Here is a 57,671-nt window from a genome sequence, read left to right on the forward strand (position 1 = left end):
CATCCTCATTATAAGACTGCCTATCTCATCAATGAATTAAATGCCACCATCGACGTCCTCTTTTATGACGGTATGGGTGAATTCGAACACTTCCAAACTGTTTCCACACTTCCATCAGACTACGATGGTCAAAAATGGGCTTCTGCAATCAAGCTCTCAGCTGATGGAAAATTCCTCTATGCATCTAACCGTGCTCATAATTCCATCGCGGTCTTCAAAGTTGTGGCTGATGGTAGCCTAGAACTGATTGAAATTGTTCCAAGTCAAGGGCTCAATCCACGAGATTTCACGCTTAGTCCTGATCAAAACTATTTGATCGTAGCCCATCAAGATTCACCTAATGCCACCGTCTTCAAACGAGATTCTGCTAGCGGAAAATTGACCCTTCTATCCGACGACTTCTATGTTCCAGAGGCCGTTTGTACGGTTTTTCATTAAGTCGTTTTAGTTGTCAAACCTCTAAAAAAATGATTAAATAGATGAGGAAAAGGCGTGAGCCTGACTTCACAACTTATATTTTAGGAGACCCTAACATGAATCCATTAGACTTATTTAACCAAGTGAAAGAAATGATCGAAAAGAAAGATTTCGACGCTGCAAAGAAATTTGTTGATGACAACAAAGACAACCTCGGTGACTACCTTGAACAAGCCAAAGGGCTTGTATCTGGAAATGAAATGGTCAGCGGTGCCTTGGACAAAATCAAAGGCTTGTTCTAATAAGATGATTCCTCAACTAGATAGTTGAGGAATTTTTGTTTACCCCAATCGCAAAAAAAGATCCTTGAGAAAACTCAAGGATCTTTCTAATCTAGTATACTAAATTATTTTTTAAGGTTATAGAAAGATTCCAATCCACGGTATTCAGCAACTTCACCAAGTTGATCTTCGATACGAAGCAATTGGTTGTATTTAGCGATACGGTCTGTACGTGAAAGTGAACCAGTCTTGATTTGTCCTGCATTTGTTGCAACTGCGATGTCAGCGATGGTTGAATCTTCAGTTTCACCTGAACGGTGTGATACAACGGCAGTATAACCAGCTTCTTTCGCCATTTCGATAGCGTCGAATGTTTCAGTAAGAGTACCGATTTGGTTAACTTTGATAAGGATTGAGTTAGCACATCCTTCTTTGATACCACGTGAAAGGTAATCAGTGTTTGTTACGAAGAAGTCGTCACCAACCAATTGAACTTTACCACCAAGACGTTCAGTAAGAGCTTTCCAACCTTCCCAGTCGTTTTCATCCATACCATCTTCGATAGTGATGATTGGGTATTTGTTTACCAATTCTTCAAGGTAGTCGATTTGTTCAGCGACAGTGCGGACAGCGACTCCTTCACCTTCGAATTTAGTGTAATCATAAACTTTACGTTCTTTATCGTAGAATTCTGATGATGCACAGTCAAATCCGATAAATACGTCTTTACCTGGAACATAACCAGCGACTTCGATAGCGACGATGATAGTTTCTACACCATCTTCAGTTCCGTCGAAACGAGGAGCGAATCCACCTTCGTCACCAACGGCAGTTTCAAGACCACGACCTTTAAGGATTTTCTTAAGTGCGTGGAAGATTTCAGCACCCCAACGAAGAGCTTCTTTGAATGTAGGTGCACCAGCAGGTACGATCATGAATTCTTGGAAAGCGATTGGAGCATCTGAGTGAGATCCACCATTGATGATGTTCATCATTGGAGTTGGAAGAACTTTAGTGTTGAATCCACCAAGGTAGCTGTAAAGTGGGATTTCAAGGTAGTCAGCAGCAGCACGAGCTACAGCGATAGACACACCAAGGATTGCGTTTGCTCCCAATTTACCTTTGTTAGGAGTTCCGTCAAGAGCGATCATTGCACGGTCAATAGCTTGTTGGTCACGTACATCGTAGCCGATGATTGCTTCAGCAATGATGTTGTTTACATTGTCAACAGCTTTTTGAGTTCCAAGACCACCGTAACGAGATTTGTCACCGTCGCGAAGTTCTACAGCTTCGTGTTCACCAGTAGAAGCTCCTGATGGAACCATACCACGTCCGAAAGCACCTGATTCAGTATAAACTTCTACTTCAAGTGTTGGGTTACCGCGTGAGTCTAGGACTTCGCGAGCGTAAACATCAGTAATAATTGACATTTCTTACTCTCCTTATTGAGTTATATTTTTTACTCCTCTATCATATCGTAATTAAGCTATTTTTTCAAGAAAAAACAAGGAAATCTACGAAAATTGAGAAGTTTTTAACAAGAAAACGGTTCCACGTTCTTTTTTTCTTTCATTTCCCTCCTTATTTAATTTTTTTGCATACTTCTATTCTTCTGCCGCGCTTTATGCTATACTAAGCTTATGACAGATATTAATAAAACAATTTTAGAAAAAGCCGCTGGTCCTACTCGATTCAATCCGGATGAGCAGCGTCGATTTTTGGAGACTTATGAGGAGCGGGTGATTGCTTCATGCACCTTGGAGGAGGCAAGGGACAAGATGTACCTGGAGCAGTATTCGACAATCCTCACTGATATTTCGGATCGCTTTCATCCTGTTTTGGTCAAGATCTCCCCAGCTTTAGATGAAAGCAACCAGCTACAATATTTGAAAAAAACCAAGGATCTCGGTCTTGTGGCAAGCATCGTTTCGGATGACTGTCGCCATTCCCCCTTTGGTCTCATCATCCATACTGACCACTCATCTGGAATTTCACCAACAGATATGAGTCTCCAGTATCCAAATTTATTTGAAAAGAAAGAAGAGACTGCCAGTCCAGAAAAGAAATCATTTTGGAAACGTCTCTTTAGCTAAAGAAAAACCAATGGAAGGGAACATCCCCTTTCCATTGGTTTTTTAGTTTGCTTTTATTTTTAAAAGGTTGCCAATATTTCGCGCGCAGAAAATTAGATTTCTTTCAGCGTGAGCGAGTGCATCTGCTACCTCACAAGGACCCCTTACGATAGAGAAGGCAGCATCAATGTGATGACTTGGAAAATCAGGCAAATCCTCCGCTAAACTACCACAAATGGCTATCACTGGTATCTTTTCTGGTGTTCGTTTGGCTACCCCGACAGGTGCTTTCCCAGAAAGGGATTGGAGATCCATCCTACCTTCTCCCACGACGACCAGATCCGCTTTTTGTACTTTGTGATCAAAGTCAATCAAATCGAGACTTTTTTCAATTCCTGAGGAAATCAGACCTCCCACAAAAGCGACCAAGCCAGCAGCCATGCCACCTCCAGCTCCGGCGCCAGGCATGGACAATATTCGTGCATCTACTAATTGGTAAAAACCCTGCATAGCCTGATCGACAACTGGAAACAGAAGGGGATTCAATCCCTTTTGCTCACCAAAGATATAGGTCGCTCCTTGACTGCCACAGAGAGGATTGGTTACATCCGTTAAGACTTGGAGCTCGATGTCTTGTAAAGCTTTTGGAACCGCACTGGTATCTATTCTAGCCACACGACCGAGCGAAGCCCCAACGGGACGAAGTAGATGGCCTTGATCATCATAGAAGGCTACCCCAAGTCCAGCTGCCATCCCAATCCCACCATCATTCGTTGCAGAACCGCCAATTCCCACACAGATCGTTTTAACCCCTTGGTCAACCAATTGCAGAATAAGTTCACCAATTCCTCGTGTTTCCAGTTCAAGAGGATTTCGTTTTTCAGCTTGAATTAATCCTAGACCGACAAGAGAGGCCATCTCAAAAAAGGCCATCTCATCTTTTTGATAGTAGGACATTGAAACAGGCTGGCCAAATGGTCCTGTTACTTGAGTTTGGTACTCAGTTACATCCATAACTCCAGCAAGGGTTTCCATGGTTCCTTCGCCACCATCTCCAATAGGAAGGAGATCAAAAGTTGCATCTGGTAGAGCTTCTTGAAATCCTTTTTTTAAGGCTTCTGCTACTTGTTTGGCGGATAGGGATTCTTTAAATGAATCCGGTGCTAGTAGGATATGCATGCTGTTTCCTTTCTATGCTGGTCTAAAATTTCAAGAACAAGTCTTAGATCCCTCGTCTCGATACGATATGGGGCACGCTCTGCGACGATTGGCTTCGCCATAAAGGCAATCCCGACACCAGCTGTTTCAATCATCGGAAGATCATTGGCACCATCTCCCATCGCAATCGTCTGACTTTGTGGGACATGATTTTCTTTTGCCCACGTCAAAAGTGCCTCTTTTTTCCTTTCAGGTGTGATTATCCCACCGAGGACTTCCCCTGTCAGACGGCCATTAGAAACCTGCAAATGGTTGGCTCGGACCAAATCAATTCCTAAAGACCTCGCGATGGGGTCGATGACTTCATGAAATCCCCCTGAAACAAGGCCAACCTTGTAACCTCTTTGATGAAGTTCCGTGATCAACGTTTCAGCACCCGGCGTGACTTCCATCTGCTCCAAAATTTTCGGAAAAATAGAGGTCTCTAATCCCTTCAATAAAGCGACACGCGCCTCTAAAGATGCTGAAAAATCCAGCTCCCCATTCATTGCTTGTGTTGTAATCTCTGCAACTTTTTCTCCCACGCCAGCTTCTTGAGCTAGTAGATCAATCCCTTCCTGTCGGACCAAGGTTCCATCTACATCCATAACCAGGAGTCCTGTTACTTCTTTCATCGCTTTCCTTTCTTATTTCTCCCTTACTATACAAAAATAGGTAGTTAATTTCAAGTTTCAATGATCATTTGAAGATAAAAAAACAACCTCCTAAAAGGTCGTTTTTCTGTTATTAGAAGTGAATTTGCTCCCGCGTTTTTTCATATGATGTAACAAAGCGATCGGTTACGCCAGCTTCTACCATTTCCAAAGCATCCGAGATGACTTTGAAGGAAGCCGCATAGTCATATTCTCTTTCGAAAATATAAAGGGACTCATCAAAGGCTGCCTGTACATGATCATCAAATGAACGGTAACGGTTCGAGTATTGCAACAATTGCTCTGTCAAAGTCGCATTTTGAACAATTCGATATGCCGCTTCTTCCAATTCATTCATATCATTGGTCAAGATTTCCAACAAACGATTGGTTGATTCGATATTGATTTTATCCCCTTCCAACTCATCCATCAAAGCTTCTGTATTGTTACTTGCTGTAAAGAAAATTTCTAAGAATTCTTGAGGAATTCCTGGCAAGTTCCGTTTGTCCATATAGCGTTTAATGGCATGCAAACGGTTGGCATAGATGTTGACTTTTTGGCGAGCATTGGCATCGTCTTTTTCAATTTTTGAAAGGGAATCACTCAAGCCGATTTGCTCATCTTCGATTTCTTTCAAGCGAGCCTCGATGGCTTCTAATTCTTCTTCTACAATTGAATAGGCCTTTTGTGTTTCAGATGAATCTTTCAAGGCATCTTCTACCACATTTTCTTGTGAAGATAGCTCAGCCTCTAACTCTTTTAACTGTTGGCTGAAGGCTTCATTCAAGACGAATGTTTTACCGAGACGTTCCACTTCTGCCGCAAGGTTGCTATTGTTATCTTTGGCATGTTTCAAATAGCCAGGCAGTTGTTTCACTAACTTCTTCACAACTTTTTGTGATTCAATTTCACGTGTAAAGATGTGATACAATGCATCAATTTCTTCTTGAATTTGTTCATTTTCGTAAATGGCATTGTCCAATTCAAGGGCAGATACATTTGCCATATTGTTCTTCAAGGAAGCATGCAACTGTTGGAAACGAGATTCAATATCTGTTTCAGTGAAGTGGTAGCCTGATTCCAAAAGCTTGCGGTAGCCACTTTCCAAATCCTCTAATTGGTCTGGAAGTTTTGACTGAAGGGCAGTGACAATTTCTGGCACTCGCTCAACAATTTGTTTTAAGGCTACAATATGATTCTCAGCTGTATCAAGGATTTCAGCCGCTTCAACAGGGTCACCTGAAGAATTCAAGGTTACAAATTGCGAAAACTCAGATTGAATATTTCCAATTTGTTTTTCAATTTCAGGAAGCGCACTGCCAAAACGATCTTGATCTGAGGAGACTTCTTTTTGAAGTTCTTCAAACATATCTAAGGCATGAACCACACGACCGCTATTCTTTTGTTCCTGCTCTTCCAGATCAGAAAGGGCCTTGCGAATCGCCTTGATATCTTCGTCGATCAATTGGATCTGACTTTCGACATTGTCAATGGCATGTTTAGCCTTTATGAAACGGAATGAATTATTATAGCCTTCCGCTTCAAACAGATTGTTTTCGATATCAGCAAATGAATTTAAGGATAGATCTACCCATTTTTGATTCCATTCACGAAATGCAATTTGACTTTGACCAATCAAATGCATGTTTTTTACGGCCTCTACTTCATCGTTGACCGGAAGGTTGTATAACTTTTCTTTTCGTTCTTCCAGTGCTGCCAGTAAGGCTTCATTTCGTTTTCTCAAAATGACTGCAACCACATATCCTACAATCAAGATAAGGGCGACAATAAGGATGAGAACAATTAGTCCACTAGACATATAAAAAACTCCTTCATCGTATTACTTGAACGTAATCCTAGTAATTATACCATAAAATATCCATTAATGGGAAGCGTTCGGTGAATTTTATACATCGAGTGTACTATATTCAGCGTTTTCTTCGATAAATTCACGACGTGGTTCCACACGGTCCCCCATCAACATATCAAAGATCTTATCCGCTTCCGCAGCATCGTCTACTGATACTCGCGCCATCAAGCGGTGTTCTGGATTCATGGTTGTTTCCCATAATTGATGATCATCCATTTCTCCAAGACCTTTATAGCGTTGGATAGTTGGCTTTGAGCGACCTTCTGAATAACGTTCCAAAGCCATGACTAATTCTGCTTCTTGGTTGGCACCAGGTTGGATATATTCTTTGATCTCACTACCGACTTTAACCCCATAGATTGGTGGTTGCGCAATATAAACATATCCCGCTTCCAAGACTGGTTTCATATAGCGATAGATCAAGGTCAACAGAAGGGTTCGGATATGAGCACCATCGACATCAGCATCTGTCATGATCACTAATTTTTGATAACGCGCTTTTGTAACATCAAATTCTGCACCAAATCCAGTTCCCATAGCAGTAAATAAACTACGGATCTCTTCATTAGCTAGAATTTTGTCCATACTTGCTTTTTCAACATTTAAGATTTTACCACGGATTGGTAAAATCGCTTGGAATTCCCGATTTCGACCGGATTTTGCAGATCCTCCTGCTGAATCCCCTTCGACAATAAAGAGTTCTGTTTCTTGTGGATTGTTTGAAGAACAGTCTGCCAATTTACCAGGTAAGTTGGAAATCTCAAGTCCTGATTTCTTACGTGTCACTTCACGAGCTCGCTTAGCAGCCACCCGAGCCTTCGCCGCTAAAATCCCTTTTTCGACGATTTTCTTAGCAATTTGTGGATTTTCCAAAAGGAAGTCAGAAAAGGCTTCACTAAAGAGTCGATTGGTAATTTTAACAACTTCTGAATTTCCAAGTTTGGTCTTGGTTTGTCCTTCAAACTGTGGATTAGGATGCTTAACTGAGATAACTGCCGTTAAGCCTTCTCGAACATCTTCCCCGGTTAGATTGTCTTCGTTTTCTTTTAAGAGCTTATTTTTCTTAGCATAATCATTAATGACACGAGTGAGAGCTGTACGGAAGCCCTGTTCATGCGTCCCACCTTCATGGGTATGAATGTTATTGGCAAAACTCATGACCGTCTCATAGTAGCCTGTGGTATATTGCATAGCTACTTCAACTGTAATATCATCCATTTCACCATCTGTGTAGATTGGTTTTTCAAAGATGACATCCTTGTTCTCATTGATGTATTCGACGTAACTAGAGATCCCACCTTCGTAGTGGTAATGCTTTTCTTGCTCTAAACCTTCCCGCTTATCTGTCAAGGAAATACGCAAACCACGATTCAAAAAGGCTAATTCTTGAATCCGTTTATTTAATTTTTCAAAATCATACTCGGTTGTTTCCGTGAAGATTTCTGGATCCGGAATAAAGTGGACGGTTGTCCCTGTCCGATCTGTCTCACCGATAACTTTCAAATCATCCACAACGTGTCCACGACGATACTCTTGGTAATAGATACTACCATTTTTATAGACGCGAACATCGAGGGATGTGGAAAGGGCATTCACAACGGATGACCCTACCCCGTGAAGACCACCAGATACCTTGTAGCCGCCTCCGCCGAATTTTCCTCCTGCATGAAGCACGGTAAAGACAGTTTCAACGGCAGGTCGCCCCGTCTTTTCTTGGATATCCACTGGGATCCCACGACCATCATCGACAACCGTGATAGAATTATCTGCTTCAATGAAAACTTCAATATGGCTAGCAAAACCAGCTAAGGCTTCGTCAATCGAGTTATCAACGATTTCCCAGACCAGATGATGAAGACCTTCTTTTGAGGTAGATCCAATATACATTCCCGGACGCATCCGAACGGCTTCTAGTCCTTCCAAGACCTGAATCTGACTGGCATCATATTCTTGTGCTTGATTTTCTTGCTGTTTATCCTCTGTCATAATTTCCCTTTTCTATTCAAATATAAACTGGCGTAAGTGTGGCATAGAATCAAATAAATAGGTCGAAAGCCCTGCAGCCTTCCCAGCTTCTATATCGATCGGACGATCTCCGATGACCAGACCGTCTTGAATGCCATATTTTTCCTTTAAATAAAGCATAGAGGCTGGGTCTGGTTTTCGAGGAAAGCCCTCGTCTGCTGTTACAATCTCCGTAAAGAAGGGAGCAATACCTGTCTGATCAAGAAGGGTCAAAACTTGGCGATCCCGATGTGATACCAAAAAATGACGTCCTCCATGTGCTTGTATCTCTTCTAGTAACTCTTTTGCTCCCTCAAATAAGACCGGCTCTTGCAAGCCCAAGGCTTCTTTTTTCTTGTATTCCGTACGAAAATTGGAAATATGAGGTGCAAAGGTTTGAATTGCATCCTGTGTTGAGATTTTTAATGCTGCATAAACAGAATCATGATCGGCTTGGATGTGAAAGTCCTTCAATGTCGCTACAAAGGCATTTGTGGACGTTTCGTAATTATCCAATAGCGTCCCACCAAGATCCCATATAAAATCATGATAATTCATAGTCAATATTATACCACAAATAGACAAAAAAAATAAGCTAAAACCCTCATTTAGGGGGGATTTTAGCCATTTTTTACGGTCATCTCATTTTAAATCAAATAGAAGGCATTTTCTATCATAGAATGTGATCTTTCAACAGAAAAAATGGTGTCCAAAAGAGCCTTTTTAGGCATCTCCAAAGACATCTTGATAGAGCATTCCTTGACGAAGACTTTGGGCATCTCCTCCAAATTGGTCTACCAAGGCATAGGCTAAGGCAAGAGCAGTTGAAGGACCACGACTGGTCAGGAGATTCCCGTCTTTCACCACTGTTTCTTTCTGATAGTACCCATCTTGAATCTCTTCTTCAAAACCATCGTAACACGTATAGTGTTTATCTTTTAAGAGGCCAGCACGCGCCAAGACAATTGGTGCTGCACAAATCGCTGAGATGATTTTTCCTTTTTTACTTTCTTCTTGGAGAGCTGCAATCAATTCCGGATTATCCCTCAAATTCGCAGCTCCTGGCATCCCACCTGGCAAGAAGATTCCATCATAATCTGACAGGTCCCCATTCCACAGGCGGTCGACTTCCACTGTGATCTGGTGAGAACCTGTGACCGTTTCTTCCATGCCAATGAGGTCACAGTCGATTCCAGCCCGTCTCAAAACATCGACAATGGTCAAGGCTTCAATTTCTTCAAAACCGTTTGCTAAAACTGTTGCTACTTTTTTCATTTTCATTCCTTCTTTCTATCTATTGCGCCCTTTTAAGGACTACTTTTTTACGGATTGGAGGCCCTTCTTCTGGCTCTTTCTTTTTGCTATTATGATTATATATTGAAAGGACCAGACCAACACCAATTAGATTACTAATAACAGAGGACCCCCCTTGTGAGATAAAGGGGAGGGGAATTCCCGTCAAGGGGAGAAGTCCCGTTACTGCTCCGACATTTTCAAAAATATGAAAGACCAGCATCATAATAAATCCGATGGAAATATAGGTATAAAATTGGTTATTGGACTGGAGGGTAATTTTTAAAATGCGGTAAATCAGGGTCGCATATAATATCAACAGCACCAGAGCTCCAACAAAGCCAAAATCCTCTGCTACGACCGTGAAAATCATATCGCTTTCCCGTACGGGAACCAATAAATTGGAGACATTAAAACCTTGACCAAAGAGTCCACCACTAGCAATAGCTAGCTGTCCTTGCGCCTGCTGGTAGGTGGTGGTTTGTGCATAGTCAAAAGGATTTAACCAGGCTAAAATACGGTTCATTTGGTAGGTTGGCATCCCGACTTGCTGGTGCAGAAAAGCCCGTCCCCCTTCTGAAAGAAAGAGGAAGAGAAAGCCTGCTAACCCACCTGCCAGAAGCAAGATGACCGGCAAGATAATTTTCCAGGAAACTCCTGAAACGAGCACTAAGCCCGCAAAGATGGCCAAAAATACTAAGGCCGTTCCCAAGTCCTGCTGGAGAGCCAATAAGGCAAAGACCGGAATCGTATAGATGGTCAACTCTAAAATCAAAAACCAATCTTGTCGTAACAATCGCTCACGCCCCTTATTTCTTTGTAAAAATCGGACAATAGAGCGTGACAGCATTAGGATGAAGGGAATCTTCATAAATTCTGAAGGCTGAAATAAGGTGATGTTCCCATAAGCCACCCAGTTTTTAGCTCCAGTCGAAGCCACCAAGTTTGGATTATAAAAAACAAGCGGAAGAACCATCAAGGCTAAGCCTAGTAGGTAAAGAAAGGGAGTAATTTTCCAAAGAAATTTCGTGCTAAAAATCGTCACAATCAGGCAAATGACAAATCCCACACCAATCCAGACCAATTCGCCCCAAAAGGGCCACACCATTTGGGGATAATCATAAGAAACCGCCACATAAACGGATAAGATCCCAATCATGAGAAGGGTGAAGACAATCCCAATGATCGAATAATCCAGGTGGATCGTCCAAAAATGATGTTTCTTCATTCACGTTCCTTTCTGTGAGAATCATAAAATCAATTAATAGAACAACATCTGTAGAATCAAGCTAGATCCTGCAACACAAAACCAAGCAATCAACCCTACTAGAAGGGGGGCAGCTCCTGCTGCACGGAACTGCTTCCAAGAAACCTTGCTTCCGATTCCGACCAAAGCCATAGCCATAAAGAGGCGAGAAAGGTCCTTTAAGTAAGGTAGAACCCCTTTAGGTACCAGGCCAATAGAAGAAAGAATAGAAGCAACAATAAACCAGATGATAAACCAAGGAATAATTTTCTTTAACATTCCTTTGTTTCTTCCTTGTTGTTTACTCCGATACCATTTTAAACCGATCAAGCCCAAACAAACTGGTACAATCATCAGGGCGCGTGTTAACTTAACAATGGTCGCCATTTCACCCGCCGCCTTACTATAAGAAAACGCTGCTGCTACAACTGATGACGTATCGTTAATGGCTGTTCCTGACCAGAGGCCAAATTGAAAATTAGACATATGCCATAAATGGCCTAATACTGGAAAGATAAAGACAGCCAAAATGTTGAAGAAGAAGATAGTTGACATAGATAAGGCAATTTCCTCTTCGTCTGCTTCAATGATCGGTGCTGCTGCCGCGATAGCAGATCCACCACAAATAGCCGTTCCAAATCCAATTAAGGTCCGTAGATGAGATTTCAGATGAAAGGCTTTCCCAAAGATAATCGCTGCAAGAAAGGCGACCGTTATCGTTGGCAGACTAATCTTCAAAGAAGACAAGCCTGTAGAGGCAACCGTCGCAATCGGCAAGCTAAATCCCATGAAAACAATGGAATACTGCAATAGTTTCTTACCGGACCAGTTCAATCCTGGTCGTGAATCCTCTGGCAAATCTACCAACTCATTGAGGACAATTCCTAATATCAAAGCAAAGACACTTGAGCCAATGATGGGAAAGAAATTTCCCAAAAACATGGCACAGAGAGCCAGTACAAACGCAATCGCAAGTCCAAATCCTTTATTTTTCATTCTTTCAATTTCTTTCAAAAAAGTCAGCTGCTTGCTCAACAAGCCGCTCTCTCACTGTCGTGTGAAGGGGCAACACTTGTTGCAAGCCATCTAAAATTTGTTTCCCATATCGTTTGGTTACCACCCGCTGATCCAATAAGAGGACCAACGATTCTTGGTCTTGGAAACGGCTGGTTCTTCCAATAGCCTGTTTTAACCTTAAAATCGCAACCGGAAGACTATAGTCATAAAAGGGATTTTTCCCTTGTTCTCTGAGTTTTGTATTCAGCTTTTGGACCATATAATCTTTAGGGTTATCAAAAGGAAGGCGCGTGATGATTTGAATCACTTCTCTTTGATGGGAAAAATCGACTCCCTCCCAGAAGCTTCCCGTCCCCAATAAAATGGAGCTTTCCCCTCGGTCAAATCGACGCTTAATATTGGCTGCATCACCGTTTCGATACTGAGCCAAGTGAGGAAACTTCAAGGTGTTTGACGTCTCCAGTAACAATTCTTTTGAGGTAAACAAAAGAAAAATTGGTTTTCTTAGAGGAAAAAGTTCATTGACGAGCCGACAAATCTCTCCTGCATACTCCACGGAAGATAAAGAAACGACATCTGGAAAATCAATCGGCACCAGCAATTCCTGATGTTGTTTGATTGTTATTGGCACCCGATAGATTTGCTGTTCTTGGTATCCTAAAAGAGCAGGCAAATGCACCTTTTTGCTGATCGCGATCGTTGCTGATACAAAGAGCACGGTCACTTCCTCAGGCACAAACTCCTTAAAGGATAGTAAGTCCTCGACTCCTCCATGGAGACGAAGAATCTGGTGGCTTTCGACCACTTCTTTGTCTATCCAAAAAGTTTGGTATCGCTCATCAAACAACTCCTTTAGATTCGCTAAAGATTCGTTTTTTAATTCTGAGACATCCTGTCGTATTTTTACCACCGTTTGATCTGATAAGATCGCTATTTTTCCTTGCACAACTTCCTTAGAGCAAGCATTTAGCTCAAATTGAATACTCTCCAGCAACCGTCGCTGCAGAAGATCTTTCTCCTCTTCGATGGCGTGTTGCAAACTTAGAAGAAGAGATTGCAAGGTTTCTTCTCTCTGTGAAAACTGTTCTAAAGCAAAGAAGAGTTTTTGCGCTTCATCCACGACCAGAACAGATTCTTGAAGTAGACTTTTATCATCTTCTAGACGAGTTAACAGATAGGCATGATTGGTCAGAATCACCCGACTGGTTTTCACTTTTTCCTGACCAAGACGCCAAAAATCTTCCTGATAAAAAAGTGAACGTTTCGACAATTGGCCATCGTGGCAAATGTCAGCTACAAAATGGGCGTGACGATAGAGTTGGCCAATTTCACTGAATTCTCCCGTTTCTGTCATGGTCAGCCAAACCAACAGTTGCATTTTAAAGCGTCGGATCATCCTATTATCTGAATCAGTCTGTAAGGTCTCATAAAATTTATCAAGTTGGATGTAATCCTTGGGACTTTTCAGACTATGAAAGGGAATTTGGAAAAGTTCTTGGATAGTCTTTCCTTCCTTCTTCATAATTTGATCTTGAAGAATTTTAGTCGGAACACTGACAAGAATGCGCTTGGAGGTTTTAGCCAAAAGCGTTAATAGATAGGCATAGGTCTTCCCAATTCCTGTTGGAGCCTCTATAAAACTTGGGAGAGGCTGATGCAAACTTTCCTCTATATAAGCCGCAAATTCACTTTGCTCCGGATAAGCCTCCATTCCCAACAGCTGCATATTGAGTTCAAACTGTTCAGACAAATGACGACTTTCTAAAAACTGCTGTTGCTTACGCAAATAAAGTCCATGAATTTCTACTAAATGAGATGGCAAAAAGAGGCTACTGTCTTCAAGCGCATCTTCTATTAAGAGCCGTGATTCATAAATCAAACAATCCGCCATCGAAAGAAGGTTCTCAATCAACCCTCTTGGTAAGCTCGCAATTTTTTCTCTTACCTTCAACAGTAGCTGGGCTGTTGCCATAGCATCTGCTAGAGCAGAGTGAGCGTGGTGCAACTCAATTTCCAGTTCAGCTGCAAGCGCTCCTAAATTGTAGCGTTCTAAAGTCGGATAGAAAATTTGAGACAATTCAACCGTATCAATCCGAGGAGTCGTTAGCTCAAATCCTTCCCAAAAGAGGGCTTCTGCCAATAAATTGGCATCAAATTTGACATTATGGGCCACAAAGACGGCATCTTCTATTAATTCAAAAATTTCTTTTGCCACTTGTGCAAACTCTGGTGCTTTTCGCAAGCGAGCATCTGTCAGGCCGGTCAATTGTTTGATGTGCTCATCCAATCGTTCATGAGGATTCACATCCGTCTCATAGGATTGTGTGATCACGCCATCTTCAACGATGACAATTCCAACCTGAATGATCTTGGCATTGCTTCCAGCACTGGTCGCTTCCAGATCCACAATGGCGTATTTCCGTTTCTGTCTTGTCATAGTACTTAAAATTATATCACGTTTGAGCAAGCTCTGCAGATTTTTTTCTCCTTTCGAGCCGACTTCAATCCTGTTATTTTCCTCGTAATTTGATACACTATTCTAGAAAGGAGTCCCAATGAAAATCTATCGAACTGTTAATCCTGTTGCTTATGAAAACACCTACTACCTTGAAAATGACCACTCCCTCATTCTTGTCGATCCTGGTAGCGACTGGGCGACTATTCAAAAACAAATAGATCGCATCGGAAAACCAATCGTAGCGATTCTTTTAACCCATACGCATTACGATCACATTATGAGTCTTGAAAAGGTTCGTCAGACATATCATTTCCCACCAGTCTATGTCCATTCGGCAGAAGCCAGTTGGTTGTCTTCTCCTGTCGATAATTTATCTGGTTTGGATCGTCATGTGGATTTAGAAGATGTTGTATGTAAGGAGGCCGACTTCCTTTATGAAATTCTCTCCGATTACCAAATAGCCGATTTCCACTTTTATGTTCTGGAGACCCCAGGCCACTCTGCAGGAGGGGTTTCCATCGTCTTTCCTGAGGATCACCTGGTTCTATCTGGTGATGCCCTTTTTCGCGAAACCATTGGACGGACCGATCTTCCGACAGGGAACGCGACACAGTTGCTTAGCAGTATCAGAGAAGAACTCTTTACCCTTCCATCTTCCTACACCGTCTATCCCGGTCATGGCCCTGAAACTTCTATTGGTCACGAGAAAATGTTCAATCCCTTCTTTAGACAATCCTAAAGAGTCCTGTATCCTCCTTCCTGTCCTCGTATAGTAGACAAAAAAAGCAAGTGTGACCTTGCTTTTTTATTATATCTTAAGAAATCGTCTCATGGAGATTGAAGAACCAATCGCCCCGATCAAAATTCCTAATCCAAAGAGGCCACCCACCATGATCGGTACCAAAACATGTGGACTATAGAGATACAGATTTTGATCTGCCAAATTATTGTTCATTGATGTATAGACAACATTATAAACATAGAAGACCAAAGCTGAAGGAATCATGGCTCCCAAGAGACCAATCCAAGCACCTTCAAAAAGGAATGGTGCACGAATATAGCCATTTTTTGCTCCTACCAGTCGCATAATCTTAATCTCACGACTACGTGAAATGATGGTAATCCGAATGGTATTAGAAATCAAGAAGACTGCAATGAAGATCAATAAAGCTACACCAATCAATCCCCAGTTTCGAATGAAAGTTCCAAGTGCGAACAAGCGTTGGGTATCCACCCCACCATCTTTAACTTCAGAGACCCCTTCAATTTTTTTGGCATCTGCTGAGACTTGCTTTACATATTTTGGAGCTGTCGTCTCTACATAATAGGCATCGTAGAGAGGATTGGCATCTCCATCAAAAATCTTCCAGTTGTTCCCAGCCGTTTTGATCAGTTTATCATACTGTTCTTCCTTGCTAGAAAAATCAACCTTGTCAACATGTTTCATGGCTGTTAGAGCATCGTAGACCTTATGGTAGTTTTCATTGGTCACAGTTTGACCTTCTTTTTCAATCTGCTCGCTCTGATCTTGAATATCTTTACGCATGTATACCACAACACGCACACTATTTTGAATATCATCTGAAAGCTTGATGGTATTGGCAATCACAGAGGCGAAAATAGCAACCAAGCTAAGAGTAATCATAACCGAGCTGACCGCTGCAATCGTCATCCAACCATTTCGTTTCAAGCTTTTAAGCGATTCGATTAAGTGTCGGAAAAATCTTCTAATCATCGTATCCGTACTCTCCTTCCGCTTCATCACGCACTACACGACCATTTTCAATCGCGATGACACGGTGACGTAAAGTATTTACAATCTGGCTATTGTGGGTCGCCATCAATACTGTAGTCCCTTGGAGATTAATCCGCTCCAAAAGATTCATGATTTCCCATGAATTATCTGGGTCCAAGTTACCAGTTGGTTCATCCGCAATCAAGACTTTCGGATTGTTGACGATCGCGCGAGCAATCGCAATCCGTTGTTGCTCCCCACCGGACAATTCATTCGGGAATGAGCGGACCTTGTGTTTCAAACCAACAAGATCCAAAACTTCCATTACACGTTTTTTAATATTGCGACGGCGTTCACCGATAACTTGCATTGCGTAGGCGATATTTTCATAAACGGTTTTCTTTGGAAGCAATTTATAATCTTGGAAGACCACTCCTACATTGCGTCGCAACATTGGGATATCGCGTTTTTTGATTTTATCCAAATTAAAACCAGCTACTTTTAAGCTTCCTTTATCGTGTTTGACTTCACGGTATAAAAGTCGAATAAAGGTCGACTTCCCTGCACCAGAAGGTCCTACGATATAGGCAAATTCTCCTGGTTCAATTTGGACAGAGACCCCGCGAAGGGCCGTAGTCCCGTTGTCATACTTTTTGACAACATCTTTCATTTCAATCATTGACATGTAATGAAATTCCTTTCATTCTTTTCTGTTTGATTCCCTTTAGGTTATTGGAGACGCCATTTGAGATAGGCATCGATAAAGCCATCGATATCTCCATCCATCACCTTATCTACCTGCGCTACTTCGTAGTTGGTCCGGTGATCCTTCACCATGGTATATGGGGTAAAGACATAAGAGCGGATTTGACTTCCCCAGGTGATTTCTTTTTTATCCCCTTTTAGAGAATCCACTTCTGCTGCTTTTTTCTCTTGCTCCAATTGGTAGAGTTTAGCTTGCAACATCTTCATAGCCCGATCACGGTTCCCGTATTGGGTCCGATCCACGGTGGATGCCACTACAATCCCTGTCGGAATGTGGGTCAAGCGCACCCCTGTAGAAACCTTGTTGACGTTTTGTCCACCAGCTCCACCAGAGCGGAAGGTATCCATCTTGATATCATCATCACGAACTTCGACTTCGATGGTATCGTCTAATTCGGGCATGACCTCAACAGATGTAAAGGAGGTATGACGTCGTTTAGCAGAGTCAAATGGAGAGATTCGAACCAAACGGTGTACCCCCATTTCAGATTTCAGAAGACCGTATGCATGTGGCCCTTCAAAGGATAGGGTCACAGACTTGATTCCAGCCTCATCCCCAGCCTGATAGTCCAAGACTTCAACTTTAAAGCCGTGGGCATTTCCAAAACGTGTATACATCCGAAGAAGCATGTCCCCCCAGTCCTGAGCTTCTGTTCCTCCAGAACCTGGGTGGATTTCTAAGATGGCATTATTATTGTCATAGGGTTCAGACAATAGCAAGGTCATCTCATAGCTGGTCATACGTTTATCCAGCTCCTCCAACTTCTCGATCAATTCTTCTTTGACCGAATCGTCTTCTGCCAAAAAATCCAGTAAGATTTCTGACTCATCAAATAGATCCACCATTTGATGGAAATTTTCATAGGTCTGCTTGAGTTCATTTAATTCTTGAGATGTCTTTTGCGCAGCAATGTTATCATCCCAAAAATCAGGTTCTGTCATTTTATTCTCTAAAATGGCAATTTCTTCTTCCAATGCCTCTAAGTCAAAGAGACCCCCTGAAAGAAGCTAATTTTTCACGATTTGCGTCAATTTTTTGACGAATTTCTGAAATGTCCATAAGTACCTCTTTCTATGTATCTAGTCTATTATATCATAACCTTCACTATTTGCCCACCTTCCAATATTGGATCAGCTGGTTAACCATTAGCAATCTAGCTAATTTTCAACATTTTTCCATTCATTTGTAACCTAATTGTTAGAAAAAAAGATGCTCTTATGCTAGACTGGTAGCATGACAACAGTAGCTTTTATGTCCGATTTACATATTGATTCGAACAACTTTGGAAAAGAAGAATTAGAGACTCTGATCACCCTTTTCCAGCAACAAAACATTCAACATCTCCATATTGCAGGAGATATTGCCAACGGCTTTGAAAAGACGTCACAGGAATTTTTAGACCAACTTCAATGTCGCCTTCCAGTGACCTTTAGCTTGGGAAATCATGATATGCTGGGCCTATCAGAAGAAGACATAAGACCTTTTGAATTTCAAAAAATTCCCTTCTCCAATCATACGCTTCTTGCTTTTTCGGGCTGGTATGACTACAGCTTTGTTCCTACTATCTCTCCCCAAAAACATCTCCAAACCAAGAATCTATTTTGGTTTGACAGACGCCTCCAACGAATGGGAGCTGATCCAGCCATTACCAAAAATCTTTTACAAGAGCTGGAACAAGAGCTCATGCGTGTAGATCAACCCTTGATCATTGCCATGCACTTTGTGCCTCATCGTCAGTTTCTCCTGCGCCACCCTTATTTTGAACGCTTTAATGCTTTTCTAGGGAGTCAAGCCTTTCATGAGCTTTTTAGACAATATCCTGTCAGAGAAGTGATTTTTGGTCATAGCCACCACCGAATGCCAGCAACAACGATTGACACCATCACCTATCATGCCAGACCTTTAGGCTATGTCCGAGAATGGGAGCTCTGCAAACAATTTTTCGAAGCTTTTCCTGAATATGATTTTCCAAAACGATACGATCCCTACAAACGCTATCGCAGAATCAAAGACCTCCCCGAATTTAAAGCATACAAGAAAAAACAGCTCGCTCATGAATTTTCTCAAGCCATGACGATCCTTGAACTATAAAAAAATTGGTCCCTCTGGGACCAATTTTTTTACTCTTCTGTACCCAAGAGATTTTTTGCAACGATTGCAGCCAGAACACCACCGACAATTGGAGCCAAGATAAAGATCCAAATTTGTTGAAGGGCTGCGCCACCAACAAAGAGGGCAGGTGCCAAGCTACGAGCTGGGTTAACAGAAAGTCCTGTAATGTTCAAACCAACAAGAATAATCAAGGTCAAGCTCAAACCGATCACAAGACCCGCGATCTTGCCATTTCCTTTAGAAGCTGATGTCACTGTCATGATGACCAAAATAAAGATAAAGGAAGCAATTACTTCAAACAAGAATCCGCCAAATGGAGTCACACCCTTCGCTAGGGCGTTTTCACCAAGACTAGCTGTTGACATACCTGAATTTGACAAGAGGAAGAGTACTGTTGCAGATGCGAGAACCGCACCCACTACTTGCGCTGCAATATAATTAATCAAGTCCTTTGAAGACAAGCGTTTGTTCACAAACATGGCAATCGAAACAGCCGGGTTCAAGTGGGCACCCGAAACAGTCCCAATTGAGTAAGCTGCTGCAACAATGGATAAACCGAATGCCAAGGCAATTCCTAAATGTCCAAGACCTTCTGTCCCATTTCCAAAAACAACTGCGCCAGTCCCGATAAAGACAAGCATAAATGTGCCGATTACTTCAGCAAAAAACTTTTTCATAATATAAGTTTCCTTTCTTCAAACTGTTGTCTAGTTTATCAAAAATCCACACGTACCTCAAGAAATATGCCCAGTCTATTTTGCCCGCAAAAAAGCCATCCGGAGATGACTTCTTTTATGTTTAAATAGCGTTTTTATCTTTTCCAAGTGCACGTTGAACGGCTTTAACAATCTCAACGAGAACAACAATCAAGAGCGAGCCAATCATAACAGCTAACCATTGTGTCAAACTTAAATGAGACACATGGAAGAGTTTGTTAAATCCAGGGACAATGATGGTTGCCATCAAGAGAACAAAGGCAACTGGAATCGACCAGTTAAAGGTCTTGTTCTTAAAGAGTCCCACTTTAAAGATGGATTGGTAAACCGATTTGACGTTAAAGGCATGGAGCAATTGGATCAAACCAAGAGTTGCAAAGGCCATGGTCAAAGCGTCTGCATGGATTTCTGCACGAGTCGCATGTTCTGGAGAGAGCAAAGCCCAGCCATAAACACCAAGAACCAGCATGGTTTGGAAGACACCTTGATAAAGAACGGCTCCAAAGACCCCACCGTCAAAGAAGTTAGATTTACGTCCACGAGGTTTGTGGGTCATGACACCTGGCTCAGCTGGTTCCACACCAAGAGCGATGGCTGGTAGCGTATCTGTCACCAAGTTGATCCAGAGAAGATGTACTGGTTGAAGCACATCCCATCCAAAGAGCGTTGAAAAGAAGATGGTGAAGACTTCAGCCATATTGGCGGACAAGAGATACTGAATAGATTTTTGGATATTGGAGAAGACCTTACGTCCTTCTTCTACCGCTACGATAATAGTGGCGAAGTTATCATCGGCAAGGACCATGTCTGAAGCTCCCTTAGAAACTTCTGTACCTGTAATCCCCATACCGATACCGATGTCAGCTGTCTTAAGTGATGGTGCATCGTTGACTCCATCCCCTGTCATGGCAACAACTTTTCCTTCATTTTGCCAAGCTTTCACGATTCGAACCTTGTGTTCAGGTGATACACGCGCATAGACAGAGTATTGCTTGAAGACTTTTTGGAATTCTTCATCAGAGAGTTCGTTCAACTCAGCTCCTGTAAAGACGTGGTCTTCTGTATCATTTGGATCGATGATTCCAAGACGTTTAGCAATGGCTTCTGCTGTATCTTGGTGGTCACCCGTGATCATGATAGGACGGATACCCGCTTCCTTAGCGACACGGACCGCTTCTGCTGCTTCTGGACGCTCAGGGTCAATCATGCCGACCAAACCAGAGAAGATCAGGTCAGACTCAACAATTTCAGATTCCAAGGTTGGAATTTCGTTGCTTGTCTTATAAGCCATCATCAAGACACGAAGGGCTTGTTTAGCCAAGTCTTTGTTGGTAGCAAGGATAGCTTTCTTATCTTCATCCGTGATAGGACGAACTTCCCCATTAACTTCAATACGCGTCACACGTTTGAGCAATTGGTCAGGGGCCCCCTTAACAGCGATAAAGTAAGAACCGTCAGCTTCCTTATGAATGGTTGACATAAGCTTACGGTCTGAGTCAAACGGCAATTCAGCCACACGTGGCTCATCCTTCAAGACTTCACGAACGTCAAAGTTGTGGTCCAAACCAAACTGAACAAGGGCTGTTTCCGTTGGATCCCCAATCAATTTACCAGATGGGTCCACTTTAGTGTCATTGGCAAAGTTCATGATACGAAGCGTATTGTTGTTAGCTCCAATTTCGGTTGCTGCACTTTGTAATTGACCGTTGGTATAGACTTTTTCAACTGTCATTTGGTTCATAGTCAAAGTACCTGTTTTATCAGATGCAATGATTTCTGTTGAACCAAGTGTTTCAACGGCTGGCAATTTACGAACAATCGAATTGCGTTTGGCAAGGGTTGTAGTTCCCAAAGAGAGAACGATGGTTACAATGGCAGGAAGTCCTTCTGGAATCGCCGCAACCGCAAGGGCAACAGCTACCATCAAGCCTTCCAATGGATGTTCACCACGAACGAATACACCAACCAAGAAAGTAATAACGGCAATCACAACAATCAAGTAAGTCAAGGCCTTAGATAATTGTTCCAAGCTTTGCTTCAATGGTGTCTCTGTCTCGTCAGCATTAGCCAACATATCTGCAATCTTACCAACTTCTGTGTACATACCAGTGTTTGTCACGACACCAATACCACGACCGTATGTTACGTTTGAGTTTTGGTAACCCATGTTAACACGATCCCCGATACCAGCATCTGCTTCAACAAGTCCTGTCACATCTTTTTCTACTGGCACAGACTCCCCTGTAAGAGCCGCTTCTTCGATCTTAAGAGAAGTCGCTTCCAACAAGCGCATATCAGCAGGAACCACATCTCCAGCTTCTAGCAAGACGATGTCTCCAGGTACCAATTCTTTGGAATCAATTTCAATCACGTGACCATCACGGCGTACACGCGCTAATGGACTAGACATGTTTTTCAGTGCTTCGATAGCTGCTTCTGCTTGTCCTTCTTGGTAGACACCAAAGGCTGCGTTCAAAACAACAACGGCTAAGATGATCATGGCATCTGTAAGGCCGTCCATTCCTTCTGTAATCACAGAGAGAGCTGCGGCGATCAGCAAGATGATGATCATCAAATCTTTAAACTGATCGATAAACTTAGACAAGAGGCTACGTTTTTCACCTTCGTCCAGTTCATTATGACCATAAGTCGCCAAACGTTCTTGAGCTTGAGCAGTTGACAAGCCTTCAATTGAAGAGTCCAATTCCTTTAGAACTTCTTCTTTACTCTGTGTATAAAACAAAGCTTTATTTTGTTCTTTTGACAAAATAATTTCCTCCTTATAGCTTTCTACTAGGTCTCTTTTGCACAAAAAAGAGACCTGTTTGAAAAAACAAGTCTCGCCGTTTAATATAGTGCCGGAAATAATTTCGTAATGACGACACTATCGCGGAAAACCGCCAGCTACTCCCTTGAGTGCTTTTATTATACCATTTTTATAGAATAAAGCAAGCGGGATCTCGAATAATTTAATGAGGTCTATTCTTCCCATTCCACCAGTAATTGATAATTGGCAAATTCCTGTTCTCCATCGAGAGTTAACAAACGATAAGAGACTTGCAAATGACCTGCTTCTAATTGAAAGAGATCTGTTGTAATCAAAAACTGCTGAATGCCCATCGGAGTGGGAATGATTGCCCCACCATCTTCATTTTTGTAGAAACGCATGATGGATTTAGGACTTGAGAATCGTGTCATGATCAATTCATCGTTGGAAAATTTCAAAGCAACCTTTTCATCTTCTTCATTGGTATACAAGAGATATTGAAAACCTGCTTTTTCCTTCCATTCACCTTGATAGTACTGATCAACGATTTCCATTTCTTCTCCAAATCGAATGGTATTTTGAATGCGAATCTGCATCTTTGTCTCCTTCTCTTCTTTTCTTGCCTTACTATTCTATCAAATTTTACGCATTTTGACTGCCCCTATTAGCCTCTAGATCGCAAAATAGGCTTTTTTTTGCTATAATAGACCCATGAATGAAAAAGTCTTTCGCGATCCCGTACATGATTACGTTCATGTGGATCATCCCATCATTTATCAATTAATTAATAGTAAAGAATTTCAACGACTACGCCGCATCAAACAACTGGGGACATCTGGTTTTACCTTCCACGGTGGGGAGCATAGTCGTTTTTCTCACTGTCTTGGCGCCTATGAAATTTCAAGACGCATCCTGTCCATTTTTGAGGAAAAGTATGCAGAGCAATGGAATTCTGATGAAAACTTACTGACCATGACAGCCGCTCTTCTTCATGACATTGGACATGGTGCCTATTCCCATACCTTCGAAGGACTCTTTGGGACCGATCATGAAAAAATGACCCAGCTGATCATCACCAGCCCAGAGACGGAGGTCAATCAAATCCTCTTACAGGTAGCACCTGATTTCCCAAATCGTGTAGCCAGCGTCATTGATCATACCTATCCCAATAAACAAGTGGTACAATTGATTTCTAGTCAAATTGATGTGGACCGAATGGATTATTTACTGCGGGATGCCTACTTTACGGGTGCTTCCTATGGAAAATTTGACTTGACCCGTATTTTGCGTGTCATTCGACCAATTGAAAATGGCATTGCCTTCCAACAAAATGGCATGCACGCTGTCGAAGATTACGTGGTCAGTCGTTACCAAATGTATATGCAGGTCTACTTCCACCCGGCTACTCGTGCCATGGAAGTCCTCCTTCAAAATCTACTCAAACGAGCTAGAACCATTTATCCCGATCAGAAAGAGTATTTTCAACTGACTTCACCTCGCTTGATTCCATTTTTTGAAGAAGAGGTCACCATCCAAGACTACCTAAATCTAGATGACGGTGTGATGAATACCTATTTCCAAGTCTGGATGGATAGTCCAGATACCATCTTGTCTGATCTTGCTCAGCGCTATATTAATCGGAAAGTCTTCAAATCGATTCTATTTACAGAAGATAAGCGAAAAGACTTAGTAATCCTTGAAAAACTGATTAAAGAGGTTGGGTTTAATCCAACCTACTACACAGCTATTCATCAAAATTTTGACCTGCCCTACGATATTTATCGACCAGAGCTTGAAAAACCGCGGACTCAGATCGAGATGATCCGAAAAGATGGGAGTCTCGCTGAATTGTCTCAGTTGTCTCCACTCGTCGCTGCTCTTGCAGGAACTCGCTATGGGGACAACCGCTTCTATTTCCCAAAAGAAATGCTGGAGGTTAATGGACTTTTCAGTAAGCAAGTAGAGGAATTCACTTCCTATATCAACAATGATTATTTTACAGGAGAGACGGATGTCCATTAAATTAGTTGCGATCGATATCGATGGTACACTTCTCAATTCAAAAAAAGAGATCACACCTTCCGTATTTGAAGCCATTCAAGACGCTAAAGCTGCAGGCGTTAAAATCGTGATCACAACCGGTCGTCCTATCGCAGGGGTCTCAAAACTTTTAAAAGAACTCCATTTGATGGATCCTGGAGACTATGTCATTACCTTTAATGGCGGTCTGGTGCAAGAAACCGCTACAGGAAAAGAACTCATTAAAGACCTTTTAGATTATGAGGACTATCTCGATATCGAGTCTCTTGCTAACAAACTCCAAATCCACTCTCATGCTATTACTAAAGACGGCATCTATACCAGCAATCGAGATATCGGACGCTACACCATTCGTGAATCCCAACTGGTCAATATGCCCCTTTATTACAGGACGCCTGAGGAAGTTCGTGAGAAAGAATTTGTCAAGGCCATGTATATCGATGAACCAGACATTCTGGATGCTGCGATTGCAAAAATTCCTAAAGAATTCAAGGACCGTTTCACGATGGTCAAATCAGCCCCTTTTTATTTAGAAATTCTAAGGAAAACAACCAATAAGGGAGCAGCTGTTCTTCATTTAGCTGAACGACTTGGAATCCAGCAAGAAGAAACCATGGCCATCGGAGATGAGGAAAATGACCGTTCCATGCTAGAAGTCGTGGGACATGCCGTCGTTATGGAAAATGGCAATCCAGCTCTTAAAAAAATTGCTACAACTATCACCAAATCAAATGATGAATCTGGCGTTGCATACGCCATTAGAAAGTGGGTATTATAAGAAATGTACCATTACCAGCTAGGAATTTCTGCTAGTGAGCATGATGACTTTGTTATTCAGAGTGACCAAACCAATCTCTTACAAAGCAGTTCATGGGCAAAAATTAAAGATAATTGGGGAAATGAACGGGTTGGTTTTTATCAAGAAGACCAATTAGTCGCTGTTGCAAGCATCTTGATTCAACCCCTGCCACTTGGCTTTTCCATGCTCTACATTCCTCGAGGCCCAATCATGGATTACCAAAACAAAGAGCTAGTTTCATATGTGATCCAGTCCCTTAAAAAGATAGCCAAACAATACAAGGCCTTGTTTGTGAAATTTGATCCAAGTCTTTTCTTGAGTAAACACTTGATTGGACAAGAAAAGACGGAAGCTCCTGCTGTGCAAGCGGTAATCGATACCTTAACAAAAGAAGGAATTGAATGGACTGGCCAAACCAGTGATATGGCAGAAAATATCCAACCACGCTTTCAAGCGAATATCCACAAAGAGTTTTTTACCGAGCAAGATCTTTCAAAATCTACTCGACAAGCCATCCGAACTGCTCGGAACAAAGGGATCCAGGTCCAATTTGGCGGGACTGAATTGTTAGGGGACTTTGCTTCTCTCATGAAAAAGACCGAGGCACGTAAAAGCATTCATTTACGTGGAAAAGACTACTACGAAAAACTACTCACAACCTACCAAGGACAATCCTACATTACCTTGTCTACGCTTGATCTCGCAGAGCGGAAAATCTCCCTTACAAAAGATCTTGAAAAAAACAAGGCTGAAGCTGAAAAATTCACAGAAAAAACAAAGCCTGGCAAGGTTGAGAACAACCAAAAAGAAAAAGAGCGCATAGAGGAAGAACTGCAATTTCTTGAACAGCATCTCCAAGCAGGTAGACAGATTGTTCCTTTATCTGGTACCTTAACCCTTGAATTCGGTGGGACGTCTGAAAATGTTTATGCAGGGATGGATGAAGAATTCCGCCGTTACCAACCTGCCATCCTCACCTGGTATGAAACTGCCCAACACGCTTTTGATCATGGTGCTTCTTGGCAAAATATGGGGGGCATTGAAAATTCACTCGATGGTGGTCTCTATCATTTCAAATCTAAATTTAATCCTGTCATTGAAGAATTTGTTGGGGAATTCAACCTTCCAACCAGTCCACTCTATCCACTTGTAAACAAAGTCTACAAGATCCGGAAAAAATTAAGGAGTAAATAAGTTACATGACTCTTACGACAATTTCAAAAGAAGAATTTACCTCATTTGCAAATACTGTCTCCCATCGCTCTTTTATCCAGTCTGCTGAAATGGCAGATCTGCTTGAAAAGCGAGGAAACACGGTCCAATTTATCGCTTGGGAACAAGAAGATCAAGTCCAAGTGGCAGCGATCTTGTACAGTCTTCCTATGACAGGAGGTCTCCACATGGAAATCAATTCTGGCCCCCTTTACCAAGAGGAAGCTATGCTAGAACCTTTCTATGCAACCTTAAAAGACTATGCGAAAGAAAATGGGGCTATTGAACTCGTTATTAAGCCCTATGATACCTATCAAACTTTTGACAGTGACGGCAATCCAACCAGTGAAGAGCAAACCCATTTCATGGATACCCTAAAAAAATTGGGCTATCAGCATGATGGTTTAACAACAGGTTATCCAGGTGGAGAAGGTGATTGGCATTATGTGAAAGATATGGAGGGTATCACCGAAAAAAATCTTCTCAAGAGCTTCAGTAAAAAAGGAAAGCCACTTGTCAAAAAAGCCAAATCTTTCGGTATTGAACTGAAACGATTAAACCGAGATGAACTGCAACTCTTTAAGGATATTACTTCCTCTACCAGTGACCGTCGCGACTATCAGGATAAAACCTTGGATTATTACCAAACTTTCTATGACAGTTTTGGCGACAATGCAGATTTCATGATCGCAACACTGAACTTCCACCATTACTACACGAATCTTGAAAAAGACCAAGGAAAACTAGCACAGAAGATTGAGAAATTACAGAAGGATCTTGAAGTCAACCCCAATTCAGAAAAAAAACAAAATCAACTTCGTGAATTCTCTAGCCAGTTTGATACCTTTGAGGTGAGAAAGAAGGACGCGAAAGAATATATTGAAAAATATGGAGATCAAGACGTCATTCTTGCAGGTAGCCTCTTCGTCTATATGCCACAAGAATCCACCTATTTATTCAGTGGCTCTTATACAGAATTTAATAAGTTCTATGCTCCTGCTGTTCTCCAGGAATATATGATGCTTGAAACCATCAAACGTGGTATCCCAAGATATAACTTCCTAGGTATTCAAGGAATCTTTGACGGGTCAGACGGTGTGCTTCGTTTCAAACAAAACTTCAACGGCTACATCGTCCGTAAGATGGGGACCTTCCGTTATTACCCAAGTCCTCTGAAATACAAAATGATTTCTCTCATTAAGAAACTATTAGGACGTTCCTAACTCAAAAGACCAGCTTTGAAGCTGGTCTTTTCTACTATAAAAAAGACGAGAAACCTCTCGCCTTTTATATGTCATTATTTAACGAAGTCAAGCAATGCCAAGAAGCTTTCAGCTTCAAGTGATGCACCACCTACAAGAGCTCCGTCAACGTCTGGACAAGCCATGTATTCAGCAACATTTTCAGGTTTAACTGAACCACCGTATTGAACACGTACTTTGTCAGCCACTTCTTGACCAAAGTCAGCAGCTACAACGTCACGAACAACTTTACACATTTTTTGTGCATCGTCTTGTGAAGCAGATTTACCAGTACCGATAGCCCAGATTGGTTCGTAGGCGATTACTGTTGAAGCTACTTGTTCTGCAGTCAATCCAGCAAGAGACTGAAACTTGAGCCCCTACGAATTCTCGCTTTACCAGCTTCGTAAGTTTCAAGGCTTTCACCACAACAGATGATTGGAAGCATACCGTTCGCAAAGATTGCTTTTGCTTTTTTGTTGATGTCTTCATCAGTTTCGTGGAAGTAGTCACGACGTTCTGAGTGACCGATCACAACGTAGTCAGTACCGATTTCTTTCAAAACTTGTGGGCTAGTTTCACCAGTGAAGGCACCAGCATTTTCAAAGTAAGTGTTTTGTGCAAGACAACTTTAAGGTTTGAACCTTTAGCGCACAAGTACAGCTGTCAAGTCAACTGCAGGAGCGCGATGCCAGCTTCAACAAGATCAGCTGAAGGAAGTTTTGATGCTACAGCTTCAACGAATGCTTTTGCTTCTTCTGGATTTTTGTTCATTTTCCAGTTACCAGCGATAAATGGTTTACGTGACATTTCACATACCTCTTTTTTCTAATTTTATACTATCTATTTTACCATAAATTTCGTCATAATGAAAGGTTGCACAAGCTCATTTTACTTTTTACCAAAATAAAAACCCCGTCTTCACGGGGTTTTCTGTCTGTCTATATAATTGTTAATCTGGGAACTAGATCGAATTAAGCTTCGATTTCAGTAACCATACCTGAACCAACAGTACGTCCACCTTCACGGATTGAGAATGTAGTACCTTGTTCAACGGCGATTGGGTGGATCAACTCAACGTCGATAGTCACGTTATCACCAGGCATTACCATTTCAGTTCCTGCTGGAAGTTCGATAGATCCAGTCACGTCAGTTGTACGGAAGTAGAACTGTGGACGGTAGTTGTTGAAGAATGGAGTATGACGTCCACCTTCTTCTTTAGTAAGGATGTAAACTTCACCTTTGAATTTAGTGTGTGGGTTGATTGAACCTGGTTTAGCGATAACTTGTCCACGTTCGATTTCATCACGTTGGATACCACGAAGAAGCACACCAACGTTATCCCCTGCAAGACCTTCGTCAAGTTGTTTACGGAACATTTCAACACCAGTAACAACTGCTTTTTGGATTTTTTCTTTGATACCAACGATTTCGATTTCGTCGTTGACACGAACAACACCACGGTCGATACGACCTGAAGCAACTGTACCACGTCCAGTGATTGAGAATACGTCTTCGACTGGAAGAAGCAATGGTTTGTCGGTATCGCGTTCTGGTTCTGGGATGTACTCATCAACAGTATCCATCAATTCCATGATGATGTCTTCATATTTAGAGTCACCTTCAAGAGCTTTAAGAGCTGAACCTTGGATAACTGGAAGGTCATCACCTGGGAAATCGTATTCTGAAAGAAGGTCACGGATTTCCATTTCAACCAATTCAAGCAATTCTTCATCGTCAACCAAGTCAACTTTGTTCATGAAGACGATCAAGTGTTTAACACCAACCTGACGTGAAAGAAGGATGTGTTCACGTGTTTGTGGCATTGGTCCATCAGTTGAAGCTACTACAAGGATAGCTCCGTCCATTTGAGCGGCACCAGTGATCATGTTTTTAACATAGTCCGCGTGTCCTGGAGCGTCGATGTGAGCGTAGTGACGTTTAGCAGTTTCGTACTCAACGTGTGCAGTGTTGATAGTGATACCGCGTTCGCGTTCTTCTGGAGCAGCATCGATAGACGCATAGTCTTTTGGTTGGTTAACTGATGAAGGCAAGCGACGTGCCAAAACAGTTGTGATTGCTGCAGTTAGGGTAGTTTTACCGTGGTCAACGTGTCCGATTGTACCGATGTTAACGTGCGGTTTACTACGATCGTATTTTTCTTTTGCCATTTGAGTAAAAGCCTCCAATAAAATATATTTTATAGATAGACAGTAGGCAATACAGTCTAACTTTCCTTACTATTCTATCGAATTTTAGATGAAATTGCAAGCCTTTTACCTATATTTTCTTAATTATTCCTCTTCTTTTCTTTTATTTTGTCCTCTTGCTGAAAGATCCTGTTCTAGCTTTGAAAATTCTCATTTAAAATCGTCTACTCAAGCTCATTAAGCATCTTCTATCTCTTTGTTTCAGAGCAGAAAAAATCGGAACAGACGTTCCGATTTTTTTAACCTGAATTACGTAATCCTGTTGCCACCCCGTTGATGGTGATATGGATTAGCTTGTCTTGATCAGCTGATAATTGGCCGGTCCGTTGACGTCGAATCAATTCTAACTGAATATAGTTCAAGACGTTAAAGTACGGCATCCGATAATCCAAACTTTCTTTCAAATAAGGGTTTTCAGCGAGCAACTCGTCTTGTTCTTCAATCATCAAGATGATGTCCTTCGTCAATTGCCATTCATGTAAGATGATCTGATAGATATTGCGGACTTCTTCTTCCTCACACAATTGCGCGTACTCAAAAGCAATGTCCATGTTGGCTTTGGATAAGACCATGTCCACATTTGACAAGAGAGATTGGAAGAAAGGCCAGTTTTTATACATGTACCGAAGGGTTTCGATATTCTCAGGATCCTCATCGATAAATTCCTTAAAGCTAGAACCTACTCCGTACCAACCAGGGAACATCACCCGACTTTGTGACCATGAGAAGACCCATGGGATAGCACGCAAACCACCGATTTCAGTAATGGTCTTTCGAGCAGCAGGACGTGAACCAATATTAAAGCTTGAAATTGCTTTGATCGGACTTGATTCAAAGAAGTAATCATAGAAGTGCTCATTTCCAAAGACCAAATCACGATAGATATCGTAACTGCGATTCACGACTTTATCCATGACTTCCCCGAAACGATCAAACATAGAGAATGGACTCTTTTGTTCGGCAATCATTCGGTTAATGGTTGCCGAAACCAGCATCTCAAGGTTGTAGTAGGCAGCATCTTTATTTCCATATTTATTGCCGATTACTTCCCCTTGCTCGGTTAAGCGGATACGGTCATTAATGGATTTCAATGGTTGAGAAGTGATGGCTTCATAAGTAGGACCTCCACCACGGCCAACAGTACCACCACGACCATGGAAGAAGGTAATCTTCACTCCAAACTCATCTCCGATAGCGGTCAATTGTTGTTGGGCTTTAAAGAGGGTCCAACAAGAAGACAAGTATCCACCATCTTTGTTGGAATCAGAGTAACCTAACATAATCTCTTGGTAGTTGTTCTTAGAAGCAATCCAACGTTTGGCAATTGGAAGAGACAAGTAACTTCTCATGGTTTCTTCTGAATGATCCAAATCTTCGATCGTTTCAAACAACGGTACGATTTGAACGCGAGCTTTTTCCGTATCGACTAAGCCCACTTCTTTCAACATCACAGCCAATTCCAACATATCTGACACACTTGTTGCATGAGAAATGATGTTTTGACGAATGACTTCTTCTCCTAAACGATCCTTCAATTCACGGGCCGTTTGGAAAATCGCCAATTCTTTTTCAAGCAGTTCAGATTTTTCAGCATGGGTTGCTGATAAAATACGTGGGTCTTCTAAAAGTTCTTTCAAGAGAACTTGACACTTTTCATCCTCTGATAAATCAGAATAGTGGTCATTAATCCCTGCTGATTTCAGTAATTCTGCCACACAGGCTTCATGTACACTCGAATCCTGGCGCATATCAATAGAGGCGAGATAGAATCCAAAAACATCGATGGCTTCTAGAAGTTCTGCAAACTCACCAGAAATTAAATACTCTGATTTGTTTTCTAACAAGGAATCTTTGATCTTTTCAAGGTCTTCTTTAAATTCTTGAGCTGATGCATAAGCTGGAGACTCTTTCTCAGAAATTTTCTTTAGAGCCCCAGAAATACGATTGCCGATATAATCAGAAACTGGCCCTTGTTGATGAGCATTTGCTCCTAATAACCTCTCGACAGCATAACGATCTTCTCTAGTTTCCCCAACCATCGTCCATTCTTTTAAATTGACCAAGGTTTGAATCAATTTTGACTGGATATAGTGGAAAGCCCGACGGTAAGGTTCTTTTTCACGAAAGACAGATGTATCACTTGATAGGGCTGCCATTTCAGCTACTGCTTCACTTGTTTTAGAAAGACTCGTTGAAAGCGAGAAATGACGGTATAATTTAGAAATCTTTTCGATGTAATAGTTCAAAATGACTTCACTCTGAATAGTTGCTGAACGCTTTAAGGTCTCAGCTGTTACAAACGGATTCCCGTCCCGGTCTCCCCCAATCCACATGCCCATTGTGATCGGACGTGGTTGTTCAAGCTCTAATCCATGCTCTTTTGCCAAGCGTTTGTATTCCAACATAAGATTTGGAACAGCTTGTAAGAAAGAGCTATTGTAATATTCCATGACATTGGTGATCTCATTAGTAACCTTCAATTTTTTGTCACGAATCATATCCGTTTGCATCATGATTTCAATATTACAACGAAGGTTGTTATACCACTTATCCTCATTCATTAAACCCGCTTTAACATCCCGGTGCTGACGAAGAAGAGCATGAATATGATTGGTTAGATCCAGCATGGTTTTTCTTTGCACTTGAGTTGGATGGGCTGTTAAAACAGGTACAATATTGAGGTTTTCAAGAATTTCCTGTGCATCTTCATTTTTTGCAACTTCCTTGATCGTTGAAGAAAGTTTTCCGAGGTATTCACCATCCACGTTATTCAAATGATTGATTTCATAGGCCAAATCGACATCTTCTGAGATGTTAATCAAGAGTGGTAAAATAGCAAAATAACGTGAAATCACTGTCATTTCTTCATTTGTCAATTGTTCCACTAGTTGATTCAACTCACGATAGTTCTGTGTTTTTGATAGATCCTTCAACTGCGTAATTTTATCAAAGGTTTCCGGACGAACCAAATTTTTCGTAATATCATCTAATAAATTAGTTAAAATTTCGGCTTCTTCTTTGATAATATCTTTATTTGTGAAGTTCTCTAATTTTTGTAAGACCATTTTTTCTCCTTTTTGAATAGCCATTCAACAATTCCCTTTTAATAATAAGGTTTGATTTTACCTTTTTCTTCAAAAACCATGCCTTCTTGTTCCATCTTGGCCCGTTTTTCACTAGCATCGATATTCAAAACGAAAGCAATCGCTATGGATAAGACCCATAAGCTATTTCCCCCTTGGGATAAGAAGGGGAAGGTCACTCCTGTAGACGGAATCAAACCAGAAATACCTCCGATGTTAATGAAGGTTTGCACTAAGATCATCCCACCGATCCCAATGGCCATCATCGAATTAAAAGGATTCTTTGCTCGAATACCGACTAAAATGATCCGAAGAATTAAGAAGAATAAGAGAGCAAGAATCAAGCTAGCTCCAACAAAACCTAATTCTTCAATCACAATCGCAAACACAAAGTCTGTGTGCGCTTCTGGTAAGTAACCTTGTTTTTCAATGGAATTTCCTAGCCCCAAGCCAAACCAACCACCATTACTCATGGCATAGTAAGAATTAGCTAATTGGTGACCTGCGCCAGACAAATCATTAAAGGGGTTAAAGAAGGCACTAAAACGTTTGGCTACATAACCAAAGACTGGAATTTTAGCGACACGGTCCACACCGATGATCCATATTGAACCAAGGACAATGGACGATGCTCCAACAACTAAAGCAAGTAGTGAGGTAAACCAACGGTAGCCAACTCCACTAGCCGTAATCATGATCAAGACCGTTAAGGCCAAGATCGTCGCATTTCCCAAGTCCGGCATGATCACAACGATTCCAATCAGAATCAAGGTCAGCCAACGCCAATCGTTTAAATTTCTTGGAATCCATTCATTGTGCGTCAAGGCTTGGTAATCATAATCACGGATTTCATCTTGTCGTTTAGAAAAAATCAAGGCCAGATACCAGACTAAGATCACCTTGAGGTATTCTGCTGGCTGGATACTAAACATTCCTGCAATCGTCAACCAACCGTGAGCTCCATTGACCGTATCCGTGATAAACCTAGACAAGATCAACAAAATCACCTCAATAAAGATGACAAAAGCTAATACTTTTTTATTTCGCAGGAAGTCTAGGCTAAATTTATAAATCAAGGCAATGGTTAGGAGACTAAAGATGAAGAAGAGCCCCTGTGTCCGTACCATTCGAATCGAACTCACTCCACTTTGAATTGCCAAGGCACTTGTTGTCGAATAGACTACAATCAAACCAATAATAGATAAAATCAAATAGGGAATGAGGATGGAATAATTTAAAAGATGTCTTTTTTCAATTTTCATAATTCACCATATTCCTAATGTTCAACCTCCATTATATCATTTTTAAGAAGCAAAACCAAGGAAAGGCTAGAAAAGATTCGGCTTCTTCCCCATTTTCAAGAAATATTCTAATGATTCTTCTTATTTTCATATATTTTTATCCTTTTTTGATGAAAAGATTCCTTTTTTTTGAAAACAATGGCTGAAATCGTGATCTTTTAAGCATTAAGTTTTGCCTTTTCGTTTTATTTACGGTAAAATGATTTTGTATGAGAAAAAGGATAAAACCCGTTGTTCTCTTAGTCTTTTTTATCGGTTTCATTTCTTTTCTCGTTCTTTCACGAACGATTGCTGATATGCAAGCAAGAGAGCAACAAGAAACAACACAAACGATTCCGAACTCCAATACACCTCGAAAAACAACCACTGCAAGCTCTTCTTCTAAAAAAGAAGACATCAATCCAGAACTAGTTGGCCGCCCGATCATTGATATCTCAGGCTGGCAATTGCCAAGCGAAATTGATTACGATATCCTCTCCAGAAATGTAGGTGGTGTGATCGTTCGTGTCCATAGTGGGGCTCAAGCTAAAAAGGAAAATGCGGCAACCTACTTAAATGGTCTGGATAAATCTTATAAAACCCATATCCAAGAATTCCAAAAACGAAATATCCCTGTCGCAGTCTATGCTTATGTCGCTGCTAAGGATAAAAAAGAAATGGAAAAAGAAGCAGAAGAATTTTACAAGGCTGCTTCTCCTTACAAACCGACTTACTATTGGTTAGACGTTGAGGAAAAAACCATGAAGGATATGAACGCAGGTGTTGAAGCTTTCCGAGCAAAACTACAAGCTTTGGGTGCAAAAAATATTGGACTCTATATCGGAACCTACTTCATGGAAGAACATAGTATCTCCACTGATAAATTTACGGCTCTTTGGATTCCTACTTATGGATTTGATGATGGCTACTATAATGCCGCGCCAGATACCAACACGGAATACGACTTGCATCAATATACCTCTCAAGGGCAATTAAATGGATTCTCACACTACTTGGATCTCAACCAAATTGTTCCGACGCAAGACCAAGAAGCGATTTATCGGAAACTATTCAAGGTACAAAAAGATGGCTCTTCCTCATAGCCTTAAAACAGCAGATCAAGTGATCTTCACTTTTTCTGCTGTTTTCTATTTTTAAGGAGAAGGCAATATTGTCGCTATTATATGTTATAATGGTCTAGTGAAATCTGATTTTGTAGAGAAAAAGAGAAAAGGAGAAAGCCGTGGCAAAAAAAAATAAAGTGAAAAAAACCTTGGTCGAGCAGATCTTGACGAAAGCAAAAATTGAGCACATAGGCTTACAAATCAACGCTTTAGAAGGGATCTTACCAGAAGGAATTGATCGCTCTACTATTTTCAAAACCCTAGCTCTCAAAGGGGATAAAACGGGTCCCGTGATTGGGATCATTCCTATTACAGAGCATTTATCAGAAAAAAAGTTAGCCAAATTATCGGGGAATAAGAAAGTGGCTATGATTCCTCAGAAAGATCTTGAAAAAACAACGGGTTATATTCATGGTGCCAATAATCCAGTGGGCATTCATCAAAAGCATTCTTTTCCTATCTTTATTGATAAATCAGCCCTTCAGTTAGAAACCATGATCGTATCTGCTGGGGAAATTGGCCATAGTATTCAAATCAAACCACAACTTCTAGCAGACTTCGTCAAGGCGACTTTTGCTGATATTTTGGAATAAAGATGGAGAAGGAGACAAGATCGTGAAACTATATTTTATTCGACACGGACGGACAGAATGGAATGAAGAGGGACGTTTTCAAGGATCAAATGGCGATTCTCCGTTGTTGCCAGCCTCCATTCATCAGCTTGAAAAATTAGGAAAGCATCTAGCTACTGTTCCTTTTGATGCAGTCTTTGCAAGTGATCTGCCACGGGCAGTCCATACCGCACAGATCATCCTCGATCAATTGGAGATACCTCTAAAATTACAAGTAACATCTGCTCTTCGTGAGTGGAATTTGGGAAAACTAGAAGGAGCTAAAATTTCTACCATTTCGGCTATCTATCCCCAACAAATGGCTGCGTTTCGGCATAACTTAGCATGCTTTCAAAATGAAATCTTTGATGCAGAATCTGTCTATGAAACGACCAAACGTACCTGTGATTTTGTAAAAAACTTGAACGGAAAAGAGCTCGATACCGTTCTCATCGTTGGACACGGAGCTAATTTGACAGCTTCTATTCGAACCTTGCTTGGTTATGAAACAGGAGAACTCCGCAAAAATGGCGGACTAGACAATGCCAGCGTGACGATTTTGACAACAGATGATTTTGAGCACTATCACTTAGACACTTGGAACGACACTTCTTATATGGAAGACTAAAAAACACTGATCTTGCGATCAGTGTTTTCTTTTAGCTTATTTCATAGTTGGGAAGAGAAGGACGTCGCGAATTGTTGTTACATTTGTCAACAACATAACGAGACGGTCAATACCAATTCCAAGTCCACCTGTTGGTGGCATACCATATTCAAGGGCTTCAACATAGTCATAATCGATGCCTGTAGCTTCGTCATCTCCCAATTCTTTGGCACGCGCTTGCGCTTCAAACCGTTGCAATTGATCGATTGGATCATTCAATTCCGTGAAGGCATTGGCATACTCTTTGGTCATGATGAAGAGTTCGAAACGGTCAGTGAAGCGTGGATCTTCTGGATTTTTCTTAGCCAATGGAGATACTGCTACTGGGTGACCGTAAACAAATGTTGGTTGCGTCAAGGTTTCTTCAACGAATTCTTCGAAGAAGGCATTGATAATTTGTCCCACCTCTGTGTAGTGTTTTTCAACCGGTACATGTTTTTCGTTTGCAAGTGCTACAGCTTCTTCAAAGGTCATGTCTTGCCAGAAGTCAACACCTGTGATTTCTTTGATCGCATCAACCATGTGAACCCGTTTGAATGGTTCGTTGATTTTGATTTCTGTTCCTTGATAGTCAATTGGACCATCACCATGGACCGCTTTCGCAGCATGTTGGATAATACCTTCTGTTAAGTCCATGATATCGTGGAAGTCAGCGTAAGCTTGGTAGACTTCTATCGAAGTAAATTCAGGGTTGTGAGTAGCATCCATTCCTTCGTTACGGAAGATCCGTCCGATTTCATAAACGCGTTCCATCCCACCAACAATCAAACGTTTCAAGTGGAGCTCAGTCGCGATACGAAGCACCATGTCAATGTTTTGTGCATTGTGATGAGTGATAAATGGTTTGGCAGCCGCACCCCCAGCTTCATTGTGAAGCACTGGTGTTTCCACTTCAAGGAATCCTTGACCATCTAAATAACGACGGATTTCAGAGATGATTTTTGAACGGGTTACAAAGCGTTCAAAGCTTTCGCGATTTGAAATCAAATCCAAATAACGTTTACGATAGATGGTTTCAACGTCTGAAAGTCCGTGGAATTTTTCAGGCAAAGGACGAAGGGCTTTTGACAAGTGAGTGATATGAGTTGCTTTAATCGAAAGTTCACCCATGTCTGTGCGCATGATTTCCCCTTCAACACCAAGGAAATCACCAAGGTCTGCTTTTTTGAAGATCTCGTAGTTTTCTTCTCCAACTGCATCCTTACGAACGTAGATCTGAATTTGACCTTCACGGTCTTGAAGATGGGCAAAGCCAACCTTTCCTTTTCCACGTTTGGTTACGAGACGACCGGCAATAATAGCTGTTTCGTTCAAGTCGTGGAGTTGTTCTTTATCTAATTCTGAATATTTTTCTTTTAATTGACCTGAATTTGCAGTGCGTTCGAATCGTTTTCCAAATGGATCGATTCCTTGTTCACGAAGGGCCGCCATTTTCTCACGACGGACAATCTGCTGGTCATTTAATTCTTCCATATGTTCAGTAGTCATTTGGAACCTCCTAAGTTATTCTCCCCTATTCTATCATATTTAGAGCAGAAATTCACTAATATTTACCAATTAAACAAAAATATGATGGAAGAAAAAATGCAGCTTCTTGAATGAATACTCAAAAATATCTGAAGACCGTTGTTGACTACCTAAATAGCTTGACCTGTATAAGACGAGATGATTGAAAAGGTTTCGACAAGCTATTCCACAACAGCATCAAAAAGGAGCGTGGAGAATCTTGAACCATTCATCCTGACACGCTCCTATTTTTTTATTCATAACGCAGTGCTTCGATCGGATTTAACTTAGAAGCCTTATTCGCTGGTAAAATTCCAAAGATGATGCCTACAAAAGCAGAGAAAATAATACTGCCGATGGCGACATTTAAGGAAATAATCGGTGGTCCTTCTAGGAGGTCGCGAGTGTAGTAATCAAGCTATTCACCCCATAAGCAAGTCCAAGTCCAATCAGACCTCCAATGATGGTCAAAACCATCGACTCAATCAAAAATTGAACCAAAATCTTACCCCGAGTTGCTCCCAATGCTTTGCGAAGACCAATTTCTCTCGTCCGCTCGGTGACAGAAACCAACATGATATTCATGACTCCAATCCCACCAACTAAGAGGGAAATCCCTGCAATGGCACCAATCACTGTCGTCATAATTCCCACTACTTTGTTGGTTTCCTCTAGGATACTATCCAAATTAAAGATTTGAAATTCTCCTTGGCGAACACCTGAAAGTTCTGTTAACTTTTGAGCAGCCTCAATCCCAACGGTTTTAATCTGCTTCACATTTGGCACATGGACGACAATATTTTGAATTTCATCCGTTCCAAATTCAGAGGCCAGCTGAGTATTTGCCATCAAGGCACTGCCACCTGAAGAAGCTCCATAGAGGGCTGTCCCTGCATTTGGATCCTTGAAAATACCAACGACGCGATAATTGTTATCCCCAACAGAGACCACCTGATTCAGTGGATTCTCCGTTCCAAATAATTGTTGAGCTAAGCCTTCATCCAGAAGCACCACCCGTGAAAAATTACTATAGTCTGAAGGGGTTAATTTTCGTCCAGATAAGAGCTCAACCTTTTTGACAGAAAAATAGGTTTCATTTACCCCTTGGATGTTTACCCCTTCTGCTTTTTTCTTTTGAAAAGCAATGGTTGCATTGGAGGTATTGCCAACATAGTAACCATCAATTCCTTGAATCTTGGTTAATTCCTTAACCCAAGATTCTTGCACAACTGGTGGTGCTTCTTGAACTTGACCATCAATATCTTCAGCGTTTTCCCCATCGATATCCGATGGAGCAGCCATCCCTCGGTCTTCAGCTGCAGGGCCACTTTCGCCTCCACCTTCTCCTGTATCCTCAGAAGGGCCAATATTGATTCCTGTCACATAGCCACTCTTGTTCGGAGAATAAGAGATTTGTACATACTCTTGGTCCTTGGTGAAGGTCTTGGTGACACCAGCCTTCATACCATCTCCCAGAGCCATGATGACAACGACAGAAGCAACCCCAATAATGATCCCCACCATGGTCAAGAAAGACCGTAATTTATGGCTCAGAATCGAGCTGATCGCAAATTTCCAATTTTGCATTAGGTCCCCCTTTCCAGCTTGCTATCTGAGGAGATCACTCCATCACGAATGACGATGCGACGATGCGCAAAGGCTGCAATTTCTGGCTCGTGTGTAACCATGATAATGGTTTTTCCTTCCTGGTTTAGCTTGGTTAACAAGTCCATTATTTGCTCCCCCGTCTTGGTGTCTAGGGCTCCAGTCGGCTCATCTGCTAAGACGATGGCTGGCTGATTGACAAGAGCTCGAGCAATCGCAACCCGCTGTTTTTGACCTCCTGAGAGTTCTGAAGGCAAATGGTGCATGCGAGAATGGAGCTCCACCTTTTCAAGGTACTGCTCAGCTAATTCCCTCCGTTTAGCAGGATGAACTCCCGCATAAATGAGAGGCAGTTCTACATTTTGAAAGGCATTGAGCTTGGAGAGAAGAAAGAATTGTTGAAAGACAAAACCGATCTGTTCATTTCGAACACGTGCTAATTTTTTCTCACTGAGATTTCCAACCTCCTGACCTTCTAGGAAATACTCTCCACTGGTCGGCCGATCCAACAAGCCAATGACGTTCATCAAGGTTGATTTTCCTGAGCCAGATGGACCCATAATGGCTACAAATTCTCCCTCTTCGACTTCTAAATCGATATCTTTTAAGACACGAAGTTCCTGATCCCCATTTTTATAGGTTTTATTGATTCCTTTTAGTTCAATCAATTTTGTCATATTTTCCGATCTCTTTTCCATCTTCCAGTTTCTCATTAGGATTCACAATAACTTGAGCATCTTTCTTCAAGCCTGACAAGATTTCCTGGTTTTCAGCATCGGCGTTACCAAGCGTTACTTTTACTTTCTTAGCCTTGCCATTTTCGACCGTCCATACATAACTTGTATCCCCATCAGCCATGACACTTGTCACGGGAACAAGAGGATGTTGAGTAGAACTTTTGACTTCAATATTAACAGAAAAGCCTTGTTTGAGTTCCCCAATCTCACTGGTAATATCCACTGTGAATGGGTACTTGGCACCACCGCTTCCTTGTGTTCCACCTGCTGCATTAGCACCTGCTTGACCAGCGTCAGTCGGATAGTTGGCTACATAAGAAATTTTTCCTGTCCAGGTTTTATCCGGATAGACTTTGGAAGTGAGAATCACTTCCTGACCTTCAGAGATATTGGCCAAATTGTATTCAGACAATTCCCCTTTAACTTGTAAATTTCCGTTGCTCACAATGTGAACCAGAGTTTGGTTGGTCCCTGTAGTCGATTTTGAAACATCTTTATTGACTTCGACTACGGTACCATTTGTATTACTTTTTACGGTTGTCGCATCCAGAAGAGCCTTAGCCTTGTTCATATTATCAACCGCATCAGACAAGGCATCTCGTAAATCGCTAGCTTGAGAATCGACTGTTCGTTGGGTCTGTGAAGCTAACTTGGCATCTGCTTCTTCATCCCCTGTGGTATCAATAGTCACACCATTTGTCAGCAAATCATTTAGCTGACGATCCGCCTTATTGACAGCACGAACGGCTGCATCGTAAGCTGTTTGGGCCTCCGTACTGCTATACTGAACAATTGGCTGACCAGCCGTTACTTGATCTCCTACATTGACCAAAATCGACTGCAAATCCCCTTTGGTTCCATCAAAATAGACATACTGTTCCTGGTTGGCAGTGACCTTTCCAGTTAGCAAGACCGAAGAAGCGATCGATCCATCCTTGACCGTTTGCACCATTGGAGTTTCTTTCGTGACTGCTTGATCAGGCGTACTTGGGTGCGAAAACACCATCACACTTCCTGTTCCAATCACCGCAATTGCTACACCTGCAGCTGTAAATAGTTGCCATTTTTTCAATTTCTTCATCGTTTTTCTCCATCAAAGAAAGCGTTTTATTCTATACCATAGTATACCACATTTCCTTACTTTTCTATCTAAAATTGACACGACAAAATGAAATTTTAAAGCTTGCTAACATGCTAAACCCTTGACTTTTGTAACAGTTGATATTACAATCAAACTGAAATCCTATTTTGGAGGAAAACATGAAAGAATTTGATATTATTTCAATCGGTGGAGGTAGTGGAGGAATCGCTACGATAAACCGGGCTGGGGAGCACGGAGCTCGGGCTGCCGTCATTGAAGAAAAACAACTGGGTGGTACCTGTGTCAACAGAGGATGTGTGCCTAAAAAAATTATGTGGTATGGTGCACAAATTGCAGAAGCTATTCGCGATTATGGACCAGACTATGGATTTACTTCTGAACAAACAAGATTTGATTTTGCAACCTTAAGAAAAAATCGCGAAGCCTATATTGACCGTTCCCGTAATTCCTATGATGGCAGTTTCAAACGCAATGGGGTTGAACGAATTGAAGGACGTGCTCGTTTTGTAGATGCTCATACGGTTGAGGTCAATGGAGAAACCATTAAGGCCAAGCATATCGTAATTGCGACAGGAGCCCATCCTCATATTCCTTCTGTTCCTGGAGCTGAATTTGGCGAAACTTCTGACGATGTCTTTGCTTGGGAAGAACTGCCAAGTTCCGTTGCCATTATTGGGGCTGGCTACATCGCGGTGGAACTAGCTGGCGTGCTCCACCATTTAGGAGTCCAAACAGACCTCTTCATCCGAAAAGATCGGGTTTTACGCAGTTTTGATTCCTACATTGTCGATGGCTTAATGGAAGAAATGGAAAAACAAAACCTTCCGCTTCACAAACATAAGGTTCCCATGAAGCTTGAAAAATTAGAAGACGGTCGTGTGAAGATTTATTTTGAGGATATGACCAGCCACGTGGCAGATCATGTGATCTGGGCAACAGGACGAAAACCAAACGTCCAGGATCTCAATCTAGAAACTGCAGGCGTCACCTTAAATGAAAAAGGATTCATTGCAGTGGATGAATACCAGAATACAGTTATTCCAGGAATCTATGCTCTTGGGGATGTTACAGGAGAAAAAGAATTAACTCCTGTCGCTATTAAAGCTGGACGCACTCTTTCTGAACGACTATTCAATGGAAAAGTCAATTTCAAAATGGATTATACAAACATTCCAACCGTTGTCTTTTCTCACCCTGCTATCGGAACCGTTGGCTTAACAGAGGAAGAAGCCCAGCAAACTTATGGTAAAGAGAATATCAAAGTCTATACTTCTCAATTTGCTTCCATGTACACTGCTGTAACCCAACACCGCCAGCAAGCAAAATTCAAACTCATCACTGCTGGTCCCGAGGAAAGGGTCGTTGGCCTTCATGGTCTTGGCTACGGAGTCGATGAAATGATCCAAGGATTTGCAGTTGCTATCAAGATGGGAGCGACAAAAGCCGATTTCGATGCAACTGTCGCCATTCACCCAACCGGATCTGAAGAATTTGTGACAATGAGATAAAACATAAGCTTGAAGTTGTTACACTTTAAGCTAAAAGGACTATTTTAATAAACAATAGTCCTTTTTCATTTATCTGATTTTTGTAAAACACTTAAAATTTCACAGATAAAACATTTTTATATTTAAAACTGTACTAATTTGTGATATAATTCACTTTACAGGGTGTCTTTTCGAGTTTAGACTAGTAGGAGGTGAATTTTTATTGGTTGTCCTGAAAAAACAGCCTATAAATTATACATCTATTTGTAAGTCCTTTTAAAACGACATACAAATAGATTGAATAATTGGAGACAAATTGGGAGAAGAGAATGAAAAAAATGAATCTAAGTAGACTTGTCAAAGTCTTCTTTATCGTATTTTTACCACTATTATTCATCGTATTGTCGCAATCTGATATGGTAAAAGCTGGAGATGTCAGCAACAATATTAGCTCACTAACTGTTTCGTCCGAAGAAATCACAGATGGTGGACAAACAACCGTTAAGTTTACATTTGATGAGCATGCTCAAAAAATTCAACCAGGAGATACCTTAAAAGTTAATTGGACTAGTTCTGGAACAGTCTATGGTGTCGGATTTAAAAAGACTATTCCCCTAAGCATCGACGGAACTTACGTTGGAGACATGGTCATTACAGATGGATCTGCGACAGTTACTTTCAATGAAGGCATCAAAAACCTTCAAAACATTCGAGGTTGGGGTGAGTTTGAGATTGAAGGTCATAACAATACAGCAACCGATAAGGAGCATGTTGGGAAATTCACTATTATTAGTGGAGCTAGAACAGTAGAATTAAACGTTAAGAAAATGGCTACTGGTGTTAACAGCGCTCCATTCTATCTCAAAGCGGGTGATATGCACGCGAATGATCCTGAACATATTCTTTGGACACTAACCATTAATGCTATGAAATTAGATGTAGATGGTGATGTTCGTGTTGAAGATGTCATCCAAGGTGGTCATTCACTTGTAAAAGATAGTTTTAGTATTACTACTACAGGTAACAAACCAGGATATTACGGTGGCTCAACTGCTATCGATGATTTCTTAGCAGACTTTCCTGGAGCAACTTTCACAATTGATGCAGCAGGAAAAATTACGGTTACTATTCCTCAAAACGAAATCAATAAGACTGGTGTCCTGATCTTTTACCAGACTAAAGTAGAGAATGAAAATCAAAAAAATTTCTTGAACAATACTAAAGTATGGTATCACGTTAAAGGTGAGCAAGCCGTTGTTGCCAAGGAAGTAAATGCATCTGTTGCAAATATTAATGCAAACGGTGGTGTGGATGGTGATAAGACATCAACAACTACAACTACCACTACGACTCAAGAGCCTACAACTATAACTACTACAACTCAAGAGCAGACTACAACCACAACGACTCAAGAGCAGACTACAACCACAACGACTCAAGAGCCTACAACTACAACTACTACTACTCAAGAGCAGACTACAACCACAACGACTCAAGAGCCTACAACTACAACTACTACGACTCAAGAGCCTACAACTACAACTACTACAACTCAAGAGCAGACTACCACAACTACTACGACTCAAGAGACCACAACTACAACCACAACGACTCAAGAGCCTACAACTACAACTACTACGACTCAAGAGCAAACTACCTCAACTACTACGACTCAAGAGCCAACTACCACAACCACTACGACTCAAGAGCCTACAACCACAACCACTACGACTCAAGAGCCTACAACCACAACCACTACGACTCAAGAGCCTACAACCACAACCACTACGACTCAAGAGCCTACAACCACAACTACTACTACTCAAGAGACCACAACTACAACTACTACGACTCAAGAGCCCACAACTACAACTGATGAGCCTAAGACTACGGTAGCAACTACTGATGAACCTACGACTACTTCTGAAGAGCCTAAGACTACGGTAACAACTACCGATGAACCTAAGACTACCGAAGCGACTACAACACCAGAAGAACCAGAAAACCACAATAGTAGTGAAGAAGATACAACAACTACTACTGTAGAACCTAAGACTACACCCGAAAATCCAAATAAACCTGAACATTCTGGTACTACAACGACACCAAGTGCGCCAGCTTCCAATGGTGAAAACAATGGTGGAGGTCACAAAACACTTCTTCCTAATACAGGTGAAGTTGTTGCATCTGGACTCGTCTTCTCAGGAATTCTTGTCTTAGCAGGTGCTGTTGGAATCAAATGGAAATTGACTCGTCAATAATTTATTAATTAAAAATAGTCAATTTTCTAACGAAATAGATTTTCAATGCATCTTAACAAATAGTTCAACTAACAAAGAGAGAACCTTTTGGCTCTCTCTGATTGATAAAAAGAGGCTGGGACAAAAGTCCTAGCCTCTCAATTATTTTTGGATTGTCGAGCAAGACGCAGTGGTTGAGTGGGCTCTACTACGCTGATTTCATCAGCTTTTACAGCCCTACTCAACTGTGCGGAGGTGGGACGACGAAATCGAATTCTAACGAATTACCGATTTCTGTCCCACTCTCTTTTCTTTGTGTAAGCCCTATAAGGATTTGGCTTACATCGGTTCGTCTACATCTCAAAATATTGGCGAAATGCTTAGCGAATATCCCTTTTTATTTTCGCTAAATCAGGTTTTTGGATGAAATATCAGATGATAACGAAAATAGTTTCGAAAATACAAAAAGACAAACGTCCAAATGTAACGTCTGTCTTCAAGCTTTTTTCTTTGTTTATGGTAAGATGGCAATAGCACGGACAGGTGAACCAGTTGCCTTGTCCCAGTGAGGGAAAGCAATCGAAATCAAAGCACCTACAGCTGGAACTTGGTCCAATTGGTTCAAGACTTCAACTTGGTAGATATTTTGTTCCAAGAGGTAGTATTCATTGACCAAGCCATGCTCTGCTGCTGGAATACCTGCATCGGTATCAAAGGTTTCATGACCCACAGCCTTAACATGGCGTTCATGAATCAAGAATTCCAAGGCTTCACGGCTCCATCCTGGACTTTGTTGAACCCCATTTTCATCAAGATTGCGCATAGCATCTTGATCTGGCCAACGTTTTGACCAATCACTACGGAAGGCAACAAAAGCACCCTCAGCAATTTGCCCATGCTCTGCCTCAAAGTCTAAGATATCTTGTTTGCTCAAGACAAAGTTTGGATTGGCAGCAACTTCTTTAGACTTGTCGATAACATAAAGTGGCAAGAGGAGATCTTTGAGGTCAATCTCATCCAACCAACGACCCCCTTCTACAAAGTGAATCGGTGCATCAATATGCGTTCCGTATTGACCAACCACTGTAAATTTTTGAACATGGAAACCATCTTTTAATGTGAAAAGATCTTCTTGTTGCAAGGCAGGAAGGGCTGGGAAGTGTGGACTTTCCGCATTGATTTGGTGACTCAAGTCCACCCATTTTTTAGCTTGCAATTCTTTATAAATACTTAGTAAATCTGACATGTTTCTTCCTCCTTATTCGCCCCAAACTTCAGCGACAATTTCCTTAATCAAACCGATTTTTTTCCATTGGTCTTCTTCTGTCAAAATGTTTCCTTCTTCTGTCGAAGCAAAGCCACACTGAGTAGACAGGTAAAGATTTTCCAACGGTACATACTGACTCGCTTCTTTAATACGAGCAATCACTTCGTCCTTGTTCTCCAATTGACCACTCTTAGATGTCAAGAGGCCTAATACCACTCCTTTACCAGGGGTTACTTCTGCAAGTGGTTCAAAACCACCAGCTCGATCGGTATCAAACTCTAGGAAGTAAGCATTGACGTCTTCTTCTCCAAGGAGTTCTTTGGCAATCGGCGCATAGCCACCTGATGAAGCCCAAGTGGAATGGAAGTTCCCACGACAAACGTGCGTATTGACGGTTAAACCAGCTGGAACATTTTGGTAGACATCGTTGTTAAAGGTCAAGAAGAGATCAGCGAGTTCCCGGCGAATCTCATCTTTTGACTTGCCTTGAGCAGCTCCCCAAGCCGTCAAGAAATTATCGTCTACCAACACACCCCACGTACAATCATCTACTTGAAGGGTCCGAAGTCCTGCATCATACAAATCTTGAATCACTTGAAGATAGGCTTGCTTGATGTCTTCACGAACAGCCGCAAAATCTGGATAGATGGTATTCAATTGTTCTACATGTTCTGCATCACGGATCAATTCAAAATAGAACTGCGCAGGTGCTGGGATAGTATATTTAGCTTCTACACCATCTACATCTGCTACAAGATCCCGCAAGAACTTGTAATGCTCTACAAATGGATGATTGGCTCCTGTGATTTTTCCAACGACGAGTGCTGAGTCCGCCTTGGTTGTTTCATCATGGAATTGATAGCCTTGAGCAGCTTGAACGTGATCAATGCCACCAAAGCCCCAGAAGAAATCCAAATGCCAATAAGCACGGCGGAATTCTCCATCTGTTACTGACTGCAGACCAGCAGCAATTTCTTTTTCAACGAGGTCACGAATCGCCTGATCTTCTACTTTTGTTAAGTCAGCCTGGCTGATTTTTCCAGCTGCGAAATCTTCACGAGCTTGAACCAAATCGGCTGGACGAAGAAATGAACCAACATGGTCTACGCGATAAGGTGCATGTGTATGTGTCAATATGAATTCCTCTTTCCTATAAATTTTACATTAATTCATCAATGCAACCATTATAGCAGTCTAACACTTGATAAACAAGGGTTTCGGATAATCTAATATCTTTGATATCTATATAGTTTTAGACTATAACAAAAAAGAAGTCCTTGAAGGACCCCTTTCCTTAATTTTTAAATGCATCGAGCATGACTTGGAACTCTTCGTTCGTGAGTGTAATGCCTTTTCCCATCTTTGTATGGTCGGGACTCCAGGTCCGGATATCATACTTAGCAGGAGCACCATTAAAACTCACACGGTTCAATTCTTTGGTCCAACCCTTGTCATTTTCTGACAAGACCAGCAAATGTTCTTCGATTTGGAATGAAAATTCTGCCATTTCACGACTCCTTTCTTGCCTTCTCATCTCTAATATTCGTAAATCATTTACAAAATCGTTGAAATTATCTATAATATATTGTATCAAGTTATGGAGAATTTAGCTATGAAAAAATTTCTCGAGATCGTTAAAGACCGAGCAAATGAGTTTTTCAATGGAAAAATCAGTACCCCTGCCCCATTAGAAGATGAGAGAATTATTGAAATCATTCAACAAGCATTGCGAAAAAAACAAGGGGTACATGTTATTTTTTCAAATAAGAGTTTTACAGGCGACATTGTCAAGTATGACCAGGAACGCCGACAACTGATCGTGAAAAATTTTAAAAAGAGTATGTCCACGATTATTCGGATTTCTGAGATCCAGAAAATCAGTTTGGTCCCCAATAATATTCGCATCGCCCAACAAAAAGGAGAGGTTTAACCCTCTCTTTTTTTTGTTATACTCGAACAGTTTTACTTGCCCCATCTTTTGAGTAGAGATTGATTAAACCTTCCTGGCAAGAACGAATCATATCTCCTGGCTTGACTTCTTGTGGAACCGTGATCGTGAGAAGCTCCATCGGATTTGGTGCGCGATCAATCTTCACTCCATCCTTATCATGCAAGTCTTGGATCTGGCATTCAAAATGACGGAAGCCTGGTCCGTAGAATTCCACTTGATCGCCTTCATTGATGACATTCCGTTGGCGAATCGTCGCTGTCATGGTAGATGGATCAAAGTCCACCACTTCTCCTACAAATTTGTATTGAGGAATCTTACGACGTGCCCCAAACAATTGTTCATTTTCAGTCGGTGTTTGGTAGTAGAATCCAGTTGCTAATTCACGTTGAGCGACTTTCCACAATTCATTGATCAAATCATCCTTGATGGCATAAAAGGCTTCTGGACTTTCCATATAGGCATCACAAGCTGCCTTGTAACAGTTGGCTACTGTTGATACGTAATGGACAGATTTCATCCGACCTTCGATCTTCAAGCTATCAACTCCATTGTCAATCATGTCTGGAATATTTTCGATCATACACATGTCCACGGCTGACATAGAGTATTCTTCTGGGACTTGTCCTTTGATACTCTTGCGTTCTTGGCCAAATGGCATATCGTAGAGATCGTATTTCCAACGACAAGATTGAGAACAACCACCACGGTTTGCATCCCGGTCAGACATGTGGTTAGAAAGGGTACAACGTCCGGAATAAGAAATACACATGGCTCCATGAACGAAGGCTTCGATCTCAAGATCGGTACGCTTACGGATCTCTGCCAACTCTTCCATGGATACCTCGCGGGCCAAGACGACACGAGTCAAGCCATATTCTTTCCAGAAATGGAAGGTCTCCACATTGGTTGCAGAAGCTTGCGTAGACAAGTGAATATTGAGCCCAGGTGCATAGGTTGCACAGATTTCAATCAAGGCCGGGTCTGAGACGATCACGGCATCAAGGCCCATATCCCGCAATTCACGGAACCACTCACCAGCCCCTTGTTCATTTCCTTCATGGGTTACCATGTTTGAAGCCACGTGAACATCAACGCCACGTGCATGAGCATATTCGATACCTTCACGAAGCTCATCCATGGTGAAGTTTCCAGCACGGCTACGCAAACCATAGGCTTGTCCACCAACGAAAACAGCATCTGCGCCGTAATTTACAGCGACTTTCAATTTTTCCAAAGTTCCAGCAGGTACCAAAACCTCTGGACGTTTTTTTGTATTTGTCATGTTTTCTCCAATTTACAAGATTGTCGATATGATGAATAGCCTCTTCGTTCCCTGAAAAAGGAAAACTCACAAACGAAGAAGCCCTAGTTTTTTTATTATTTTACACGATCTGGTTCATAATCATAGAAACCAGTATCCAAACCACGATTGGCTGGATGCAATTTGCGGATTTCTTCATCAAACAGATAGGCCTGATCCTGTGTAAATGTTCCATTTTGAATCAAATCACGGGCCTTGACAAAGTACTCTGTAATCTTGACAAAGTTTTCACCCGGACAGTAGACACCATCGAGTTTCCAATGATCAAAGCCATGTTCTACCAACTCAGACAATTTGGTCATCATATTCAAGTCATTATTTGAGAAGATATGGGTTCCATGTTTGTCTTCGTAGACCGAATAATGAGAATTTGGATCTCCTGGTTCTGCTAAGAACAGATCGCGATCTTTAGTCACAGAGTCCTCTGTCTTGATGAAGTTGTAATAGTTCTGAAGAAGAGGTCGTTTCGAATGGTGAATAATGCTAGCGCCATAGACCAAGACTTCTGCAGGAATTTGAAGATTCTCAGCCATTACGAATAATTCGGCAGATGGAATCTCACGAGCCAAAACAGCTTCAGAAGCTCCTGCTTGTTTTCCCCAGAAATTGATCTGGCGGCTAGAAGTGACCATGGTTGATGCATCGTAGATGGTTTTGAATGGATAGCCATCTCGTTTCAAGACATAAAAAACGCCCGCATCTCCGACAGTAATATAATCAGCCTGAATTTCCTTTAGAAAATCTAGGAAAGGCTTGATTGAATCCATCATCGATTGGTGCATCAGTGCATTTACAGCTACTGTCAATTCTTTGCCAGCAGCATGGACCAGTTGGGCAATTCGATTTATTTCGTCATAGCTTAAAGTTTGAGGCAATCGTAATCCGTAATCTTTTTCACCGACATAGATTCGGTCAACCCCTGCATCAATCAGGGCTTTCGCTTGCTCAACACTCTCTGCTGTTGCTGTAATAATAATATTTTTCATAGAACCATTATAACAAAAATTCCGATATTCTAGAAAAATTTATTCATTTTGTAAAATTTGTAACATTTTTGTAACATTTATATACCTGAATTCATGATAGAATAATAGAGTACTGTTAGGAGAGAGAAAATGCCCGTAAGAAATTTAAGACACTATGAAGAAGAATTCGATTATATCGAATTAACCAAACAAACCCAAGAAACCCCTATTCAGGACTATGCTCCTGAAGTTGAACCCGCACCTCAATTAAGTGAATTGCTATATTTTTTAAATATCGCTATTTTCTGTGTGTTGACGGTTGTATTTAGTTTTGTCTTTTTAGCAACAAAAATGAATACCTTCTTTGCGTTTGCTTTAGCGATTGGTTCTAGCTTTGCTAGTATTCAAGGGTTCCGAATTTACTACAATAAACGAAAAAAATAAAAATCAGGTTCGCCTGATTTTTTTATTTACTCGAATTTTTTTAATTCCTAGGTTGTCAAATTAAGTTAGACTTTTCATGTAACTCAGAAAAAGATGGTATGGTGTTTGATAATTCAAAGACTTCCCAGAAATTCTATAAGAATAAAAACTTTTTATGAGTTAAAGTTATTCAATCATCTATCGAAACTTTCCGCCGTGAGAAAAGTGCCTGAAACATAATTGTTTCAGGCACTCGGGAGTTTTGAAACTTTAGGTTCAAAACTAAGTCATGGAACTTCTTTGAAGTTCGCTGACGTCCGTACTCACTTAAGGAAAGTTTCTAAGATGATTTTGTCTTCAATCTGAAATGAGGCTCACTGAGCCTCATTTTTATACTTCTTTTGTTTCTTCTTCAGTTGCTTCTTCAGAATCTTTTTCATCCAACTCTAACACGATGTCTTCTGATTCTGTTTGTTTGCGAATGGATTGAACCAAGTCATTGCCACTTAGATTTTCTTTTTGAAGTTTATCCTTAAATGAGTGATAGACTTCTTGAGATTTTTCAACCACATCTTGCGTCTTTTCTTTGACTGACTCTAAAACAGTACCTGTCGTAATTTCTCCAGAACCAACTTTTTCTTTGGTTTGTTGGATCACTTCTGCTGCTTGTTTTGAAACATCCTTAGCAGTTTGTTTCACCGATTCATGTACTTCTTGAGGATCTTCTTGATAATCTTTTACGAAGCGCACCACTTTTTTAGTGACTTTCTTTCCTTGCTCAGTTGATAAATAGTAGGCTGCTGAAGCACCTGAAATCACACCAATTAATAAACTAGATAAACGTCCCATATTCTTCCTCGATTCTATTTAAATAATTTTGAAGCCATCTTAATCGCTTTTAATCCGATAGAGGCTTTCACTGTTTTTCCACCAGCTGATACAGCTTTGGAACCTAATTGACGGGCTTGATCATTCAAATCTGAAACAGACTCTGAAAGATCCGCCACTGCTGTAAAGAGTGGGTCAATCGTTGCAACTTTTTGATTCAAATCATCCGTTAAAACATTGACTTTTGCCAATAGATCATTGGTCTGATGCAAGGTGACATTGACATCTGATGTCAAAACTTGGATCGTTTTTTGCGTCTCATCTACAACTTTTCCAATCTTTGAGAGGAAAAAAATCATATAAATGACAAGCGCTACTAAGGCAAGGCCTAAGAGGCCGTAGGCAATTTCAATAAACATATGTTACTCCTTTGCTTCTACATAATAAGGGGCTTTTTTGCGACGTTGGTAAAGAATGATGGCAAGTCCAACTAGAATTAGGATCATAGACAACCACTGGGAAACACGTAAGCCCGCAAACATCAAGCTATCTGTCCGCATTCCTTCGATGATCATCCGACCAAAACCATACCAGATAAGGTAAAAGGCTGTGATCTCACCTTGTCGCAAAAATTGGGGCTTCCTACGAAGAATCAAGATCAAGAGAAAACCTAGCAGATTCCAACTGGATTCATATAAGAAGGTTGGCTGACGGTAACTGCCATCTATATACATTTGGTCTCGAATAAAAGAGGGGAGGTAGTTGAGACTTTTGACAGCAGCTCCATAAGCTTCCTGGTTAAAGAAGTTTCCCCAGCGACCAATACTCTGTGCAATCATGACGCTTGGGGCCGCAATATCTAAAAAGTCGATCGGTTCAATCAAACGTCTACGAGAGAATAGATAGAGGACAAGAGCACCTGTCAAGAGGCCACCATAAATCGCAATTCCTCCGTTCCAGATGGCGAAAATCTCACCAAGATGCTGGCTATAATAGCCCCATTCGAAAATAACGTAATAGATTCTAGCTCCCACAATCGCAAGCGGAAAGGCAATCAAAATGAAATCAATGATATCATCTGGATCAATTTTCTTACGGGGCGCTTCTTTCATGGAAAGATAAACGGCTAGAATCAAGCCAGAGACAATACAAATTGCATACCAACGAATACTGATCGGACCTAATTTAAGGGCTACTGGATTCATTCCTTCACCTCATTTTGACTAATCAACTGGGACAAACGTTCTTCAAAAGTTTTGGTAGCATCATAGCCCATTTCTTTGGCCCGAACATTCATAGCTGCGGCTTCAATCACGACCGAAATGTTCCGACCAGTCTTCACAGGGATGCGTATACGAGGAATGGTCACTCCACCGATTTCCAACTCTTCTGCATTATTACCAAGACGATCATAAACCTGATCCTTAGCATAATTTTCCAAGTAAACGGCGATTTGGACTTGTGAAGAATCCTTGACAGCACTCGCACCGTAAAGACTCATGACATCGATAATCCCGACACCACGGATCTCTAGTAAGTGGCGTAGGATTTCAGCTGGCTCTCCCCAAAGGGTCATCTCGTCTCTCGCATAGATATCAACTCGGTCATCTGCTACGAGGCGGTGACCCCGCTTGACAAGTTCCAGACCTGTCTCGCTTTTCCCGATTCCGCTATCTCCTTGGATCAAGACACCCATCCCATAAATATCCATCAAGACACCGTGTACACTCGTACGTTCTGCTAGGCGACTATCCAAATAGCTAGAAAGTTCTCCAGATAAACGACTCGTTGCAACATTGCTCTTCAAAATGGCTAGTTGCTTCTCTTCAGCAGCTCGCAACATTTCTTCTGGAATTTCTAAATTCCTCGCGACAATGATGACAGGTGTCTCTGGCTGGAACATCTTGCGCAGGACCTGATGACGGTTGTGAGAGCTCATCTTCACCAGGTAGGACCATTCTTTCATTCCTACAAGCTGAATCCGCTCAGGTGTGTAATAGTCGAAATAGCCCGTCATTTCAAGACCTGGACGTGAAATGTCCGCAGTCGTAATTTCCTTGCTTAAGAGGCTATCATCCCCATAAACAACCGTTAGACGAAGCTTTTCCTGTAGATCGCGAACAGTAACTGCCATATCATTCTCCCTTTTCAAATTCTCTCTCTATTATAGCAGATTTTCTCTTCAGACGAGAGCCTGAAGTGTCATTTGAAAGATCCATTTTCAACTCCTTTTTAAGGCAAGCAAAAAGAGGCCAAGACAAAGGTCTCCAACCTCTAGAAAATGATGGGAACATATGAAGAATGCTCTAGCCTTCGCCATGCAAGAAATCTTTGATCATAGATTTGATTCCGGTAGAGAACGCATAGACCACCGCATTTGAAGGAAATGCGATCAAGCCAAGCATAAAAGCGGTAGGTCCTCCACCCAATAAGGAGAAAATCAGATACAAAACCGGCAGAAATAAAATCGAAAACCGATAAATTTGAGGCTTTCTAGCCATTTCTGTTGGCAGAAACAAGAGGTAGAAGAGACTATTCCAAATGCCCAGTGGAAAAAGGAGCATTCCGATCAAAACTGTTCCAACTCCTTCACCAAAAAAACGATTTAAAATGAAAAACTGTCCTATAAAACTGAAGAAGAGATATAGAATAAAAGCAAGGGAATAGAACTTCTGCTTCACTCAAATCTCCTTTTAGAAGAACGGACTATCATTCTGATCATGGATGGGTTCAGCCTCTTTTCTTCGACGAGGTCGAGAGCCATAATCAAACATTTCCTGCTCCTCCTCGTCCTTATAAGGTAAGGTCGTATCTAACAGTAAGTAGATAATCACACCGATAAAGGCATGAGAAACCGTGAAAAGAATAAACAAGAAGCGTAGGAGAGTTACACTCAGACCAAATTTATCAGCTAAGCCAGCTAGCACACCTGAAACCAGGCGATGTCGTTTTAATTTGTAAAATGATGCTGTCATTTGATTTTCCTCTTTCTAGTTAGACCTATTTTAGCAGAGTCGAACTGGAAAGAGATCCGCCTAAAGACCGATTCTTACTCTTGTCTCATTTCAAGAAATTGCAGGCGGCTGCGACAGCGACCGCAGGCATATTTCTTCAGATCGATTTTTCGCTTTCGTCTATACTCTTGGCCACAATGGGGACATTGATAGAGATAGATCCGCTTGACTCGCCCAGTTCTATCTGGTAGAGGAGGTGTGAAACGAAGACCGTCCACTTGCTGGAGGAGTTGCTTAAAGTCTAGATCTTTGTGGCGATAGCCTTTACCTTGATCGTAAAGATGGTAATGGCAGAGCTCGTGGCGGACGATTTTGCGAAAGACCTCTAACCCAAAAGCTTGGTATATTTTCGGGTTGAAATCAAGGTGTCGATCCTTGGGAAAGAAACGACCCCCAGTGGTTTGAAGACGTGAATTCCACTCTGCCCGATGACGGAATTCTCTCCCAAAATCTTCTAGGGATACTTGGCGTACATACTCAGTCAGATTCATTCGGAGCTACCAAACTGAGATTGACTTTTTCGCGTTCCACATCAATCTTCTTCACCCAAACGGTTACCAAATCACCTACTGAGACGACCTGGCTTGGATGCTTAATAAACTGCTTACTCATATGGGAGATATGAATCAAGCCATCTTCGTGAATGCCAATATCGACAAAGGCTCCAAAGTCAACCACATTGCGCACAACCCCTTCTAATTTTTGGCCAATATGCAGGTCTTTAATATCCAAGACATCCTGACGGAGCACGGGTGCATCAAAGGAATCCCGCAAATCGCGACCTGGTTTTAGAAGATCCGCAATGATATCTTTCAGGGTTTCTGGTCCCAGATCCAGCTGAGTAGACATCTCCTTTATGTTCACAGCTTTTAATTTTTCCTGAGCGGATGCATCGAGTTCGGTAATTTCAAGAAGCTGAAAAAGTTTTCCAACTTCCTTGTAACTTTCAGGGTGAACGCCGGTATTGTCCAAGATGTTTTTACTTTCAGGGATGCGTAAGAATCCAGCAGCCTGCTCGAAAGCCTTGGCACCGAGGCGAGGGACTTTTTTAATCTGTGCTCGTGAAAGAATCATTCCTTCTTCTTCCCGGTATTTCACGATGTTTTCAGAGATAGTTTTATTGAGTCCTGCTACATGCGCTAAGAGAGAGGGACTAGCCGTATTGATATTGACCCCAACTTGGTTGACGACAGTATCTACCACGAAATCCAAGCTTTCTGTCAGTTTTTTCTGATTGACATCGTGCTGGTATTGACCCACACCGATGGATTTGGCATCGATTTTCACCAATTCTGCTAGCGGATCTTGCAAGCGGCGGGCAATGGAGATGGCCGAGCGTTTTTCAACGGTTAGCTCTGGGAACTCATGACGGGCCAACTCACTAGCTGAGTAGACAGAGGCTCCGCTTTCATTGACAATAACATAGCGAACTCCTGGATGGTCATGAAGCACCTCTGCGACAAAGGCCTCACTTTCACGGCTGGCTGTTCCATTTCCAATCGCAATAATTTCTACTCCGAACTCCTTGATCAAGGAATACAGTTCCTTTTTAGCCTGCTCGATCTGAGCTGGTTTTGCAGGAGCAATTGGATAGATGACCTGGGTGGCAAGCATCTTTCCTGTCTCATCGACAACGGCTAGTTTAGCACCAGTCCGAAAGGCTGGGTCAAATCCAAGAACCACGCGCCCTTTTAATGGAGGAATGAGCAATAGATTCCGTAGATTTTCAGAGAACAATTGAATGGCCCCGTCTTCTGCCACCTCCGTCAACTCTGTCCGAATCCGACGTTCAATCGCAGGAACGATTTTTTTCTTAACCGCTTGTTGAATAACCTCATCGACATAGGCATTTTTAGTTTTAAAACGAGCCTCAAAAATACGAATGATTCGATCCAGTTGGTGGTCGAATCCGACTTTGAGAACGCCCAATTTTTCCCCACGATTGAGAGCTAGAGTCCGGTAGCCTTGCATATTCTTGATCTTCTCAGAAAAATCATAGTAGATTTCAAAGGTTCTCTTAGGATCTAAGCTTTCATCCTTCAAGGTTGACGTCATGAGGGAATGCCCATGAATTTCTTGATAGGTGAGGGCCCGTAATTGGGTATCCTCTGAAATAGCTTCTACCAGAATATCCACTGCACCAGCTAAAGCCGCAGTTTCAGTTGGGAAGGCCTCACAGGTAAATTTCTGAGACTCTGCTTCCAAGTCTGGACTATTTTGCAAAATGAGACGTGCCAAGGGGAAAAGTCCTGCTTCTCGGGCAATCGTCGCCTTGGTCCGCCGTTTTTCCTTATAAGGGAGATAGAGCTCTTCGACATCCGCTAATTTTTCAGCAGCTTCAATAGCCTGCTTGA

The 57,671-nt window shown here is 41.6% G+C and carries 51 protein-coding genes and 2 pseudogenes (2 of these 53 only partly in view); 16 read left to right on the plus strand and 37 right to left on the minus strand.

Annotation, left to right across the window (positions count from 1 at the left end):
- Positions 1-438 carry the 3' end of a lactonase family protein gene (locus tag AB4X21_RS07115; RefSeq protein ID WP_003011099.1) on the plus strand. The gene continues 573 nt to the left of window position 1, outside the view, so the window shows 438 of its 1,011 coding nt (coding positions 574-1,011); its start codon lies beyond the left edge, outside the window; its stop codon occupies positions 436-438.
- Between the two features lie 95 nt (positions 439-533).
- Positions 534-719, plus strand: coding sequence for a hypothetical protein (locus AB4X21_RS07120; protein WP_003002861.1), 186 nt, complete (start codon positions 534-536; stop codon positions 717-719).
- A 104-nt stretch (positions 720-823) separates the two neighbouring features.
- Here the strand turns inward: AB4X21_RS07120 and eno are convergent, their stop codons facing one another.
- Positions 824-2,128 carry a surface-displayed alpha-enolase gene (gene eno, locus AB4X21_RS07125; RefSeq protein ID WP_369087726.1) on the minus strand — a complete coding sequence of 435 codons (1,305 nt, stop codon included), beginning with the start codon at positions 2,126-2,128 and terminating at the stop codon, positions 824-826.
- Between the two features lie 210 nt (positions 2,129-2,338).
- Between eno and AB4X21_RS07130 the strand changes: the two genes are divergently transcribed.
- The gene (locus AB4X21_RS07130) at positions 2,339-2,791 is read left to right on the plus strand and encodes a DUF1694 domain-containing protein (protein WP_369087727.1); all 453 of its coding nucleotides are present in this window, start codon (positions 2,339-2,341) and stop codon (positions 2,789-2,791) included.
- Between the two features lie 42 nt (positions 2,792-2,833).
- Here the strand turns inward: AB4X21_RS07130 and AB4X21_RS07135 are convergent, their stop codons facing one another.
- The 9 genes from AB4X21_RS07135 to AB4X21_RS07175 form a co-directional block, all read right to left on the minus strand.
- Entirely contained in the window at positions 2,834-3,949 is a 1,116-nt protein-coding gene (locus AB4X21_RS07135) for a glycerate kinase (RefSeq protein WP_369087728.1), read from the minus strand.
- A complete protein-coding gene (gene serB / locus AB4X21_RS07140; protein ID WP_369087729.1) occupies positions 3,934-4,602 on the minus strand; it encodes a phosphoserine phosphatase SerB in 669 nt (222 codons plus the stop codon). Before serB ends, AB4X21_RS07135 begins: the two co-directional genes overlap by 16 nt.
- A gap of 112 nt (positions 4,603-4,714) precedes the next feature.
- The gene (ezrA, locus tag AB4X21_RS07145; protein ID WP_369087730.1) at positions 4,715-6,439 is read right to left on the minus strand and encodes a septation ring formation regulator EzrA; all 1,725 of its coding nucleotides are present in this window, start codon (positions 6,437-6,439) and stop codon (positions 4,715-4,717) included.
- 87 nt (positions 6,440-6,526) lie between these two features.
- The gene (gene gyrB, locus AB4X21_RS07150; protein ID WP_369087731.1) at positions 6,527-8,476 is read right to left on the minus strand and encodes a DNA topoisomerase (ATP-hydrolyzing) subunit B; all 1,950 of its coding nucleotides are present in this window, start codon (positions 8,474-8,476) and stop codon (positions 6,527-6,529) included.
- Between the two features lie 12 nt (positions 8,477-8,488).
- On the minus strand, positions 8,489-9,052 hold the full coding sequence (locus tag AB4X21_RS07155; RefSeq protein ID WP_003002714.1) for an HAD-IA family hydrolase: 564 nt from the start codon (positions 9,050-9,052) through the stop codon (positions 8,489-8,491).
- Positions 9,053-9,217: 165 nt separating this feature from the next.
- Positions 9,218-9,769, minus strand: coding sequence for a DJ-1 family glyoxalase III (locus AB4X21_RS07160; protein ID WP_003002815.1), 552 nt, complete (start codon positions 9,767-9,769; stop codon positions 9,218-9,220).
- 19 nt (positions 9,770-9,788) lie between these two features.
- Complete coding sequence (locus AB4X21_RS07165; RefSeq protein WP_369087732.1) at positions 9,789-11,015, minus strand: FtsW/RodA/SpoVE family cell cycle protein; 1,227 nt, start codon at positions 11,013-11,015, stop codon at positions 9,789-9,791.
- Between the two features lie 33 nt (positions 11,016-11,048).
- On the minus strand, positions 11,049-12,029 hold the full coding sequence (locus tag AB4X21_RS07170; protein ID WP_155126246.1) for a YeiH family protein: 981 nt from the start codon (positions 12,027-12,029) through the stop codon (positions 11,049-11,051).
- Positions 12,030-12,033: 4 nt separating this feature from the next.
- Positions 12,034-14,487, minus strand: a complete 2,454-nt coding sequence (locus AB4X21_RS07175; RefSeq protein ID WP_369087733.1) for a bifunctional DnaQ family exonuclease/ATP-dependent helicase — start codon at positions 14,485-14,487, stop codon at positions 12,034-12,036.
- Positions 14,488-14,605: 118 nt separating this feature from the next.
- On the opposite strand from AB4X21_RS07175, the gene AB4X21_RS07180 reads away from it, so the two are divergent.
- A complete protein-coding gene (locus AB4X21_RS07180; protein WP_155126251.1) occupies positions 14,606-15,247 on the plus strand; it encodes an MBL fold metallo-hydrolase in 642 nt (213 codons plus the stop codon).
- 69 nt (positions 15,248-15,316) lie between these two features.
- Here AB4X21_RS07180 and ftsX read toward each other — a convergent pair whose 3' ends face one another.
- The 3 genes from ftsX to prfB form a co-directional block, all read right to left on the minus strand.
- Positions 15,317-16,243, minus strand: coding sequence for a permease-like cell division protein FtsX (gene ftsX / locus AB4X21_RS07185; RefSeq protein ID WP_037606699.1), 927 nt, complete (start codon positions 16,241-16,243; stop codon positions 15,317-15,319).
- Positions 16,236-16,928: a cell division ATP-binding protein FtsE gene (gene ftsE, locus AB4X21_RS07190; RefSeq protein ID WP_003002791.1), complete on the minus strand. Its 693-nt coding sequence runs from the start codon at positions 16,926-16,928 to the stop codon at positions 16,236-16,238. Before ftsE ends, ftsX begins: the two co-directional genes overlap by 8 nt.
- Positions 16,929-16,972: 44 nt before the next feature.
- Positions 16,973-18,068, minus strand: a protein-coding gene (gene prfB / locus AB4X21_RS07195) for a peptide chain release factor 2 (protein WP_100209015.1) whose coding sequence is annotated in 2 segments (ribosomal slippage) — positions 16,973-17,995 and positions 17,997-18,068 — 1,095 coding nt in all. Because the reading frame shifts where the segments join, the coding sequence is not laid out codon by codon here.
- A gap of 174 nt (positions 18,069-18,242) precedes the next feature.
- Between prfB and AB4X21_RS07200 the strand changes: the two genes are divergently transcribed.
- A complete protein-coding gene (locus AB4X21_RS07200; protein WP_155126254.1) occupies positions 18,243-19,100 on the plus strand; it encodes a metallophosphoesterase in 858 nt (285 codons plus the stop codon).
- Positions 19,101-19,129: 29 nt separating this feature from the next.
- Here AB4X21_RS07200 and AB4X21_RS07205 read toward each other — a convergent pair whose 3' ends face one another.
- The 3 genes from AB4X21_RS07205 to AB4X21_RS07215 form a co-directional block, all read right to left on the minus strand.
- Positions 19,130-19,798, minus strand: coding sequence for an MIP/aquaporin family protein (locus AB4X21_RS07205; RefSeq protein WP_003013516.1), 669 nt, complete (start codon positions 19,796-19,798; stop codon positions 19,130-19,132).
- Between the two features lie 121 nt (positions 19,799-19,919).
- Positions 19,920-22,604, minus strand: a complete 2,685-nt coding sequence (locus AB4X21_RS07210; RefSeq protein WP_369087734.1) for a cation-translocating P-type ATPase — start codon at positions 22,602-22,604, stop codon at positions 19,920-19,922.
- Positions 22,605-22,816: 212 nt separating this feature from the next.
- Complete coding sequence (locus AB4X21_RS07215; protein ID WP_320910547.1) at positions 22,817-23,200, minus strand: DUF1934 domain-containing protein; 384 nt, start codon at positions 23,198-23,200, stop codon at positions 22,817-22,819.
- Between the two features lie 115 nt (positions 23,201-23,315).
- On the opposite strand from AB4X21_RS07215, the gene AB4X21_RS07220 reads away from it, so the two are divergent.
- From AB4X21_RS07220 to AB4X21_RS07235, 4 genes are read left to right on the plus strand one after another with little or no spacing between them, the layout of a single operon-like run.
- Positions 23,316-24,626 (plus strand): HD domain-containing protein, encoded by a 1,311-nt coding sequence (locus AB4X21_RS07220; RefSeq protein WP_003013512.1) that lies wholly within the window; start codon positions 23,316-23,318, stop codon positions 24,624-24,626.
- On the plus strand, positions 24,616-25,422 hold the full coding sequence (gene yidA, locus AB4X21_RS07225; RefSeq protein WP_003002671.1) for a sugar-phosphatase: 807 nt from the start codon (positions 24,616-24,618) through the stop codon (positions 25,420-25,422). Before AB4X21_RS07220 ends, yidA begins: the two co-directional genes overlap by 11 nt.
- 3 nt (positions 25,423-25,425) lie before the next feature.
- Positions 25,426-26,637 carry an aminoacyltransferase gene (locus AB4X21_RS07230; RefSeq protein ID WP_369087735.1) on the plus strand — a complete coding sequence of 404 codons (1,212 nt, stop codon included), beginning with the start codon at positions 25,426-25,428 and terminating at the stop codon, positions 26,635-26,637.
- Positions 26,638-26,642: 5 nt separating this feature from the next.
- A complete protein-coding gene (locus tag AB4X21_RS07235) occupies positions 26,643-27,878 on the plus strand; it encodes an aminoacyltransferase (RefSeq protein WP_369087736.1) in 1,236 nt (411 codons plus the stop codon).
- A 74-nt stretch (positions 27,879-27,952) separates the two neighbouring features.
- Here the strand turns inward: AB4X21_RS07235 and tpiA are convergent.
- The 4 genes and pseudogenes from tpiA to AB4X21_RS07255 all read right to left on the minus strand — a co-directional run bounded on the left by tpiA (position 27,953) and on the right by AB4X21_RS07255 (position 34,451).
- Positions 27,953-28,706, minus strand: a pseudogene (gene tpiA, locus AB4X21_RS07240) (triose-phosphate isomerase).
- Between the two features lie 164 nt (positions 28,707-28,870).
- Positions 28,871-30,067 (minus strand): elongation factor Tu, encoded by a 1,197-nt coding sequence (gene tuf, locus AB4X21_RS07245; protein WP_031574016.1) that lies wholly within the window; start codon positions 30,065-30,067, stop codon positions 28,871-28,873.
- A gap of 278 nt (positions 30,068-30,345) precedes the next feature.
- Entirely contained in the window at positions 30,346-33,171 is a 2,826-nt protein-coding gene (gene ppc, locus AB4X21_RS07250; RefSeq protein WP_320910544.1) for a phosphoenolpyruvate carboxylase, read from the minus strand.
- Positions 33,172-33,209: 38 nt separating this feature from the next.
- Positions 33,210-34,451, minus strand: coding sequence for a cell division peptidoglycan polymerase FtsW (locus AB4X21_RS07255; RefSeq protein ID WP_003002538.1), 1,242 nt, complete (start codon positions 34,449-34,451; stop codon positions 33,210-33,212).
- Positions 34,452-34,699: 248 nt separating this feature from the next.
- On the opposite strand from AB4X21_RS07255, the gene AB4X21_RS07260 reads away from it, so the two are divergent.
- The 3 genes from AB4X21_RS07260 (at position 34,700) to AB4X21_RS07270 (ending at position 36,832) form a co-directional block, all read left to right on the plus strand.
- The gene (locus AB4X21_RS07260) at positions 34,700-35,572 is read left to right on the plus strand and encodes a GH25 family lysozyme (protein ID WP_369087737.1); all 873 of its coding nucleotides are present in this window, start codon (positions 34,700-34,702) and stop codon (positions 35,570-35,572) included.
- 140 nt (positions 35,573-35,712) lie between these two features.
- Positions 35,713-36,186, plus strand: coding sequence for an aminoacyl-tRNA deacylase (locus tag AB4X21_RS07265; RefSeq protein ID WP_320910543.1), 474 nt, complete (start codon positions 35,713-35,715; stop codon positions 36,184-36,186).
- Between the two features lie 22 nt (positions 36,187-36,208).
- Positions 36,209-36,832 carry a histidine phosphatase family protein gene (locus AB4X21_RS07270; RefSeq protein WP_320910542.1) on the plus strand — a complete coding sequence of 208 codons (624 nt, stop codon included), beginning with the start codon at positions 36,209-36,211 and terminating at the stop codon, positions 36,830-36,832.
- 36 nt (positions 36,833-36,868) lie between these two features.
- Here the strand turns inward: AB4X21_RS07270 and lysS are convergent, their stop codons facing one another.
- The 4 genes and pseudogenes from lysS to AB4X21_RS07290 all read right to left on the minus strand — a co-directional run bounded on the left by lysS (position 36,869) and on the right by AB4X21_RS07290 (position 41,800).
- Complete coding sequence (gene lysS, locus AB4X21_RS07275) at positions 36,869-38,359, minus strand: lysine--tRNA ligase (protein ID WP_003016025.1); 1,491 nt, start codon at positions 38,357-38,359, stop codon at positions 36,869-36,871.
- 271 nt (positions 38,360-38,630) lie between these two features.
- Positions 38,631-39,964, minus strand: a pseudogene (locus AB4X21_RS07280) (ABC transporter permease).
- Positions 39,964-40,659 (minus strand): ABC transporter ATP-binding protein, encoded by a 696-nt coding sequence (locus AB4X21_RS07285; RefSeq protein ID WP_151378635.1) that lies wholly within the window; start codon positions 40,657-40,659, stop codon positions 39,964-39,966. The pseudogene AB4X21_RS07280 and the gene AB4X21_RS07285 overlap by 1 nt, the downstream one beginning before the upstream one ends.
- A complete protein-coding gene (locus tag AB4X21_RS07290; protein ID WP_155126284.1) occupies positions 40,643-41,800 on the minus strand; it encodes an efflux RND transporter periplasmic adaptor subunit in 1,158 nt (385 codons plus the stop codon). Before AB4X21_RS07290 ends, AB4X21_RS07285 begins: the two co-directional genes overlap by 17 nt.
- Positions 41,801-41,979: 179 nt before the next feature.
- On the opposite strand from AB4X21_RS07290, the gene gorA reads away from it, so the two are divergent.
- Both gorA and AB4X21_RS07300 read left to right on the plus strand, forming a co-directional pair.
- Positions 41,980-43,329, plus strand: a complete 1,350-nt coding sequence (gene gorA / locus AB4X21_RS07295; RefSeq protein ID WP_369087738.1) for a glutathione-disulfide reductase — start codon at positions 41,980-41,982, stop codon at positions 43,327-43,329.
- Between the two features lie 308 nt (positions 43,330-43,637).
- The gene (locus tag AB4X21_RS07300; RefSeq protein WP_369087739.1) at positions 43,638-45,569 is read left to right on the plus strand and encodes a Gamma-glutamyltranspeptidase; all 1,932 of its coding nucleotides are present in this window, start codon (positions 43,638-43,640) and stop codon (positions 45,567-45,569) included.
- 493 nt (positions 45,570-46,062) lie between these two features.
- On the opposite strand, the gene AB4X21_RS07305 is transcribed toward AB4X21_RS07300, so the two are convergent.
- From AB4X21_RS07305 to AB4X21_RS07315, 3 genes are all read right to left on the minus strand, one after another.
- Positions 46,063-46,794: a cyclase family protein gene (locus AB4X21_RS07305; RefSeq protein ID WP_320910538.1), complete on the minus strand. Its 732-nt coding sequence runs from the start codon at positions 46,792-46,794 to the stop codon at positions 46,063-46,065.
- 12 nt (positions 46,795-46,806) lie between these two features.
- Positions 46,807-47,949 carry a 5-methyltetrahydropteroyltriglutamate--homocysteine S-methyltransferase gene (locus AB4X21_RS07310; RefSeq protein ID WP_151378639.1) on the minus strand — a complete coding sequence of 381 codons (1,143 nt, stop codon included), beginning with the start codon at positions 47,947-47,949 and terminating at the stop codon, positions 46,807-46,809.
- A 160-nt stretch (positions 47,950-48,109) separates the two neighbouring features.
- On the minus strand, positions 48,110-48,322 hold the full coding sequence (locus tag AB4X21_RS07315) for a YdbC family protein (protein ID WP_003002541.1): 213 nt from the start codon (positions 48,320-48,322) through the stop codon (positions 48,110-48,112).
- Positions 48,323-48,412: 90 nt separating this feature from the next.
- On the opposite strand from AB4X21_RS07315, the gene AB4X21_RS07320 reads away from it, so the two are divergent.
- On the plus strand, positions 48,413-48,745 hold the full coding sequence (locus AB4X21_RS07320) for a hypothetical protein (protein WP_037607050.1): 333 nt from the start codon (positions 48,413-48,415) through the stop codon (positions 48,743-48,745).
- A gap of 16 nt (positions 48,746-48,761) precedes the next feature.
- On the opposite strand, the gene AB4X21_RS07325 is transcribed toward AB4X21_RS07320, so the two are convergent.
- Together AB4X21_RS07325 and AB4X21_RS07330 are read right to left on the minus strand one after the other, a co-directional pair.
- Positions 48,762-50,048 (minus strand): U32 family peptidase, encoded by a 1,287-nt coding sequence (locus AB4X21_RS07325; protein WP_003002878.1) that lies wholly within the window; start codon positions 50,046-50,048, stop codon positions 48,762-48,764.
- Between the two features lie 95 nt (positions 50,049-50,143).
- Complete coding sequence (locus AB4X21_RS07330; RefSeq protein ID WP_155128081.1) at positions 50,144-51,073, minus strand: peptidase U32 family protein; 930 nt, start codon at positions 51,071-51,073, stop codon at positions 50,144-50,146.
- Positions 51,074-51,202: 129 nt separating this feature from the next.
- Between AB4X21_RS07330 and AB4X21_RS07335 the strand changes: the two genes are divergently transcribed.
- Positions 51,203-51,496 carry a DUF3270 family protein gene (locus AB4X21_RS07335; RefSeq protein WP_003002735.1) on the plus strand — a complete coding sequence of 98 codons (294 nt, stop codon included), beginning with the start codon at positions 51,203-51,205 and terminating at the stop codon, positions 51,494-51,496.
- A gap of 369 nt (positions 51,497-51,865) precedes the next feature.
- Here the strand turns inward: AB4X21_RS07335 and AB4X21_RS07340 are convergent, their stop codons facing one another.
- The 8 genes from AB4X21_RS07340 to AB4X21_RS07375 form a co-directional block, all read right to left on the minus strand.
- Complete coding sequence (locus tag AB4X21_RS07340; RefSeq protein ID WP_155128075.1) at positions 51,866-52,324, minus strand: YtxH domain-containing protein; 459 nt, start codon at positions 52,322-52,324, stop codon at positions 51,866-51,868.
- Between the two features lie 14 nt (positions 52,325-52,338).
- Positions 52,339-52,722 (minus strand): DUF948 domain-containing protein, encoded by a 384-nt coding sequence (locus AB4X21_RS07345; RefSeq protein WP_031573975.1) that lies wholly within the window; start codon positions 52,720-52,722, stop codon positions 52,339-52,341.
- Between the two features lie 3 nt (positions 52,723-52,725).
- Entirely contained in the window at positions 52,726-53,508 is a 783-nt protein-coding gene (gene lgt, locus AB4X21_RS07350) for a prolipoprotein diacylglyceryl transferase (RefSeq protein ID WP_155128072.1), read from the minus strand.
- Positions 53,505-54,437 carry an HPr(Ser) kinase/phosphatase gene (gene hprK, locus AB4X21_RS07355; RefSeq protein WP_155128070.1) on the minus strand — a complete coding sequence of 311 codons (933 nt, stop codon included), beginning with the start codon at positions 54,435-54,437 and terminating at the stop codon, positions 53,505-53,507. The genes lgt and hprK overlap by 4 nt, the downstream gene beginning before the upstream one ends.
- 172 nt (positions 54,438-54,609) lie before the next feature.
- Positions 54,610-54,984: a hypothetical protein gene (locus AB4X21_RS07360; protein WP_241672615.1), complete on the minus strand. Its 375-nt coding sequence runs from the start codon at positions 54,982-54,984 to the stop codon at positions 54,610-54,612.
- 12 nt (positions 54,985-54,996) lie between these two features.
- Positions 54,997-55,278: a PspC domain-containing protein gene (locus tag AB4X21_RS07365; protein ID WP_155128067.1), complete on the minus strand. Its 282-nt coding sequence runs from the start codon at positions 55,276-55,278 to the stop codon at positions 54,997-54,999.
- Positions 55,279-55,352: 74 nt separating this feature from the next.
- A complete protein-coding gene (locus tag AB4X21_RS07370) occupies positions 55,353-55,808 on the minus strand; it encodes a SprT family protein (RefSeq protein ID WP_155128064.1) in 456 nt (151 codons plus the stop codon).
- Positions 55,795-57,671 carry the 3' portion of a Tex family protein gene (locus tag AB4X21_RS07375; protein WP_320910535.1) on the minus strand. Its footprint extends 250 nt past the window's final position, so 1,877 of the gene's 2,127 nt are visible here — the last part of the coding sequence; its start codon lies off the right edge, out of view — the gene reads right to left on this strand; the stop codon is at positions 55,795-55,797. The genes AB4X21_RS07370 and AB4X21_RS07375 overlap by 14 nt, the downstream gene beginning before the upstream one ends.

The sequence above is a fragment of the Streptococcus sp. CP1998 genome (genome assembly GCF_041026655.1).
GTDB classification, from domain to species: Bacteria; Bacillota; Bacilli; order Lactobacillales; family Streptococcaceae; genus Streptococcus; species Streptococcus dentalis.

Excerpts from the sequence above, each read along its gene's own strand:
- AB4X21_RS07255 (WP_003002538.1), bottom strand. The coding sequence starts at position 34,451 with ATGAAAATTGAAAAAAGACATCTTTTAAATTATTCCATCCTCATTCCC.
- AB4X21_RS07340 (WP_155128075.1), bottom strand. The coding sequence starts at position 52,324 with ATGGGACGTTTATCTAGTTTATTAATTGGTGTGATTTCAGGTGCTTCA.
- serB (WP_369087729.1), bottom strand. The coding sequence starts at position 4,602 with ATGAAAGAAGTAACAGGACTCCTGGTTATGGATGTAGATGGAACCTTG.
- AB4X21_RS07370 (WP_155128064.1), bottom strand. The coding sequence starts at position 55,808 with ATGAATCTGACTGAGTATGTACGCCAAGTATCCCTAGAAGATTTTGGG.
- lgt (WP_155128072.1), bottom strand. The coding sequence starts at position 53,508 with ATGAATCCAGTAGCCCTTAAATTAGGTCCGATCAGTATTCGTTGGTAT.
- ppc (WP_320910544.1), bottom strand. The coding sequence starts at position 33,171 with ATGGTCTTACAAAAATTAGAGAACTTCACAAATAAAGATATTATCAAA.
- ftsE (WP_003002791.1), bottom strand. The coding sequence starts at position 16,928 with ATGTCAATGATTGAAATGAAAGATGTTGTCAAAAAGTATGACAACGGG.
- AB4X21_RS07230 (WP_369087735.1), top strand. The coding sequence starts at position 25,426 with ATGTACCATTACCAGCTAGGAATTTCTGCTAGTGAGCATGATGACTTT.
- AB4X21_RS07305 (WP_320910538.1), bottom strand. The coding sequence starts at position 46,794 with ATGTCAGATTTACTAAGTATTTATAAAGAATTGCAAGCTAAAAAATGG.
- AB4X21_RS07175 (WP_369087733.1), bottom strand. The coding sequence starts at position 14,487 with ATGACAAGACAGAAACGGAAATACGCCATTGTGGATCTGGAAGCGACC.
- AB4X21_RS07215 (WP_320910547.1), bottom strand. The coding sequence starts at position 23,200 with ATGCAGATTCGCATTCAAAATACCATTCGATTTGGAGAAGAAATGGAA.
- tuf (WP_031574016.1), bottom strand. The coding sequence starts at position 30,067 with ATGGCAAAAGAAAAATACGATCGTAGTAAACCGCACGTTAACATCGGT.
- AB4X21_RS07260 (WP_369087737.1), top strand. The coding sequence starts at position 34,700 with ATGAGAAAAAGGATAAAACCCGTTGTTCTCTTAGTCTTTTTTATCGGT.
- AB4X21_RS07135 (WP_369087728.1), bottom strand. The coding sequence starts at position 3,949 with ATGCATATCCTACTAGCACCGGATTCATTTAAAGAATCCCTATCCGCC.
- AB4X21_RS07235 (WP_369087736.1), top strand. The coding sequence starts at position 26,643 with ATGACTCTTACGACAATTTCAAAAGAAGAATTTACCTCATTTGCAAAT.
- AB4X21_RS07220 (WP_003013512.1), top strand. The coding sequence starts at position 23,316 with ATGAATGAAAAAGTCTTTCGCGATCCCGTACATGATTACGTTCATGTG.
- hprK (WP_155128070.1), bottom strand. The coding sequence starts at position 54,437 with ATGGCAGTTACTGTTCGCGATCTACAGGAAAAGCTTCGTCTAACGGTT.
- AB4X21_RS07205 (WP_003013516.1), bottom strand. The coding sequence starts at position 19,798 with ATGAAAAAGTTTTTTGCTGAAGTAATCGGCACATTTATGCTTGTCTTT.
- AB4X21_RS07155 (WP_003002714.1), bottom strand. The coding sequence starts at position 9,052 with ATGAATTATCATGATTTTATATGGGATCTTGGTGGGACGCTATTGGAT.
- gyrB (WP_369087731.1), bottom strand. The coding sequence starts at position 8,476 with ATGACAGAGGATAAACAGCAAGAAAATCAAGCACAAGAATATGATGCC.
- AB4X21_RS07365 (WP_155128067.1), bottom strand. The coding sequence starts at position 55,278 with ATGACAGCATCATTTTACAAATTAAAACGACATCGCCTGGTTTCAGGT.
- AB4X21_RS07300 (WP_369087739.1), top strand. The coding sequence starts at position 43,638 with ATGAAAAAAATGAATCTAAGTAGACTTGTCAAAGTCTTCTTTATCGTA.
- AB4X21_RS07200 (WP_155126254.1), top strand. The coding sequence starts at position 18,243 with ATGACAACAGTAGCTTTTATGTCCGATTTACATATTGATTCGAACAAC.
- ftsX (WP_037606699.1), bottom strand. The coding sequence starts at position 16,243 with ATGATTAGAAGATTTTTCCGACACTTAATCGAATCGCTTAAAAGCTTG.
- lysS (WP_003016025.1), bottom strand. The coding sequence starts at position 38,359 with ATGACTACTGAACATATGGAAGAATTAAATGACCAGCAGATTGTCCGT.
- AB4X21_RS07180 (WP_155126251.1), top strand. The coding sequence starts at position 14,606 with ATGAAAATCTATCGAACTGTTAATCCTGTTGCTTATGAAAACACCTAC.
- AB4X21_RS07285 (WP_151378635.1), bottom strand. The coding sequence starts at position 40,659 with ATGACAAAATTGATTGAACTAAAAGGAATCAATAAAACCTATAAAAAT.
- AB4X21_RS07165 (WP_369087732.1), bottom strand. The coding sequence starts at position 11,015 with ATGAAGAAACATCATTTTTGGACGATCCACCTGGATTATTCGATCATT.
- AB4X21_RS07335 (WP_003002735.1), top strand. The coding sequence starts at position 51,203 with ATGCCCGTAAGAAATTTAAGACACTATGAAGAAGAATTCGATTATATC.
- yidA (WP_003002671.1), top strand. The coding sequence starts at position 24,616 with ATGTCCATTAAATTAGTTGCGATCGATATCGATGGTACACTTCTCAAT.
- ezrA (WP_369087730.1), bottom strand. The coding sequence starts at position 6,439 with ATGTCTAGTGGACTAATTGTTCTCATCCTTATTGTCGCCCTTATCTTG.
- AB4X21_RS07120 (WP_003002861.1), top strand. The coding sequence starts at position 534 with ATGAATCCATTAGACTTATTTAACCAAGTGAAAGAAATGATCGAAAAG.
- AB4X21_RS07320 (WP_037607050.1), top strand. The coding sequence starts at position 48,413 with ATGGAGAATTTAGCTATGAAAAAATTTCTCGAGATCGTTAAAGACCGA.
- gorA (WP_369087738.1), top strand. The coding sequence starts at position 41,980 with ATGAAAGAATTTGATATTATTTCAATCGGTGGAGGTAGTGGAGGAATC.
- AB4X21_RS07325 (WP_003002878.1), bottom strand. The coding sequence starts at position 50,048 with ATGACAAATACAAAAAAACGTCCAGAGGTTTTGGTACCTGCTGGAACT.
- AB4X21_RS07345 (WP_031573975.1), bottom strand. The coding sequence starts at position 52,722 with ATGTTTATTGAAATTGCCTACGGCCTCTTAGGCCTTGCCTTAGTAGCG.
- AB4X21_RS07290 (WP_155126284.1), bottom strand. The coding sequence starts at position 41,800 with ATGAAGAAATTGAAAAAATGGCAACTATTTACAGCTGCAGGTGTAGCA.
- AB4X21_RS07130 (WP_369087727.1), top strand. The coding sequence starts at position 2,339 with ATGACAGATATTAATAAAACAATTTTAGAAAAAGCCGCTGGTCCTACT.
- AB4X21_RS07315 (WP_003002541.1), bottom strand. The coding sequence starts at position 48,322 with ATGGCAGAATTTTCATTCCAAATCGAAGAACATTTGCTGGTCTTGTCA.
- AB4X21_RS07170 (WP_155126246.1), bottom strand. The coding sequence starts at position 12,029 with ATGAAAAATAAAGGATTTGGACTTGCGATTGCGTTTGTACTGGCTCTC.
- AB4X21_RS07330 (WP_155128081.1), bottom strand. The coding sequence starts at position 51,073 with ATGAAAAATATTATTATTACAGCAACAGCAGAGAGTGTTGAGCAAGCG.
- eno (WP_369087726.1), bottom strand. The coding sequence starts at position 2,128 with ATGTCAATTATTACTGATGTTTACGCTCGCGAAGTCCTAGACTCACGC.
- AB4X21_RS07160 (WP_003002815.1), bottom strand. The coding sequence starts at position 9,769 with ATGAAAAAAGTAGCAACAGTTTTAGCAAACGGTTTTGAAGAAATTGAA.